Source organism: Cohnella caldifontis (assembly GCF_029360585.1).
Taxonomy (GTDB): domain Bacteria; phylum Bacillota; class Bacilli; order Paenibacillales; family Paenibacillaceae; genus Cohnella; species Cohnella caldifontis.
Genome location: NZ_JAQZSJ010000001.1, coordinates 56,041 through 112,839 on the forward strand (window position 1 = coordinate 56,041; position 56,799 = coordinate 112,839).

At 59.3% G+C, this 56,799-nt stretch carries 58 protein-coding genes (2 of these 58 cut by a window edge); 20 read left to right on the top strand and 38 right to left on the bottom strand.

The window, feature by feature from the left end; translation table 11 throughout:
* Positions 1 to 498, top strand: the 3' portion of a protein-coding gene (locus PTZ19_RS00285; protein ID WP_276351418.1) for a 1,2-dihydroxy-3-keto-5-methylthiopentene dioxygenase. The gene continues 45 nt to the left of window position 1, outside the view; only the last 498 of its 543 coding nucleotides appear in the window; its start codon lies off the left edge, out of view; it ends in the stop codon at positions 496 to 498.
* Positions 499 to 598: 100 nt separating this feature from the next.
* Here PTZ19_RS00285 and PTZ19_RS00290 read toward each other — a convergent pair whose 3' ends face one another.
* The 3 genes from PTZ19_RS00290 to PTZ19_RS00300 form a co-directional block, all read right to left on the bottom strand.
* Positions 599 to 1,393 (bottom strand): HAD family hydrolase, encoded by a 795-nt coding sequence (locus PTZ19_RS00290; protein WP_276351420.1) that lies wholly within the window; start codon positions 1,391 to 1,393, stop codon positions 599 to 601.
* Between the two features lie 12 nt (positions 1,394 to 1,405).
* Positions 1,406 to 1,924, bottom strand: a complete 519-nt coding sequence (locus PTZ19_RS00295) for a hypothetical protein (RefSeq protein WP_276351422.1) — start codon at positions 1,922 to 1,924, stop codon at positions 1,406 to 1,408.
* 67 nt (positions 1,925 to 1,991) lie between these two features.
* Complete coding sequence (locus tag PTZ19_RS00300) at positions 1,992 to 2,177, bottom strand: DUF896 domain-containing protein (RefSeq protein WP_276351424.1); 186 nt, start codon at positions 2,175 to 2,177, stop codon at positions 1,992 to 1,994.
* A gap of 229 nt (positions 2,178 to 2,406) precedes the next feature.
* Here PTZ19_RS00300 and panD point away from each other — a divergent pair, with 229 nt between their 5' ends.
* Positions 2,407 to 2,817 (top strand): aspartate 1-decarboxylase, encoded by a 411-nt coding sequence (gene panD, locus PTZ19_RS00305; RefSeq protein WP_276351426.1) that lies wholly within the window; start codon positions 2,407 to 2,409, stop codon positions 2,815 to 2,817.
* Positions 2,818 to 2,829: 12 nt separating this feature from the next.
* Here the strand turns inward: panD and PTZ19_RS00310 are convergent, their stop codons facing one another.
* Positions 2,830 to 4,029, bottom strand: a complete 1,200-nt coding sequence (locus tag PTZ19_RS00310; protein WP_339329277.1) for a threonine synthase — start codon at positions 4,027 to 4,029, stop codon at positions 2,830 to 2,832.
* A gap of 240 nt (positions 4,030 to 4,269) precedes the next feature.
* On the opposite strand from PTZ19_RS00310, the gene PTZ19_RS00315 reads away from it, so the two are divergent.
* Entirely contained in the window at positions 4,270 to 5,028 is a 759-nt protein-coding gene (locus PTZ19_RS00315) for a YheC/YheD family protein (RefSeq protein ID WP_276351428.1), read from the top strand.
* Between the two features lie 111 nt (positions 5,029 to 5,139).
* Here PTZ19_RS00315 and PTZ19_RS00320 read toward each other — a convergent pair whose 3' ends face one another.
* The 4 genes from PTZ19_RS00320 to PTZ19_RS00335 all read right to left on the bottom strand — a co-directional run bounded on the left by PTZ19_RS00320 (position 5,140) and on the right by PTZ19_RS00335 (position 8,221).
* On the bottom strand, positions 5,140 to 5,658 hold the full coding sequence (locus PTZ19_RS00320; protein WP_276351430.1) for a C40 family peptidase: 519 nt from the start codon (positions 5,656 to 5,658) through the stop codon (positions 5,140 to 5,142).
* Between the two features lie 245 nt (positions 5,659 to 5,903).
* The gene (locus tag PTZ19_RS00325; RefSeq protein WP_276351432.1) at positions 5,904 to 6,743 is read right to left on the bottom strand and encodes an NlpC/P60 family protein; all 840 of its coding nucleotides are present in this window, start codon (positions 6,741 to 6,743) and stop codon (positions 5,904 to 5,906) included.
* Between the two features lie 176 nt (positions 6,744 to 6,919).
* Positions 6,920 to 7,678 (bottom strand): YheC/YheD family protein, encoded by a 759-nt coding sequence (locus PTZ19_RS00330; protein ID WP_276351433.1) that lies wholly within the window; start codon positions 7,676 to 7,678, stop codon positions 6,920 to 6,922.
* A gap of 258 nt (positions 7,679 to 7,936) precedes the next feature.
* Positions 7,937 to 8,221, bottom strand: a complete 285-nt coding sequence (locus PTZ19_RS00335) for a LysM peptidoglycan-binding domain-containing protein (protein ID WP_276351434.1) — start codon at positions 8,219 to 8,221, stop codon at positions 7,937 to 7,939.
* 283 nt (positions 8,222 to 8,504) lie between these two features.
* On the opposite strand from PTZ19_RS00335, the gene lexA reads away from it, so the two are divergent.
* Both lexA and csaA read left to right on the top strand, forming a co-directional pair.
* Positions 8,505 to 9,125, top strand: coding sequence for a transcriptional repressor LexA (lexA, locus tag PTZ19_RS00340; protein WP_276351435.1), 621 nt, complete (start codon positions 8,505 to 8,507; stop codon positions 9,123 to 9,125).
* A gap of 212 nt (positions 9,126 to 9,337) precedes the next feature.
* On the top strand, positions 9,338 to 9,667 hold the full coding sequence (gene csaA, locus PTZ19_RS00345) for a chaperone CsaA (RefSeq protein WP_276351436.1): 330 nt from the start codon (positions 9,338 to 9,340) through the stop codon (positions 9,665 to 9,667).
* Between the two features lie 167 nt (positions 9,668 to 9,834).
* Here csaA and glnA read toward each other — a convergent pair whose 3' ends face one another.
* From glnA to PTZ19_RS00435, 18 genes are all read right to left on the bottom strand, one after another.
* Positions 9,835 to 11,163 (bottom strand): type I glutamate--ammonia ligase, encoded by a 1,329-nt coding sequence (glnA, locus tag PTZ19_RS00350; protein WP_276351437.1) that lies wholly within the window; start codon positions 11,161 to 11,163, stop codon positions 9,835 to 9,837.
* Positions 11,164 to 11,200: 37 nt separating this feature from the next.
* Positions 11,201 to 11,620: a MerR family transcriptional regulator gene (locus PTZ19_RS00355; RefSeq protein ID WP_276351438.1), complete on the bottom strand. Its 420-nt coding sequence runs from the start codon at positions 11,618 to 11,620 to the stop codon at positions 11,201 to 11,203.
* Positions 11,621 to 11,792: 172 nt separating this feature from the next.
* Positions 11,793 to 13,079 carry a methionine gamma-lyase family protein gene (locus PTZ19_RS00360; RefSeq protein WP_276351439.1) on the bottom strand — a complete coding sequence of 429 codons (1,287 nt, stop codon included), beginning with the start codon at positions 13,077 to 13,079 and terminating at the stop codon, positions 11,793 to 11,795.
* A 30-nt stretch (positions 13,080 to 13,109) separates the two neighbouring features.
* Positions 13,110 to 14,417 carry a GTPase HflX gene (gene hflX, locus PTZ19_RS00365; protein ID WP_276351440.1) on the bottom strand — a complete coding sequence of 436 codons (1,308 nt, stop codon included), beginning with the start codon at positions 14,415 to 14,417 and terminating at the stop codon, positions 13,110 to 13,112.
* A 26-nt stretch (positions 14,418 to 14,443) separates the two neighbouring features.
* On the bottom strand, positions 14,444 to 15,430 hold the full coding sequence (locus PTZ19_RS00370; RefSeq protein WP_276351441.1) for an AAA family ATPase: 987 nt from the start codon (positions 15,428 to 15,430) through the stop codon (positions 14,444 to 14,446).
* A 102-nt stretch (positions 15,431 to 15,532) separates the two neighbouring features.
* Complete coding sequence (locus PTZ19_RS00375; protein WP_276351443.1) at positions 15,533 to 16,198, bottom strand: YdcF family protein; 666 nt, start codon at positions 16,196 to 16,198, stop codon at positions 15,533 to 15,535.
* Positions 16,195 to 16,761: a ribonuclease FAU-1 family protein gene (locus tag PTZ19_RS00380; protein ID WP_276351444.1), complete on the bottom strand. Its 567-nt coding sequence runs from the start codon at positions 16,759 to 16,761 to the stop codon at positions 16,195 to 16,197. The genes PTZ19_RS00375 and PTZ19_RS00380 overlap by 4 nt, the downstream gene beginning before the upstream one ends.
* A gap of 185 nt (positions 16,762 to 16,946) precedes the next feature.
* Positions 16,947 to 19,553 (bottom strand): transglycosylase domain-containing protein, encoded by a 2,607-nt coding sequence (locus PTZ19_RS00385; protein WP_276351445.1) that lies wholly within the window; start codon positions 19,551 to 19,553, stop codon positions 16,947 to 16,949.
* 175 nt (positions 19,554 to 19,728) lie between these two features.
* Positions 19,729 to 19,971 (bottom strand): RNA chaperone Hfq, encoded by a 243-nt coding sequence (gene hfq, locus PTZ19_RS00390; RefSeq protein ID WP_276351446.1) that lies wholly within the window; start codon positions 19,969 to 19,971, stop codon positions 19,729 to 19,731.
* Positions 19,972 to 20,045: 74 nt separating this feature from the next.
* Complete coding sequence (gene miaA, locus PTZ19_RS00395; RefSeq protein WP_276351447.1) at positions 20,046 to 21,041, bottom strand: tRNA (adenosine(37)-N6)-dimethylallyltransferase MiaA; 996 nt, start codon at positions 21,039 to 21,041, stop codon at positions 20,046 to 20,048.
* The gene (locus PTZ19_RS00400) at positions 21,013 to 21,810 is read right to left on the bottom strand and encodes a class I SAM-dependent methyltransferase (protein WP_276351448.1); all 798 of its coding nucleotides are present in this window, start codon (positions 21,808 to 21,810) and stop codon (positions 21,013 to 21,015) included. The genes miaA and PTZ19_RS00400 overlap by 29 nt, the downstream gene beginning before the upstream one ends.
* Positions 21,811 to 23,796 (bottom strand): DNA mismatch repair endonuclease MutL, encoded by a 1,986-nt coding sequence (gene mutL / locus PTZ19_RS00405; protein WP_276351449.1) that lies wholly within the window; start codon positions 23,794 to 23,796, stop codon positions 21,811 to 21,813.
* 21 nt (positions 23,797 to 23,817) lie between these two features.
* A complete protein-coding gene (locus PTZ19_RS00410; RefSeq protein ID WP_276351450.1) occupies positions 23,818 to 25,248 on the bottom strand; it encodes a S41 family peptidase in 1,431 nt (476 codons plus the stop codon).
* Position 25,249: 1 nt separating this feature from the next.
* Entirely contained in the window at positions 25,250 to 27,913 is a 2,664-nt protein-coding gene (mutS, locus tag PTZ19_RS00415; protein WP_276351452.1) for a DNA mismatch repair protein MutS, read from the bottom strand.
* 673 nt (positions 27,914 to 28,586) lie between these two features.
* Positions 28,587 to 29,789, bottom strand: a complete 1,203-nt coding sequence (locus PTZ19_RS00420; protein ID WP_276351453.1) for a putative amidoligase domain-containing protein — start codon at positions 29,787 to 29,789, stop codon at positions 28,587 to 28,589.
* A gap of 224 nt (positions 29,790 to 30,013) precedes the next feature.
* On the bottom strand, positions 30,014 to 30,577 hold the full coding sequence (locus PTZ19_RS00425; protein WP_276351454.1) for an outer spore coat protein CotE: 564 nt from the start codon (positions 30,575 to 30,577) through the stop codon (positions 30,014 to 30,016).
* Between the two features lie 136 nt (positions 30,578 to 30,713).
* Positions 30,714 to 32,225, bottom strand: coding sequence for a methyl-accepting chemotaxis protein (locus tag PTZ19_RS00430; protein ID WP_276351456.1), 1,512 nt, complete (start codon positions 32,223 to 32,225; stop codon positions 30,714 to 30,716).
* A gap of 173 nt (positions 32,226 to 32,398) precedes the next feature.
* Positions 32,399 to 33,931: a carboxypeptidase M32 gene (locus PTZ19_RS00435; protein ID WP_276351459.1), complete on the bottom strand. Its 1,533-nt coding sequence runs from the start codon at positions 33,929 to 33,931 to the stop codon at positions 32,399 to 32,401.
* Between the two features lie 118 nt (positions 33,932 to 34,049).
* Here PTZ19_RS00435 and PTZ19_RS00440 point away from each other — a divergent pair, with 118 nt between their 5' ends.
* Both PTZ19_RS00440 and PTZ19_RS00445 read left to right on the top strand, forming a co-directional pair.
* Positions 34,050 to 34,394, top strand: coding sequence for an iron-sulfur cluster biosynthesis family protein (locus PTZ19_RS00440; protein ID WP_276351461.1), 345 nt, complete (start codon positions 34,050 to 34,052; stop codon positions 34,392 to 34,394).
* Between the two features lie 31 nt (positions 34,395 to 34,425).
* Complete coding sequence (locus PTZ19_RS00445; protein ID WP_276351463.1) at positions 34,426 to 35,004, top strand: beta-class carbonic anhydrase; 579 nt, start codon at positions 34,426 to 34,428, stop codon at positions 35,002 to 35,004.
* Between the two features lie 94 nt (positions 35,005 to 35,098).
* On the opposite strand, the gene PTZ19_RS00450 is transcribed toward PTZ19_RS00445, so the two are convergent.
* Complete coding sequence (locus tag PTZ19_RS00450) at positions 35,099 to 35,569, bottom strand: winged helix-turn-helix transcriptional regulator (RefSeq protein ID WP_276351465.1); 471 nt, start codon at positions 35,567 to 35,569, stop codon at positions 35,099 to 35,101.
* A gap of 98 nt (positions 35,570 to 35,667) precedes the next feature.
* On the opposite strand from PTZ19_RS00450, the gene PTZ19_RS00455 reads away from it, so the two are divergent.
* A complete protein-coding gene (locus PTZ19_RS00455; protein ID WP_276351467.1) occupies positions 35,668 to 36,141 on the top strand; it encodes a VOC family protein in 474 nt (157 codons plus the stop codon).
* A gap of 23 nt (positions 36,142 to 36,164) precedes the next feature.
* Positions 36,165 to 36,731, top strand: coding sequence for a dihydrofolate reductase family protein (locus tag PTZ19_RS00460; protein WP_276351468.1), 567 nt, complete (start codon positions 36,165 to 36,167; stop codon positions 36,729 to 36,731).
* A gap of 79 nt (positions 36,732 to 36,810) precedes the next feature.
* Here PTZ19_RS00460 and PTZ19_RS00465 read toward each other — a convergent pair whose 3' ends face one another.
* Positions 36,811 to 37,371 (bottom strand): DUF309 domain-containing protein, encoded by a 561-nt coding sequence (locus PTZ19_RS00465; RefSeq protein WP_276351470.1) that lies wholly within the window; start codon positions 37,369 to 37,371, stop codon positions 36,811 to 36,813.
* 153 nt (positions 37,372 to 37,524) lie between these two features.
* Here PTZ19_RS00465 and PTZ19_RS00470 point away from each other — a divergent pair, with 153 nt between their 5' ends.
* Complete coding sequence (locus PTZ19_RS00470) at positions 37,525 to 37,968, top strand: hypothetical protein (RefSeq protein ID WP_276351471.1); 444 nt, start codon at positions 37,525 to 37,527, stop codon at positions 37,966 to 37,968.
* 6 nt (positions 37,969 to 37,974) lie between these two features.
* Positions 37,975 to 38,253 (top strand): DUF2653 family protein, encoded by a 279-nt coding sequence (locus PTZ19_RS00475; RefSeq protein ID WP_276351472.1) that lies wholly within the window; start codon positions 37,975 to 37,977, stop codon positions 38,251 to 38,253.
* Positions 38,254 to 38,860: 607 nt separating this feature from the next.
* Here PTZ19_RS00475 and PTZ19_RS00480 read toward each other — a convergent pair.
* From PTZ19_RS00480 to PTZ19_RS00500, 5 genes are all read right to left on the bottom strand, one after another.
* A complete protein-coding gene (locus PTZ19_RS00480) occupies positions 38,861 to 39,271 on the bottom strand; it encodes a VOC family protein (RefSeq protein WP_276351473.1) in 411 nt (136 codons plus the stop codon).
* Between the two features lie 73 nt (positions 39,272 to 39,344).
* Positions 39,345 to 40,154 (bottom strand): helix-turn-helix domain-containing protein, encoded by an 810-nt coding sequence (locus PTZ19_RS00485; protein WP_276351475.1) that lies wholly within the window; start codon positions 40,152 to 40,154, stop codon positions 39,345 to 39,347.
* Between the two features lie 135 nt (positions 40,155 to 40,289).
* Positions 40,290 to 41,219, bottom strand: coding sequence for an NAD(P)-dependent alcohol dehydrogenase (locus tag PTZ19_RS00490; protein ID WP_276351476.1), 930 nt, complete (start codon positions 41,217 to 41,219; stop codon positions 40,290 to 40,292).
* An 89-nt stretch (positions 41,220 to 41,308) separates the two neighbouring features.
* Positions 41,309 to 43,996 (bottom strand): winged helix-turn-helix domain-containing protein, encoded by a 2,688-nt coding sequence (locus tag PTZ19_RS00495; protein WP_276351478.1) that lies wholly within the window; start codon positions 43,994 to 43,996, stop codon positions 41,309 to 41,311.
* Positions 43,997 to 44,051: 55 nt separating this feature from the next.
* Positions 44,052 to 44,789 (bottom strand): SDR family oxidoreductase, encoded by a 738-nt coding sequence (locus PTZ19_RS00500; protein WP_276351479.1) that lies wholly within the window; start codon positions 44,787 to 44,789, stop codon positions 44,052 to 44,054.
* A gap of 167 nt (positions 44,790 to 44,956) precedes the next feature.
* Here PTZ19_RS00500 and PTZ19_RS00505 point away from each other — a divergent pair, with 167 nt between their 5' ends.
* A complete protein-coding gene (locus tag PTZ19_RS00505; protein WP_276351480.1) occupies positions 44,957 to 45,922 on the top strand; it encodes an AraC family transcriptional regulator in 966 nt (321 codons plus the stop codon).
* Here the strand turns inward: PTZ19_RS00505 and PTZ19_RS00510 are convergent.
* Complete coding sequence (locus PTZ19_RS00510) at positions 45,858 to 46,856, bottom strand: aldo/keto reductase (protein ID WP_276351481.1); 999 nt, start codon at positions 46,854 to 46,856, stop codon at positions 45,858 to 45,860. The genes PTZ19_RS00505 and PTZ19_RS00510 overlap by 65 nt on opposite strands.
* 120 nt (positions 46,857 to 46,976) lie before the next feature.
* Here PTZ19_RS00510 and pdxR point away from each other — a divergent pair, with 120 nt between their 5' ends.
* From pdxR to PTZ19_RS00525, 3 genes are all read left to right on the top strand, one after another.
* Positions 46,977 to 48,422 (top strand): MocR-like pyridoxine biosynthesis transcription factor PdxR, encoded by a 1,446-nt coding sequence (gene pdxR / locus PTZ19_RS00515; RefSeq protein WP_276351483.1) that lies wholly within the window; start codon positions 46,977 to 46,979, stop codon positions 48,420 to 48,422.
* Positions 48,409 to 48,930, top strand: coding sequence for a hypothetical protein (locus PTZ19_RS00520; protein WP_276351484.1), 522 nt, complete (start codon positions 48,409 to 48,411; stop codon positions 48,928 to 48,930). The genes pdxR and PTZ19_RS00520 overlap by 14 nt, the downstream gene beginning before the upstream one ends.
* Positions 48,931 to 49,315: 385 nt before the next feature.
* On the top strand, positions 49,316 to 49,552 hold the full coding sequence (locus PTZ19_RS00525) for a hypothetical protein (protein ID WP_276351486.1): 237 nt from the start codon (positions 49,316 to 49,318) through the stop codon (positions 49,550 to 49,552).
* Here PTZ19_RS00525 and PTZ19_RS00530 read toward each other — a convergent pair.
* Positions 49,509 to 49,955: a winged helix-turn-helix transcriptional regulator gene (locus tag PTZ19_RS00530; RefSeq protein WP_276351487.1), complete on the bottom strand. Its 447-nt coding sequence runs from the start codon at positions 49,953 to 49,955 to the stop codon at positions 49,509 to 49,511. The two genes, PTZ19_RS00525 and PTZ19_RS00530, sit on opposite strands and share 44 nt — an antisense overlap.
* A 119-nt stretch (positions 49,956 to 50,074) precedes the next feature.
* On the opposite strand from PTZ19_RS00530, the gene PTZ19_RS00535 reads away from it, so the two are divergent.
* The 3 genes from PTZ19_RS00535 to PTZ19_RS00545 all read left to right on the top strand — a co-directional run bounded on the left by PTZ19_RS00535 (position 50,075) and on the right by PTZ19_RS00545 (position 52,440).
* Entirely contained in the window at positions 50,075 to 51,088 is a 1,014-nt protein-coding gene (locus PTZ19_RS00535) for a zinc-dependent alcohol dehydrogenase family protein (protein ID WP_276351488.1), read from the top strand.
* 31 nt (positions 51,089 to 51,119) lie between these two features.
* Positions 51,120 to 51,767, top strand: a complete 648-nt coding sequence (locus PTZ19_RS00540; protein ID WP_276351489.1) for a class I SAM-dependent methyltransferase — start codon at positions 51,120 to 51,122, stop codon at positions 51,765 to 51,767.
* A gap of 286 nt (positions 51,768 to 52,053) precedes the next feature.
* A complete protein-coding gene (locus PTZ19_RS00545) occupies positions 52,054 to 52,440 on the top strand; it encodes a helix-turn-helix domain-containing protein (protein WP_276351490.1) in 387 nt (128 codons plus the stop codon).
* Here PTZ19_RS00545 and PTZ19_RS00550 read toward each other — a convergent pair.
* The 3 genes from PTZ19_RS00550 to PTZ19_RS00560 form a co-directional block, all read right to left on the bottom strand.
* Positions 52,437 to 53,207, bottom strand: a complete 771-nt coding sequence (locus PTZ19_RS00550; RefSeq protein ID WP_276351491.1) for a polysaccharide deacetylase family protein — start codon at positions 53,205 to 53,207, stop codon at positions 52,437 to 52,439. The genes PTZ19_RS00545 and PTZ19_RS00550 overlap by 4 nt on opposite strands.
* A gap of 113 nt (positions 53,208 to 53,320) precedes the next feature.
* Positions 53,321 to 53,590 carry a hypothetical protein gene (locus PTZ19_RS00555; RefSeq protein ID WP_276351492.1) on the bottom strand — a complete coding sequence of 90 codons (270 nt, stop codon included), beginning with the start codon at positions 53,588 to 53,590 and terminating at the stop codon, positions 53,321 to 53,323.
* 35 nt (positions 53,591 to 53,625) lie between these two features.
* Positions 53,626 to 55,737, bottom strand: a complete 2,112-nt coding sequence (locus PTZ19_RS00560) for a sensor histidine kinase (protein WP_276351494.1) — start codon at positions 55,735 to 55,737, stop codon at positions 53,626 to 53,628.
* A 139-nt stretch (positions 55,738 to 55,876) separates the two neighbouring features.
* On the opposite strand from PTZ19_RS00560, the gene PTZ19_RS00565 reads away from it, so the two are divergent.
* Both PTZ19_RS00565 and PTZ19_RS00570 read left to right on the top strand, forming a co-directional pair.
* On the top strand, positions 55,877 to 56,620 hold the full coding sequence (locus PTZ19_RS00565) for a response regulator transcription factor (protein WP_276351496.1): 744 nt from the start codon (positions 55,877 to 55,879) through the stop codon (positions 56,618 to 56,620).
* 24 nt (positions 56,621 to 56,644) lie between these two features.
* Positions 56,645 to 56,799, top strand: the 5' end (the start) of a protein-coding gene (locus tag PTZ19_RS00570; RefSeq protein ID WP_276352272.1) for a class I SAM-dependent methyltransferase. Its footprint extends 715 nt past the window's final position; 155 of the gene's 870 nt are visible here — the first part of the coding sequence; its start codon is at positions 56,645 to 56,647; its stop codon lies beyond the right edge, outside the window.

Sequence of the window (56,799 nt, forward strand, 5' to 3'; positions counted from 1 at the left end):
GATGAGAAAGTCAAAGCATTCCTGGACGCTCAAGAGGTGCTCTACGAACACTGGGACATGGGCAAGCTTCCGGCGAATTTGAAGGAGAAATTCGTGCTTTCCGACGAGGAGAAAGCGGAAATCCTTAACACTTTCGATCCGGAAATCCGGGATTTGGCCGCCCGCCGCGGCTATCAGATTTGGGACATCATCACGCTGTCGGAAGCGACGCCGAATCTGGAAGAGCTGCTGAAGAAGTTCGAGTCCGTCCATACGCATACCGAAGATGAAATCCGCGCGATCACGGCCGGCAAGGGCATCTTCATCATCAAGGGCAAAGGCGACGTCGGCTATTTCGACGTGGAGCTCGAAGCCGGGGACGTCATCTCCGTTCCGGAGAACACCCCTCACTTCTTCACCTTGATGGAGAACAAGAAAATCGTCGCCGTCCGCCTCTTCATCGAGAAAGACGGATGGATCGCCAAGCCGTTCGACGATCCGGCATTCGTATCGGCATAAATACACCCGGCACTAACGTAACGGGCGCTCCCGTCGTCACGATGACGAGGGAACGCCCGTTTTTTAATGCCGTTAAAGATCATAAAATGATTCCGTCGAATTACAGCGTCTCCAGGATATCGAACAACGGCAGCAGGTTCGGCGCCTCGAATGCGGGCACGATGCTGTCATCCCTCGTCACGCCATGGCGGTTAAGCCACAAATTGCGCATCCCGACCCGATTCGAACCGAGAATGTCGGTCGTGAGCTTGTCCCCCACCATGATCCCTTCGGACGCTTCGATGCCGAGCAGCTCCATCGCATGCCGGAAAATCGACGGCGCCGGCTTGCCTTCCCCGAAATCGCCGGAGATCACGACGTGGTCGAAATATCCGGCCAATTCCGGCACGCCGTCCAGTTTTTCCCGCTGAAGGTCGGGCGCCCCGTTCGTCAGCAGCAACAGCTTGTATTCGCCCTTCAAGCGGTTCAGCGCTTCGAACGTTTCGTCGTATACGAGCGGCCTGGACCTGCGTTCCGAAACGAAGGCTTCCCCCAGCCTGTAACCCAGGTCGGGGTTGTCCACGCCGACGGCGTTCAAGCCCCTCGTCCACGCTTCCGTCCGGTAACCGGGCGCCAATTCCTGAAGACGGCGGAATTCCGGCCGGCTCCCTCCGGTAAAACGCGCCCATAACGCCTCGAAAGGATTGATCCCGATCATCTGCGTGAACAGGAACGTCTCGTAGGTTTGGTACAAAGCCCGAGCTTCGCGCCGAACCGCTTCCTCCAGTTGGTCCGGCCGGATGGACGGGACCTCTCTCGCGGCCATCGCGCACACGGCCTCGAAGCTTTCCTTCACGCTCCGGTCATCCCAGAGCAGCGTGTCATCCAAGTCGAACAAAACCGCCTTGACCGCCATCTTCCAGACTCCTCACTTTGCCTTGACTTCAAACTCGATATGATGCTGATCCGCGAAAGCTTTCAGCCGCTCCCCCATCCGTTCCGTCGGGAACCGGTTGATCATCCGCGAAAACACCCAATTGGCGCCTTTGATCGACTCGATCACCACATACCCCGGAGACAGCACGATTTTGCGGATTTCTCCCGGACGGAGCGTTTTGTAACCGGTGAATTTCCGGGTTTCGAGCGTATCGCGGGTCACGGCCAAATACGGGCGGCGCATGAAATAGAAGAAGGCCAGCAGAGCATAACAGCCCAAAGTCACCCAGAACATCGTGACGTCCTGTTCGAGATCCGTCGCCCAAGGAGCGAACATGACCACGTAAAAGACCATCAACAGCACCAATAGGACCGGGAAAATATAGTTGCGTCCCTGATACTTATCCGCCTGTTTGACCTTGGCGGTCACGGAAGGTTTCCCTTCCTTCTTGCGGCGCTTGTCTACTTGTTTCGCGTTGCGTTGCACCATTCGTTCCCAAGAGCGGGACATGAAGCTCCTCCTGTTCTGCGGCATCCCTTCCGGAATGTTCCTGGCCACCTGAATAACAATCTATACGTCAATGCGGCAGCGACGGTTTCTCGTCCGTCCATTCGATGCTGTCCAGCTGCCGGCGGAAGTTGCTTTTGAAAATTTGCAGATACTGTCTACGGAGCCGTTCGCGTTCGGCGAGCTCCTCATCGTTCAGCCCGACGGTTTTATGCTTGCGTGCCAACTCGTTGATCCTGGCCACCAATTTCTCCACGGGGAATCCTCCTTTCAAGCATCCCTTCTACTTTGACACTCGCATCCCCGTGCTGTCAAGGCGAAAAGGATCAAAAATAGCGAGCCCCTTTATAAAGGAACCCGCCGATTCGATAAACGATTCATCCGATGATCCAGCGATTTTGGGAACCGTCGTTTCCGTTTCCGGACCGATTGAATAATATACCTTGCAGGAACGGATGACATGAAATGGTTGGAGGTTTGTATTCGTGGAACTCCTCATGTGCAAAGGCAAAATCCATCGGGCAACCGTGACGGAAGCAGACCTTGATTATGTGGGCAGCATTACGATCGACGAGACCCTCATGAAGGCAGCCGGAATCCTTCCCTATGAGATGGTCCAGATCACGAGCCTGAGAAACGCGACAAGATGGAAGACCTATGCGCTCCCCGCCGCGGCAGGGAGCGGCAGGATCTGTTTGAATGGACCTCCCGCTCATCTATTCCAGCCCGGGGATAAAGTCATCATTCTGAGTCTTGGCAAGTTTGAACGCGGTGAGGCCTTGAAACTGCAACCGAAAGTGGTCTTTGTTGATGATGGAAATTCCATAACGAACATTCAAACCCACAGCATTGCTTATCTCTCCGAGCAAACCGCTTCTGAAAGTCCGTCTGAATGAATGGCATCCGGCTTATTTTCTTAGGGTGTTGATGAGGTCATGGAGATTCGTTAACAATGGAATATTCGATGTTCCTGCCAATGTTTCGTAAGGGAGCGCATGGGCTGTATTGAAAAGAACGACTTGATCGTCCTGACCGAACCAGCCTTCTTCATTTAATCTCAGCAAGCCTGCCCATGTCGCTGCCCCCTCCGGAGAAGCGGAAATTCCACGGTTGCCAAGCATACGCCGCGCTTCCTCGATTTCGCCGCGGCTTACCGCTACTGCCGTTCCCTCCGTCTCTTTCAAAATTCGTAATAACAGCACGATATCGGGCGGATGAGGAACGCGCATGCCTGTCGGGGAAGCCGCCTCAGCCGAATCAACCTGTTTGCCCAATGCGCGAACCAACGGCGCGCACCCGATTTCCTGCACGCTAACAAAGCGCGGCATAGGTCCTTGAATGAACCCGAGTTCCCGTAACTCCTTGAAAGCCTTCCACATGCCGATGATTCCGGAGCCGCCGCCTGTCGGGTAAATAATCACCGTCGGCAGCCTCCACCCCAGTTGCTCCGCCAATTCGAACCCCAACGTCTTCTTCCCTTCGACGCGTCCGGGCTCTCTCAGCGTGGAGACCGATGTCCAATCGAAGATGTGCTTGTAGGATTCCACCCATTGTCCTGCGTGTTGAATGAGGCCTTTTACTCTAAACGTATGGGCACCGTACCGTTGGCATTCCCGAATGATCAACGGCGGGCAGTCCTCGGGAACGAATACGATCGAATCGATTCCCGCGCACCCTGCGTAAGCGGCCAAGGCTGTACCTGCATTACCGTTGGAAGCAATCGCGGCCCTGCGAATTCCGCGTTCTTTCAGCAGCGAAACAGCAACCGATAATCCCCGTGATTTAAAACTGCCGGTCGGATTGAGTTCTTCGCGCTTCATCCATAACTTCCGAATCGAGAGCGGGATTCGGCTTACGTCGATCGGAGTAAGCGGTGTCCAGCCTTCTCCCAGTGATACGATTGACTGGGGGGACTGGACCGGGAGCAATTCCCTGTATCTCCACATCGTAGTCGCCCGATTGACAATCGATTGTTGCGTTAATGTTTTTCTAACGTACTCCAAATCATAATCAACCAGAAAAGTACTGCCGCATTCGCAGGTTAATTCCTCATAAGTGAAAGGCTTCTGCTTCCCGCATCCTGAGCAAACCATCCCTGCACGTGTCATATTTCCCTCCCATGACCTTATCCGATGTGGAAATATTCGGTGCTTTTATACCGTATCGTATTACGTCGGACCCGATACAGGAACGGTAAACACCCGGCATCCCGCCCAATTCGTTATTTGCGACGGCAGCCTTTAAAATTTTGCCATCGTTTTTATGGATCTAGTTTGATGTCACTGCCATGATCTGAAGTAAGTACATAAAATTGAATAGTTCAAAACCAACATTGAAGGAGAAAATCCATGACCAAAAGAGGAAAATACATGAATATGCAGGTTATGGGACGGGATGCGTCCATTCGTCATTCCTTACCGGAGACAAGGATCTTCACGAGCAAAAACTTGCACGAGATGATCAATAAATATAGAACCGTTATCGCCAAACCGAATTTCGGAACCGGAGGGGCCGGGGTAATCAAGGTATCCCGAATAAACGGCGGAAAGTATGCCGTCCATTTTGGAACGACGAATCGGGTCATTACAGGCAATACGAGCGTATTGGCTTATCTGAGAAGGTTTGCAAAGGCCCAACCCTACATCGTGCAACGTTACGTTTCTTTGGCAAAGGTAAACGGACGTCCGATCGATGTGCGCGTAATGGTTCAGAGGAAAACGGGAGTCCCATGGACCGTGACGGGCAAAATTGCCAAGGTCGCCGGACCCCATCACATCATCACGAACGTGGCACGAAGCAGGGGTTACGTTCTTTCGGCCAGGGGGGCATTAACCAAAACTTTTTCAAGGAAACAATCCGAGGTCATTCTTAAAAAGTTGGACCGGATCTGCCTGCGAGCGGCCCGACAGATTGGAATCGCCTATGGGAGAAGAACGCTCGGCTTCGACATGGCTGTCGATCGCAAGGGAAAAGTATGGGTTTTGGAGGCCAATCCAAAACCGGCCATCGGGTTCTTTAAGAGACTGAAAAACAAGAGTTACTACCGGCACATTTTGCGATTGGCTCCTTCGAAGGAATATCACAGGTACTTTACGGGCAAGGTTTAATCCGAGAACAATAGCAAAAGCCTCTTGGCACCGGATGGGGATCCAAAGTGCCAAGAGGCTTGTCTGCTAGAACTTTACGATCGAATGACGAACGCTTTGGTCATTGCAAACTTAATTTGCTTTAACCCGTGCAGCGGCAACATAATGATTCTTCCAATATCCTACGTTCAGGTTGCTGATGGTAACATCGTATTTGGGACTCAGATTGTGAATGAATTTCCCATTCCCGATATAAATGCCGACATGCTGGATTCTATCGTATTTCGTCGTTCGATTGGCGGTCGACGGAACCGAGAAGAATACCAAATCCCCGGCGCGCAGCTGGCTCTTCGAAATTTTGATCCCGTCCACGTACTGCTTTCTGGCTCCCCAACGAAGGTTAATGCCTTCTTTCTTGTACAAATACTTCGTGAACGAAGAGCAATCGAACCACATCTTGGAAGTATCGTAAACCCCCCAATGATATTGGACTTTGCCTTGAAGCCGTTCAGCATTGGCAATAATATGTTGTGCCTCGACCGTTGTCAACACTTTGGCCGTTGCGGCATGGGCTGCATAAGGAGTAAGCATCAAGCTTCCGAACAATGCCATACCGATCGTAGTTCCGATAACTTTACGCGTGATATTCATGTGATGTTATGCCTCCTAGTTGTTTGATTTGGTGTCGGCAGGACCTAATATAACACAGATACGACAGAGGTTTGGGCTCCATATATTTCTACGAACTGCTCACGTGTAGGCGGCAGAAGGGTTTCTCTTTGATTATTAAAAAAAGATTAGAATCGCTTTCACCGTAAAAAACCCCTTGGCACTGGATGCAATGATCCAATGTTCCAAGGGGCTTCCAACGAGACTAAACGTTCATCAATCTGAATTTACACGCGCACGTATTTCGTCATTGTGGTGACATATCCGGCCTTGCCGTTTTTATCTTTGATTTGGTACCACCATGGATTGACTTTTTTTACGATCGTAAAGGTTTCTCCCGTCTTTAAGTAGCGATATCGATTGCCCTTCAGCGAGGGGCTGTCCAAAAAGGCGACCGATTTCACGACCGTCCCGGTTTTCGATACGGCCGTGCTGTTATTGGAGGAAGCGGAATCGTTAGACGAAGCCGAAATGTTAGACGAAGCCGAATCGTTAGACGAAGCCGAATTGCCGGTTGACGGAGCAGGTGTCGAGCTTGCAGGCGCAACCACGCGCGCAGCCGCTACGTAATGCGTATTCCACCAACCGGATTTGATGCTGCTGATTCGGACATCGTATAGAGGACTGATATTTTGAAGCACTTGGTCGTTTCCGATATAAATGCCCACGTGTCCGATTTTATCGTAGGTACTTGAATATTTGACGGTTGCGGGGGTAGAAAAGAATACCAGGTCTCCCGGACGAAGCTCGCTTCGCGAAATTTTAATGCCGTCCGCGTATTGCAAACGCGCTCCCCAACGCAGGCGGATACCTTCTTGGGCATATAAATACTTCGTAAAGGAAGAACAATCGAACCACAGCTTAGAAGCGTCATTCACGCCAAAATGATATTCAACCTTGCCTATCAATTGTTTCCCATGTGCAATGATATCTTGGGCTTCAGCCGAAGTGAGGACCGCGGTACCCGTCGCGGCATAGGCTGACGGATTGGCGATGAAAAGACTTCCGGTTAAAGCCAGACCAAGCGTGGCTCCGATCATCTTACCCATAATTTTCTTTGGATGCATTGGCTGTTATTCCTCCCAGTAGTAGAATCTAGTTGCTATGTAATGACTATAACATATAGACCTCCTTCGTCTTTGTTCCAAAATCTGCTACAACGACCCCCTCCGAGACGTCGCGGAATACAAAAAAAGCCCATCCGCCTCCCTGCCAGGGGAGCGAATGGGCTCAGATGAATCAGCTAAATTTTACCCGTAAAATGTCTATGATATTGCGTTGTAGGGGCAGTAGCCAGAATCTGATGGTAATAACTCTTATCTTTCAACCTCTTAAAGAATGCGATAGCGGGTTTTTCGTTCGCTTCGAACACCCATGTATTCCCTTTACGGTCAACAGCCATGTCAAAGCCGTATGTTCGAATCCCATATGCCATTCCCAACTTTCTGGCCGCGCGCAGGCAAATTTGTTCCATTCGATTCAGAATTGCCTTAGAACGGCTTTTCGAAAATGTATGGGTTAATGCGCTTATTGCCGGAAGAACATACCCCTTGCTTCTTGCCGTATTCGTGATGATCCGATTAGGCCCGGCAACTTTGGCGAGTTTACCGGTGATGGTCCAAGGAACGCCCTTTTTTCTCTGTACCATGATACGCAAGTCGAATGGGCGGCCTTTTACTCTACACATGGAAATGTAACGTTGTACGATGTAGGGTTTACGCGAAGTATACGGTCTCAAAAAATCCAACGCGGCTGTTTGACTGGAGAAGACTCTCCGATTCGTTCCAACATGAATCAGGTATTTTCCCGAAGATCTTCGGGACACTTTGATTACCCCTGCACCGCCTAAACCCCAATTCGGCTTGACGATTACGGTCCCATACCGGTTAATCATCCGATTAAAGCTTTCCCCTGTGAAAAATTTCGTATCCGGGATCGATGAACGAACGAAGGGATCCGTTTTCATTATCTGAGCATACGCGTATTTCCCTCGTTTCCTCAAGATACGGCCTCCAATTCATGTAAGAAGTCATTTGCATGTTTATCATATGGTTTTCTAACGGTTCTGATTGAGCCATCAGACCATTTCATAATCAGGTCTCGGCTCTCCGGCTGATCTGACAATACAAAAAGCCGCGAAGGGGACCCCCTCCAGCGGCACGGTTGGTTAATGAAATGAATCGGTTGTCCATCAACCCGATATATTCGAAAAATATCGAGAACATTCGTTCTTATTCCTTGATATCCGATAGCCGAATATTCAAGGCAAGATTTCGGCAGGGACGATCAAAGCTTGTCCGCTCCGCAGCGAAGCGTTCGACAGGTCGTTGCGTTTCATCAACAGGTGAACCGCTTTGCGCGTATCCATGGACGGCTTCTTGACGGACGACGCCAGCTTCCAGAGCGTATCGCCGGTGTCCGCATAGATGACGACTTCGGAAGCGGCGGCAGGCCGTACATCCTCTTCCGACGCGAACGTATGTGCCCAGGACAGACCGACCAGCAGCAGCACGAACGCCAGGGAGAAAAATACGGCTCTCGCCAATCGCAGCTCCTTCCCCATATCCTTTCCGGTAGAAGATTCTCTATGTACCACGTTCGTTCGTCCCGAAGCGGACGGTGCGGGAACGGAATTCAATGCCCAAGCTTGTACCATAATGGCATGCACCCCAAACGTTTGTTCTGATTGGCTATGAGCACATCATAACACGAACATACGTTTGAGTCAACGATTTTCGGAACGTTTGTTCGGTAGAACGAATGTTTGTGCGAACTCGGGTTCTGTGTTATAATTTGTCATAATGAAACGTACATAGGGAGGGCCACACGTGTCCAAGATGTCCAATCGCCAGAACGCGATCCTGGAATTCATTAAGAACGAAGTCCGCGAGAAAGGCTATCCCCCTTCCGTCCGCGAGATCGGCGAAGCCGTCGGACTGGCTTCCAGTTCCACGGTGCACGGGCACCTCGACCGGCTGGAGAAGAAGGGCCTGATCCGCCGCGACCCGACCAAACCCCGCGCCATCGAGATTTTGGATGACGATGACTCTCCATACGCGCTTGCTCCTTCCGTCCGTCCCGTCCCGATCGTCGGCAAAGTCACCGCGGGCGTGCCGATCACCGCGACGGAGAACATCGAGGAATACTTTCCGCTGCCGGTCCATATGGTAGGCGACCAGCCGGTCTTCATGCTCTCCGTCGTCGGCGAGAGCATGATCGAGGCGGGCATCCATAACGGCGATTACGTCATCGTACGCCAGCAGCAGACGGCCAATAACGGAGACATCGTGGTGGCCATGACGGAAGAGAACGAAGCGACCGTCAAGACGTTCTACAAAGAACGCGACCATATCCGGCTCCAGCCGGAAAACTCCACGATGGAGCCGATCCGGCTCAAAAACGTAAGCATCCTGGGAAAGGTCGTCGGCTTGATCCGGTCGTTCATGTGAGCGCATTCCATTGTCACGGCTTAGCGCGTTCCGCTTTACACGGTCCATCTTGCGCGAAAGACACCCCTATACGCCCGATATTACTTTGGACAAGCGTTCCCTCTTGACCCGGCCTTCATCGACATGGACGAACTCCCGCGCAGGCGCTGCTGGCGGGAGTTCCATTATTTACAGGGGATATGGAAACGCCGAGAAAAAGGAGTCATGCACGAATGGCAACGATCGAAGATTTTCTGAAACTGGACATCCGGATCGGAACGGTGGTCAAAGCAGAACCTTTCCCGGAAGCGCGCAAACCCGCGATCAAACTGGAAATCGATTTCGGCGAACTCGGCTTGAAGCGTTCTTCCGCGCAAATCACGAAAAGGTACGAACCCGAGCAGCTGATCGGCCGTCAAGTAGCCGCTGTCGTCAACTTCCCCGCGCGGCGGATTACGGGATTCGAATCGGAGGTATTGGTGCTCGGCGGCGTTCCGGCGGAAGGGGACGTCGTGCTGCTCAGGCCGGACGGGACCGTCCCTAACGGCACGCCGATCGCTTAATCTTTGAGGCCGGAGGCTGCAGCGGGAGTTTCTCCCTCCGCACAACCGTTGGCATCCCTCTCCCCCACCCACGGCTTGACTTACGCTCCCGCCCTATGCCGATAAAGAAAAGGGGCTGCCCTCGGGTCCATTCGACCCTGAGGCAGCCCCTTCCCATTCTCATGCGATCAATAGTTCGTCATGTACTGATCGCGTTCCCACTGGTGGACTTGCGTGCGGTACATATCCCACTCGATTTCCTTCAACTCGTAGAAATGGCTGAGCGCATGATCGCCGAGCGCGTCGCAGATGACTTCGTCGCGGAGCATCTCCTTCAGCGCGGTGATCAGGTTTTCCGGCAGGCTTTGGATGCCGGACTCCTCCAGCTCTTCCCCGCTCATCACGTAGATGTTGCGGTCGACCGGGGCCGGCAGCGGCGTCTTGTTCTTGATGCCGTCCAGACCGGCTTTCAGCATGACGGCCAGCGCGAGATACGGATTGGCGGCCGGGTCCGGGCTGCGCACCTCGATGCGCGTGCTGAGCCCGCGGGAAGCCGGGATGCGGACCATCGGGCTGCGGTTGCTCGCGGACCAAGCGACGTAGGACGGCGCTTCGTAACCCGGAACAAGACGTTTGTACGAGTTGACCGTCGGGTTCGTGATGGCGGCGAAGCCGCGGGCATGGGCCAGAATGCCGGCCATGTAATGGCGGGCGACCGCGCTCAGGCCGAGCTTGTCGTTCTCGTCGTAGAACGCGTTCTCCTTGCCGCGGAACAGCGATTGGTGGCAGTGCATGCCGGAGCCGTTGACGCCGAACAGCGGCTTGGGCATGAACGTGGCATGCAGGCCGTGCTGGCGGGCGATCGTTTTGACGACCAGCTTGAACGTCTGGATCTGGTCCGCCGCCTTGATGGCATTCGCGTATTTGAAGTCGATCTCGTGTTGTCCCGGCGCCACTTCGTGGTGGGAAGCTTCGATTTCGAAGCCCATTTCTTCCAGGGTCAGCACGATGTCGCGGCGGCAATTCTCCCCGAGGTCCGTCGGCGCCAGGTCGAAGTAGCCGCCCTGGTCGTTCAGCTCCGTCGTCGGGTTGCCCTTCTCGTCGGTCTTGAACAGGAAAAATTCCGGCTCCGGCCCTACGTTCATGGCCGTGAAACCCATCTCCTCCGCCTCTTGGAGCGCCCGCTTCAGGATGCCGCGGGGATCGCCCGCGAACGGCGTGCCGTCCGGCATGTAAATATCGCAGATGAGCCGCGCGATGCGGTCTTCCGTCACCCAGGGGAACACGACCCAGGTGTCGAGATCCGGGTATAGGTACATATCCGATTCTTCGATGCGGACGTAACCCTCGATCGAGGAGCCGTCGAACATCATTTTGTTATCCAGCGCTTTTTCCAATTGGCTAACCGGAATTTCCAGGTTTTTGATCGTGCCCAGCAAATCGGTGAATTGAAGACGGATAAAACGGACGTTCTGTTCCTTGGCGTTGCGCAAAATGTCGTCGCGAGTGAAACCCATATTCCTGACAGCCTCCTTAAGAACGCGACCTTACGGTCTACTTGGTTTTGAAGAAACGGGAAAGCTCGCCTTGAATCAAAGAGACCTGTCCGGGCCGCTTGCTGCCCGACATCAGTTGCTGCTTGAGCATGCGATGCAGCTGCGAGTCGGTCATCTCCCGGCGTTTGACTTCCGACTGCTCGTTGATGACGGTCGGTTCGTTCGATCCGTCGCCGGCCGGGTGCATCACCTGCTTGATTCCCGCGATGTTGACGCCCTTCTCGATGAGCGCCTTGATTTCGAGCAGCCTCTCCACGTCATTGAAGGAGAAAAGGCGTTGGTTGCCCGCGGTCCGGGCGGGTTGGATCAACTCATGCTGCTCGTAATAGCGGATTTGGCGCGCCGTCAGGTCCGTCAGCTTCATGACGATGCCGATCGGAAAAAGCGCCATGTTCCTGCGTATTTCATCGCCAGCCATGTCATATCAACCTTCCATCAGGACTAATGGTTGAAGCCACTTTCATTGTAGCGTTCTTCCAAAAACGTGTCAAGGAATGTAAGGTTTAATGACCGAATCGGGTGGGAATCCGCACGTTTTGGAGCTTTTGCCGTCAAACGCCGCTTTCTGGCGTTTCGAGCAAGCCAGGTAATCATGATCGCGATCCCATGCTCAAATATCCTTTGGCCGCCAAATCCTCGCAAGCCTGCCGAACGGCCAGCTTCACGTGCGCGTATGTCAAACCGCCTTGCATATAGGCAATGTAGGGTTCGCGGATCGGCGCGTCGGCCGACAACTCCAAGCTGCCGCCCTGGATGAACGTGCCGGCCGCCATGATGACGGGATGCTCGTACCCCGGCATGTCCCACGGCTCCGGCACGACGTGAGCGTCGACCGCGGCCGCTTTCTGGACGGCCTGCACGAAGGCGATCAGCGGTTCCGCGGAGGGGAATCGGATCGCCTGGATCAGATCCGTCCGGGGATCGCTCCAGCGCGGATGCGTCTGGAAGCCGAGCCGTTCGAACACCGCCGCCGCGAAAATGCTTCCTTTCACTGCTTGACCCACCATTAGAGGAGCGAGGAACAGCCCCTGGAACAGCGAGCGCGTCGTGCCCAGCATGGCGCCGACTTCACCGCCGATCCCGGGTGCCGTAATCCGGTAGGCCGCCAGCTCCACCAAATCCGCCCGGCCCGCGATGTATCCGCCGCTCGGCGCCAACCCGCCGCCCGGGTTCTTGATCAAAGAGCCCGCGATCAGGTCGACTCCGGCTTCCGGCGGCTCGATCTCCTCCGTAAACTCGCCATAGCAGTTATCGACGAATACGATGCCGTCCGGTGCCAGCTCCTTGATCCGGCGCACCATCTCCCCGATCTGCCCAACGGTAAAAGAAGGACGCCAGCTGTAGCCGCGAGACCGCTGGATCGCGAAAACTTTCGTTCGTTCCGTCACCGCCCGCCTTACGCCTTCCCAGTCCACGGAGCCGTCCTCCCGGAGGCCGACCGTGCGGCAAACGACGCCCCAGTCGGACAGCGAACCCGTGCCGTCGTCCGGTTTGCCGATGACCTTATGCAAGGTGTCGTACGGGCTTCCGGTCACGAACAGCAGCTCGTCGCCGGGGCGGAGGCACCCGAACAGCGCCGCCGATATCGTGTGCGTGCCCGACACCAGGTGCGGCCGGACGATCGCCGCCTCCGCGCCGAACACGTCGGCATACACGAGGTCAAGCACCTCGCGTCCTCTGTCGTTGTACCCGTAGCCGGTGGAACCGGCAAAATGATAATCGCTGACTTTCTGTTTCTGAAAGGCGCGGATGACTTTCTCCTGGTTTTTTTCCACGATCGCGTCCGCCCCGTACAGCCGTTCCCGCGCCGTTTCCTCCGCCGCCTTCGACCATCGTTCCCATAACGCGGGGAACCTTTCCCCGATCCGATCCGTCACGCTCTCCGCTCTCCTTGCCCCTGTCGTAGATTACATCTGCCGTTCATCCGGTTCGCCGAGTCGGAACGGTTCCAGCGGCCGGCCCCATTTCTCCATGTCCGCCGGGTTCAAGCGGACCGTCATCAGCAGCCAATCCTCGGACGCCTCCGACTCCGTCACTTCCCCGACGCGGTACGCGAGCGAGGCGAGGTCCCCGCGGGCGGCGGGGATGCGCAGCCGGCACGTCTCGCCCAGCAGCTTGTCCTCGATCTTCGCCCGCAGCCGTTCCAAATCCCGTTCGTTCAGCGCGCTCATCCGGATCGCGTCCGTCCCGCCGCCGAGCAGCGAAAGCGACGCAGGGGAGCACAAATCGATTTTGTTCCATACCGGAAGCGTCGGTTTCCCTGCCGCGCCCAATTCCGCAAGCACTTCCTCCACGACCGCCTTCTGGCGTTCCCGCATCGGAGACGAAGCGTCCATGACGTAAAGCAGCAGATCGGCTTCGTTCGCTTCCTCCAGCGTCGCCCGGAACGCCGCCACCAGATCGTGGGGCAGGTTCTGAATGAAACCGACCGTGTCGGTGAGCACGACTTCCTTGCCGCTCGGCAGCCGCATCGTGCGCGAAGTCGGATCCAGCGTGGCGAACAGCTTGTCCTCCGCGAGCACGTCCGCTTGGGTCAGCTGACGCAGCAAAGTCGATTTGCCCGCGTTCGTATACCCGACCAGCGCGACCTGCACGGCGCCCGCCTTGCGGCGGCGCTCCCGGTGAAGCGTCCGGTGCTGCGTTACCGCCTCCAGCTGCCGCTTCAGCTCGGAGATCCGATTCCGGATATGCCGGCGGTCGGTCTCCAGCTTCGTCTCCCCCGGGCCTCTCGTCCCGATGCCGCCGCCCAGGCGCGATAAGTTGACGCCGTGCCCGGACAAGCGCGGAAGCAGATAGGACAGCTGAGCCAACTCGACCTGCAGGATGCCTTCCCGGGTTTTCGCCCGACCGGCGAAAATATCCAGGATCAGCTGCGTGCGGTCGATGATTTTCAAATCCAATTCTTCTTCCAGGTTGCGCACCTGAGCGCCGGACAGCTCCTGGTCGAAAATCGCCGTCTCCGCCCCGGTTTCGGCCGCCAGCGCTTTCAGCTCCTGCACCTTGCCTTTGCCGATGAACCATTTGGAATCCGGAACGTCGCGGAATTGCATGAGGGTGGAGACGACTTCCACGCCCGCCGTCTCCGCCAGCGCGACGAGCTCTTGGAGCGAGTGTTCGGGATCGGCGCCGCTTCTTCTGATTTCGTCGGTGACGAGGCTGACGAGCAGCGCCTTCTCTTGCCCGCCGGCCCCCGTTTCGTAGTGGTTCGGTTTCAAGTTCCGTCTCCCTTCGATTCCGCGGTTCAGTTCGTCCGGACGTCCTCCGGCCGCAGCGACATGAGCTCCTGCCGGCCCGGCGAACCCGCCGGATACTGCGACAGCAGCCGCACCGCTTGATTGCGGATCGCCCGCTCCAGGACGTTGCGGACGAACCGGGCGTTGCTGAAATGGTACATCGATTCCGCCTTTTCCTGCAGGATCAGCTCCCGCAGCTTAAACAGCGTCTGGGGCAGCATCGCGTATTCGCGTTCCTTCACCATGCCTTCCGCGATTTGGATCAACTGATCCACCGAATAATCGGGAAATTCCATTTGGATCGGAAAACGAGACGGCAGCCCCGGATTGGTCAGCAAAAACGCGTCGATCTCCAGCGTATACCCCGCCAAGATCAGCACGAATTGGTTTTTGTAGTCTTCCATCGCTTTGACCAGCGTATCGATCGCTTCCTTGCCGAAGTCTTTCTCCCCGCCGCGCGCGAGGCTGTAGGCTTCGTCAACGAACAAGACGCCGCCCAGCGCCTTCTTGACTAAATCGCGCGTCTTCTGCGCGGTATGCCCGATATATTCCCCGACCAGGTCCGCCCGCTCGACCTCGATGAAGTGCCCCTTGGACAGCAGCCCCATCCCTTGGAACATCCGCGCGAGCAGCCGGGCGACCGTCGTTTTGCCCGTGCCGGGGTTGCCTTTGAAGATCATGTGGTACACGTGGGATAATGACTGCAGGCCGGCTTCCTGGCGCAATTGGTTCACTTGGAGCAGCGCGTAGATCTCGTAGACGAGCTCTTTCACGTTATCCAGCCCGGTCAGCTTCTCGAGCTCGCGCTGCCATTCGGCCCACGGGCCGTGCTGCGGCAGCGTCCGCCCGCCCGAAGCCGTTTCCGTGCCGATGGACGAAGCGGCGCCGCCGAATCCGTCGGAATCGCTTTTGCGCAGGATGATGTTGATTTGCCTGGACGGCCGCATCGCGTCTGCCGTCTCCCGGACGTTCGGTTGTCCCGCCCTCGCGTTCATCTCGCTTCCTCCCAGAAGGCAAAATCGGCGCGCGGGTTCCGGACAGCCTTCCGCCAGTCACCGCCGCCATATCCCAATGTATTCCGGGAACGGGGCGGCTAGTCATCCGAACGCGAGACGAAGCTTGGTGAGCTCCCATTTCGTAAACGCCAGAACTTCCCTCGTCTTATGGTACGCCATGTTCATCACTTTCGAATCGATCACGCTGACTTGCACCGGGTCGTACCCGAGCGTCCGGGCGATGTCGGCGGCGCGGGCCCCGTGGTAACGGTGCGTGACGATGACGGCGGTGCGCCAGCCTTCCTCCTCCATGATGCGCTTGGAGAACTTCAGGTTTTCATACGTGCTGAAGGAGTCCTTGTCCATCCGGATCGCGCCGTCCGGCACTCCCTGTTCGAGGAGGTAATTCCGCATGCCTTCCGCTTCGGTGATCGTCGCGCCTCCGGCGTCCAGCCCGCCGCTGACGATGATCGAGGAAAACGCGCCTTCGCGGTACAGCTTCAAAGCCTGGTCCAGCCTTTCGCGCAGTCCAGGGCTCGGCTTGTCGTTCCAGAGCGAGGCGCCGAGCACGATCCCCGCGTCCGCTTTCGCCGTCACGTCCGGCTCCGGGATGCCGTCGAACGTCGCGATGCGGACATACAGCCATCCGAGCCAAACGAGAAGCGCCGCGGCCAAGGCCGCCGCCGCCCGAAGGAAATATCGGGCTTTGCGGCTGCGCTTCCCGCGGTTCCGTTCCAGCCCCGCCAGATTCGATACCGGCAAGCTCATCCGATCGACGTTCCTTTCTCCCAGCCCAGTTTGTCCAACAGCTGCTTGCGATGGCGGATGCTCATGTCGAAATAAGGAAACTTTTTGCTCCGGATCCATTCCAGCAGGCGGGCCGCCGTCCGCTGGGCCAGATCGGAATCCTTCTGCGTGATGAGGCCGTCGTCCAACGCTTCCTCCAGCTCGTCCTCGTCGAGCAGCAGCACTTCTCCGGTGGGCAGCGTGACGATATCCAAATACAGGTCGTCGAACCAGGGCACTTGCTGATCGGTCAGGCCTTGCGTCTTGCAAATGTCGATGTACCATTGGACGACGTTGCCCGCCGGATCGAACATCGTCGTCACGACGAAGTGTTCGCCCTTCGGGAAATGCTGCATCCACAAATAGCCCCGGTCGGCCAGGCACATCTTCCGGCCGTTGTATTCTTTCCACAGCGGGTCGCGAAGCTCCTGGATGCGATACAACGTCACGAAGCCGCGGAACTGCGGGTCGTCCATCGGGAAGCAGGCGTAATTCTTTTTCAAAATGCGGCGCCAATTGGCCCGGTCCGAAAATTTACGTTTCATGGCGGACGTTCCTTTCCGTTCGGCCGGCGCTCCTCGTCAGGAGTTTCGCCAGGGAGTGAGTCAACAACAATTACCCAAAGCTTACCACATCTTCGCCGCGCTCACCAGTTGACGGGTAGGACGACTCCGTCGGAAAGCCGGCGCCGGCATGCAAAACCCGGCATCCGAGGATGCCGGGTGCGGGTTCACCTATTCGGGGATGATGACGTCACGGGGCTCGAAGGCTCGCCGGTAGACGGATTGGGCGAGGATTCGGTTCCCAGGCTCGGTGGCGGCGAATTCGCTCCGCCGCCGGTCTGATCGCCGGTTTGGCCTCCGTTCTCCGTACCGCCGTTGTTCACGCCCCCGTTGTCGAAGCCGCCGTCGCCTATCCCGCCATTGCCAGCACCGCCGTTGCCCATGCCGTCGCCGACTCCTCCAACGTCCGTTCCGCCATCCCCGGCGCCCGGTTCCCCGGGCAGCGGAGCGTTCGGATCGACAGGAGGAACCACGGGCGTATTGAGCGCCGAATCGACGAGCACGGAAACTTGGCCGGAAGGCTCGCTCTCCTGATTGGTGTCCGGATCGAAGGCGGTCACGTAATACGTGTACGTCTGGTCCGGCAGGATCGCCATGTCGTCGAACGCGGGATCGGCCGCTTCCGCCAGTTTGGCGAACGCCCCGTCCGACGGGCCTTTGCGGTACACCCTGTACACGGTTTTATCCGTGGCGTTCTCCGCGGTCCATTCGAGATGGATCGACACCGAGGTCGGATCGTAAGCGCCGGACAGCGCGGTTACGCCGGCGACCGGCTGCCGATCCGCGACGCCTTCCGGTTTCGGGAACGATTGCTTCTTCTTTCCTTCCAGCGCCTTGGACATGACGGCCGAGAACATGGCAGCCGCCTGGCCGCTGCTCTTCTTGACCAAATGGTTCTTGTCCGTCGAATCGTAACCCATCCACACGGCGGCGGTCAGCTCCGGCGTGTAGCCGACGAACCAGACGTCCCGGTTGGCGCTCGATTTGAGCCCCGGAATCCCATGCTGCGTCGTCCCCGTCTTGCCGGCGACGGTGCGTCCGGAAATCCGGGCGCGCACCCCCGTGCCGCCGGTCTGCGTGACGCCTTTCATGATTTCCGTCACGTAATAGGCCGTTTCGGGCGCCATGACCCGCTGGGCCTTCGGCGCCGAATATTCGTAGACGACCTTGCCTTTGGCGTTCGTGATCGACAGAACCGAATGGGGATCCTCCAGGATGCCGCCGTTCGCGAACGCGCCGTAGGCGCGCGCCATCTGCAGCGGCGAAACCCCGTGCGTCAAGCCGCCGAGCGCGATGGCGAGGTTGCGGTCCTCCGAATCCAGCTTGATCCCGAGTTTGGCCGCGAAGTTAATGCCGGTCTTCACGCCGATCTCGTTCAGCAGCCATACCGCGGCTTGGTTGCGCGATTCTTTGATCGCGAGCGTCATCGGGATCGGTCCTTTATATTTCCCGTCGTCGTTGCCGGGGCAATATTTGCCGTTGTTGTAGCACGTTTTGTCGTCCCGTAAGGTCGACCAAGGGAAGTAATTCCCGGTTTCGATGGCGGCGCCGTAGGCCACGATAGGCTTGAACGAAGAGCCCGGCTGCCGCTGCTTGGTCACGCGGTTCCAGCCCGACTTCGCGTAGTCCCGGCCACCGACCATGGCGACTAAGGTGCCGTCATGCTGGTTCATGATGACCATGGCGCCTTGCATTTTCACTTCGTCCTTGCTCTGCTCGAACATCTTGTCGTTGTTGAACGCGTCTTCCATCGCCTTCTGGGCTTTCGTGTCGATGGCCGTCTTGATCGTGTACCCGCCGCTGCGGAGCTCTTCCTCGCTCAGGCCGGTGACGGCTTGGGCTTCGTCCACCACGTAATCGATGTACGTCAAGTACTGGTTGTTGCTCGTTTTCGAGACGCTCGGGTCGTAATCCACCTTCTTGGCCGCTTCCGCTTCCTCCGCGGTGATCAGTCCCTGATCCCGCATCAGGTTCAGGACGACGGCGCGGCGTTCCTTGGACTTCTCCGGATTCGAGATCGGATTGTAGGTGTTGGGCGCCTTCGGAATCCCCGCCAGCGTCGCGATTTGCCAAATCTCCAGCTGCTGCTTCGGGTCTTTGCTCGTGATGTCCTTATTGAAATAAAATTTGGCCGCCGTTTTGATCCCGTACTGGCCTTTGCCGTAATAAATCCGGTTCAAGTACAGCTCCAGGATCTCGTCCTTGCTCTTATGCCGTTCCAGCGCCAGCGCGATCGAAGCTTCCGTGCCTTTTCGGAACAGCGTCTTATCGGCATTGAGGAACAGGTTTTTGGCCAGCTGTTGGGTGATCGTGCTGGCGCCTTCCTGCGCGCTGCGGTGGATGATGTCTGTCACGAGCGCCCGCCCGATGCCGAACAGATCGACGCCACCGTGCTCGTAGAAGCGCTTGTCCTCCGTCGCCACGAACGCGTCCCGGACCAGCTTCGGAATTTCGTTGATCGGCGCGTTTTCGCGGTTGCCCTCCGAAACATACAGCTTGGCGACTTGTTTATCGTTCTGGTCGGTGATGACGGACGCTTGGTCCAAATTCAGCTTGTTCAGGTTTTGGCTGAGGATGCGCTCTCCGTTCAAAATCACGAGCAGATAGGCGATCACCGCGCAGATGACGCCCAGCACGGCGACGAAGAGCAGCCACAGCCATCCTCTGCGCGCGCCGCGTTTGCGGGGACCTTTGCCCGGACGTTTGTTGCCGCCCCCTGCCTTGCCGCGGTTCGATGCCGATGCGGGTTGTCCCGCAGGCGTGCGTTCTTGCATATTCGTTTCCCCCTTGCACTCCTGTTTCTCTCTATGCTTTCGCCTAACATTCCCCATGAAACAGAGAACAACCCTTGAAGGGTTGCTCCGGCCCATCACTATTCAATTAAACGACAGGGACAACCGAAAAGTTTCGAAACGCCCCGGGCGGAAATCCGCCGCAACCGCAGCGCGATTAAGCGTCGGAACCGCTGTCCTGCTGCATCAGCGAGACGTTCCGCTGCGGCATGAACGTGCTGATGGCGTGCTTGTATACCATTTGTTGGCGGCCTTCGCTGTCGATGACGATGGTGAAGTTATCGAACGCGCGGACGACGCCGCGGATTTGGAAGCCGTTCGTCAAATAGACGGTAACGGGTACGCTGTCTTTGCGGATTTGATTGAGAAAAGTGTCTTGAATGTTGATGGATTTGTTCATCGGCTTAAAACCCCCATCGCCAAAATGAAAAAAATGCGGTTCCACGCTTGCCGGAATCGAAACGCAAAGTTTTCTCAACGAATATATTCAAGATCGAGATGAAACTTTCCTGCTATTATAGCACAAATCGATTTGAAAAGATCGTCGATTTTTCCTTCTTCGTCCGCTTCCGCCCAGACGAGGTCCTGCATGTGCCGAAACCAGGACAGCTGGCGCTTGGCGAAATGGCGGGTATCCCGCTTCAGCCGTTCGACCGCCTCCGCCAGGCTGCATTCCCCGCGCAAATAAGCAGCGATTTCCTTGTAGCCGAGCCCCTGCATCGAAACGGCATCCTGCGGGACTCCGGAACGGATGAGCGCCTCCACTTCCTCCACGAGACCTTGGGCGATCATCGCGTCGACCCGCTCGTTGATGCGGCGGTACAGCGCCGCGCGGTCCATCGTCAGCCCGATCAGGCACAGGCGGTACGGGGACGTTTTGGGTGCGGCCCGCGTCTGGGCCTGCGTCTCGGACAGGGGACGGCCCGTCGTCTCGAACACTTCCAGCGCCCGGATGATCCTCCGTTCGTCGTTGGGATGCAGCCGGGCGGCCGTCGACGGATCGACGGCCGCCAAACGGGCGTGAAGCGCCTCCGCGCCGTGAGCTTGGGCGAAATGCCGCATCCGCTCGCGGAACGCCTCGTCGCCGGAATCCCCTTGGAATTCGAACCCGTAGCAGACCGACTCCACGTAGAGCCCGGTTCCTCCGACGAGAAACGGCAGCTTGCCCCGCTCGTGAATCTCCCGGATTTTCTCCGCGCACAAGCTTTGGAACATCGATACGGAGAATGGCTCCTCGGGCTCCAAGATGTCGATCAGATGATGGGGAATGCCTTCCCGCTCCGCCAAAGGCAGCTTGGCGGTGCCGATGTCCATTCGGCGGTACACCTGCATCGAATCCCCGCTGATGATTTCGGCGTCCAGCGCCTCCGCGATCCGCAAGCTGACCGCGGTCTTCCCGACCGCCGTCGGCCCGACCAGCGCGAGCAGCGGCGGCCGGTCGTCACGGGCGGCCGATGTCGCCTTCGTCAATTCGGATCACCCCATAGGCGACGGCAGAGGCGGAATGGCGCGCGGGCGTGAACCCAAGCCGCGCGAATTCCGCGCTGCCGCTGTTGTTTTTGAGCACGACGGATTTGCGTGCGACGCGCACGGCCTGCCGGACGGCTTCCTCCGTGAGCGGATCGTGCCGAACGTGGGCTCTTAGAGGGCGCATGGACGAGGAGGAAGCGACGGCCCTGTCGAACATCGGGTCGAAGTAGACGATGTCCACGCTGCGGTCCGGCATCCCGCGCAGCACCTCCCCGTGATCGCCTAGCCGGACCTCGATCCGGCGGCACGCCGCGTCGGCTTCCGGCAGCCCGGTGTCCGCGCGCGTCAGTCCTTCGCGAATCAGCACGTACAGCAGCGGCGAAGCTTCGACGGCGATGACGCGGCCCTTCTCTCCCGCCGCGCAGCTGAACACGATCGCATCCGACGCGAGGCCGGCGGTACAGTCGAGCACGACGTCCCCCGGCCCCGCGCCGGACGCGGCGATCATGGCGTCGCTGCCTCCGGACAATAGCCGTTTGGCCCGGATCAGGCCCATGCTCGGGTGGAAAAACAGCGGAGGAGAGTTGTCCGATATGTATTTCAGCTGATCCGAATACGCGACCAGCACCCCATCCGAGCCGTGTTGCCGCTCGATTTGCCGAAGCGTATATCGCCTTCTCGGAACGTAAGGCACGCCCAGCTCCCGGGCCAGCCGGGCCGCCGTCTCCCGAAGCCCGGCGTCCGGCGCTTCCGCGGTCGTGACGACCACTTACATCACCCGCTTGAACAATTTCTCGAGCTCGTACTTGGTGAAGCTGACGACGATCGGCCGTCCGTGGGGGCACGTATACGGCATCCGGCAGCGCCCAAGCCGCTCGAGCAGCCGTTCCCCGGACTCGCGGGTCAGCGCCTGGTTCGCTTTAATCGACGCTTTGCAGGAACAGAGAATGGCCGCTTTCTCCCGGAGGGCGTGCAGGTCGACTTTGCGCTCCTGCAGCACCCATTCGGCCATTTCGCGGGCAATCTCCGCTTCGTCCCCTTTCGGGAACCAGTGCGGTACCGCCCGTACGATAAAGGTATTGCCCCCGAATTCCTCGAGATATACGCCGGCGCTTTCGAAAACGGGCATTCTCTCCCGCAGCAGCGCGAATTCGTCCGGCGCGAACTCGAGCGTAAGCGGAAGCAGCAGCTCCTGGCTGGCTTCCTCCGGACGGCCGAATTTATCGAAATAATATTCGTAGTGAATCCGTTCGTGAGCCGCATGCTGATCGATCAGGTAGAGGCCGTTCTCGTTCTGCGCCACGATATACGTGCCATGCAGCTGCCCGATCCAGCTCAGCTCGGGGAACGCGGGACTTTGCTCCTCCCGGTCCGCCGGAGCGGCGAAGGCCGCCTGCCAGACGGCTTCCGGGACTTTGTCCGGTTCAGGCGCCGCCGGCTTGCGGACGGGCATGCCGGAAGAAGAGCCGCCGTCCCGGCCGTAAGACCAGCCTCGCTCGGGAATATCCGGCTTAGGGGCGGCGGCGCCAGCCGCGGCGGCTTCTCGGTACGAAGCCGTGTTCGGCGCTGCCGTCTTCGCCGCGAAAGGTTCGCCGGTTTCCCGTACTCCCGTCCATTCGGCGGGCGCGGCTGATGCGGTATACGCAGCGGATTCGGCGGCTTCGGCCGGCACGCTCTCCGCGGGCGGCAGCTGGAACCGGATTTGATCCTGCACCCAGGATGGAGCCGGTTTCGGCGTTCGAACGGAGCCTCCCGACGGGATGTACGCTTGTCCGGAAAGCGCCTCCTTGACCTGCTGCTCGACGAAAGCGCGAAGCTCCGCCTCCTTGCTGAAGCGGACTTCCAGCTTGGCGGGATGCACGTTGACATCCACCAGAGACGGGTGCATGCGCAAATGCAGGACCGACAACGGATACCGGTGGACCGGAAGCAAGGTGTGGTACGCCTGCATCAGCGGCTGCACGACCGCCTGGCTGCGGACGAAGCGGCCGTTGACGAGAATCGTCACCGCGTTCCGGTTGGCCCGGGTTTCCACCGGCATCGCCGTGAGGCCGGAAAGCCCGTAATCGGGACTTTCGCCGGAAAGCTCGATCATCGCTTTGGCGGCGGCCGTTCCGTAGATGGCGGCAACCACCTGCCGCAAGTCTCCCGTGCCTGCCGTCCTCAGCAGCAATGAACCGTTATGCTTGAACGTGAAGGAGATGTCCGGCCGGGCCAGCGCCTGGCGATACACGACGTCGGACAGATGCCCGAGCTCCGTCTGGATCGTCTTCATGTACTTCAATCGCGCCGGGGTATTGAAAAACAAGTCGCGGACGACCATCTCCGTACCCTGCGGCGCGTTCGTCTCCCCCTGGCCCGCGAGCGTCCCGCCCTCGATCTCGACGAAGCGGGCCAGCCCGCTGCCGTCCGAAGCGCTGACGCAGCGGACTTTCGCGACGGAAGCGATGCTGGGCAGCGCCTCCCCGCGAAATCCGAGCGTGCCGATCTGGAACAGATCGCGGGCGCTGGCGATTTTGCTGGTGGCGTGCCGTTCGAACGCCGTCAGCAGATCGTCCGGCAGCATGCCGGAACCGTCGTCCTGTATGCGGAGGAACGTCAGCCCTCCCTCTTCGGCTTCGATCTCGATGCGGGCGGCGCCCGCGTCGACGGCGTTCTCGATCAGCTCCTTCAGGACGGAAGCCGGACGTTCTACCACCTCGCCGGCGGCGATTTGGTTGGCCAGATGCTCGTCGAGCGGCCGGATGATGCCCATCCGAGATCTCCCCTTTCTTACTTATCGGACCGAAAGCTTCAGCGTCCCGCCGGCCGCGTCCGATTTCAACTCGGGGAACCAACCGGCGAAAGTCTGCAGGTCGATCAGGTTCCAACCGTTCTTTTTGGTCAGGCGGGCATCCCCTTCCGACAGTTTGTGGACAACGCCGCCTCGGCTGACGGTTACGGTTTTCGCCTTGGCGTCATAGCCGATCTGAGCGCCGACCAACGCCGCGGCAAGCCTCAGATGAACGGACCAGCCGTTCCCGTTCTGAACCGCCGCGCCAGGATGGGCCGTACGGATCCCGTTGATCAGAACCGAGCTTTTGCCGAATTCGACGGTCAGCGCGCGGCCTCCCGCGTCCTGAAAGGCCGCGATCAGCTGTTCTTCGGTCCCGTTCACGGCATGGTCGGGCGTCAAGCCGGTCTTGTCCACCTTGCGGCCGTTCGGCGTGAAATACTCTTGTACCGTGACCTTGATGACGCCTCCGCTTTCCAATTGGATGATCGACTGCACGACGCCTTTGCCGAACGTTTTGGTGCCGGTCAGCTTGGCGATTCCGTAGTCCTGCAGCGCCCCGGACAGCAGTTCGGAGGCGCTGGCGGTGCTGCCGTTCACCAGGACGGTGACCGGGTAATCCTTGCCGCCGCCTTTCGCTTCGATCGGCGTATCGTTCCCGTCGCGGTCCTTCAGATGCGCCAGCACGCCGTCTTGGATGAACAGGGACGCGATCTGCTGCGCCGCGCTGACGTAGCCGCCGCCGTTGTCGCGCAAGTCGATGACGAGCGAAGTCATCCCCGACTTCTCCAGCTTCCCGAGTTCCTCTTCGAACAGGCTGCCCGCGTCGGACGTAAAGCCGGACAACGACAAATAACCGACGCCGTCTCCCAGCAGATGCCCTTCGGCAACGGGAAGTTGGATCGAGCTGCGAACCAGCGTGAAGCTCAGCGTTTTTCCTCCCCGTTCCACGCCAAGCTGGACGGAAGTCCCCTCTTTGCCCCGCAGCTTCTGCTGCAGGTCGGCGATGGTCAGCCCCTTCGCGGGCGCGCCGGCCGCCGAAACGATGACGTCATCGGGCTTCACGCCGGCTTTCTCCGCCGGACTGCCGGGAATGACGTCTTCCGCGTAGATCGTTCCGGCGTCCTGAACGAGCACGATGCCGACGCCCGAAAAATGCTGTTCCAGGCTGTCGGAGAACGACTTCCATTCTTCGGGATCGAAATATTCCGTGTAAGGATCGTGCAGGGATTCCACCATGGCGTCGATCGCCGTCTGGTTCAGATCGCTGTCGTCCGGCTTGCTCAGATGCAATTGTTCCAGGATTTCCCGCACTTCGTCGACCTGCTCTTTCGTCTCGGCTCCCGCAGGGGCCGCCGGCCAGACGCCGATCAGGACGAATGCGGCCAGCAAGGCCGTTAACAGGCGTTTCGCGATCACGTTCAATGGTTTCATCTCAGGAATCCCCGCTCTCGATAAGTTCGTTTTTCGCGTCGTTCAACCATTCCAATGCTTGCAGCGGGGTCATTCGCATGACGTCCACCTTGCGAAGCTTGTCCAGCAGCTTCTCCCGCGCGGGGAGAACGGTTTTTTTCGGCTTATCCGCCGAAGCGGGCTGGGGGGCTGGATCGGCGAATATGGATAATTGGACCACTTGCGGCGACGCCGGATCCGGCGTATGTACCGGCTGCGAATCGGAAGCCGCCGCCGTTTCCCTTATCGTGTCGGCCGTTGGACGGGACGCCTCTTCATTGATCAGCGAGTACGCCCGGTTCACGATCGTGTCCGGCAGCCCGGCGAGCTGCGCGCAATAAATGCCGTAACTGGAATCGGCGGCGCCCGGCGCCAATTTCCGCAGGAACGTGACGCCTTCGGCGCTTTCCTTCACCGCCATGCAGCCGTTGCGCAGGCCGCGGAGCGTCGATTCCAGGTGCGACAATTCGTGAAAATGGGTCGATACGAGCGCTTTGCAGCGGATGTGGTCGTGGACGTATTCGATGACCGCCTGCGCGATCGCCATTCCTTCCTCCGTCGACGTGCCCCTTCCCAGCTCGTCGATGATGACGAGGCTTCGCTCGGTGGCTTGCTCGGTCATCACCTGGATGTCTTTCATTTCGACCATGAACGTGCTTTGGCCGCCAACCAAGTCGTCGGCTGCCCCGATCCGCGTGAAAATCCGGTCCACGAACGGAAGCTCCGCCCGCTTGGCGGGCACGAAGCTGCCGATCTGGGCCATCAGGCAGATGATCGCCACCTGCCGCATGTACGTGCTTTTGCCCGCCATGTTCGGCCCGGTGATCAGCAGGATCGAGCTGTCCTCCGACAGCGACGCGTCGTTGGCGATAAAGCCTTTGCCTTCCGACACCGCTTCGACGACGGGGTGGCGGCCGTCCTCGATCCGCAGGTCATAGCCGTCGTGGAACGACGGCCGGGTATAGCGGCGCTCCGCCGCGACCTCCGCGAGCGACTGCAGCGCGTCCAGCTCCGCCAACGCTTCCGCCAGCTTCTGCAGCCGCGGGATCTGGGACGCGATATGGTCGCGCAGCCGGACGAACGTCTCGTACTCGAGATCGACCATCCGCTCCTCGGCTTCCAGGATGAGGGCTTCCTTCTCCTTCAGCTCGGGCGTCACGAACCGTTCGGCGTTCGCCAGCGTCTGCTTGCGCTCGTAGCGCCCTTCCGGCAGCGCCCCCAGGTTCGCCCGCGTGACCTCGAGGTAATAGCCGAACACCTTGTTGAAGCCGATTTTGAGCGACTTGATGCCGGTCGCTTCCCGTTCCTTGCGTTCCAGCTCGGCGATCCAGCGTTTTCCGTTCTGGCTGGCTTCGCGCAGCTCGTCCAGCTTCCGGTCGAAGCCGGGGCGGATCAGCCCGCCTTCGCGCACGGAGACGGGGGGCTCGTCCGCGATCGCCGATCCGATCGCTTCGGCCAAATCCCCGCAGGCGTCCATCTCGTCGCTCAGCGCCTCCAGCGGCTTCGAGCCGATCTCCCGGCAGAGGCGGAGCAAGGCCGGCACCCGGTCAAGCGATGCCTTCAGCGCGTTCAGATCCCGTCCGTTGGCCGTCCCGTAGGCGATTCGGCCGACCAGCCGCTCCATGTCGTAAACCTCGCCAAGCTCCGTCCGCAGCTCCTCCCGGCGCATCCAGTCCCTGTGCAGCGCCTCTACCGCGTCCAGCCGGCGCTCGACGGCGCCCCGGTTCAGCAGCGGCTGGTCGATCCAGCGTTTCAACAGACGGGCGCCCATGGCGGTCCGCGTCCGGTCCAGCAGCCACAGGAGCGAGCCTTTGCGCGAGCGGTCGCGGACCGTCTCGGTCAGCTCGAGGTTCCTCCGCGTGAAGGCGTCCAGCGCCATGAACGCTTCGGGTTCGAAAGCTTTCACCGTGCGGAGGTGCGCCAGCGAACGCTTCTGCGTCTCGCCGAGGTAGCCGATCAGCCGCGCCACCGCAGCCCGTCTCGCCTCGTCGTGCGCGTCCCAAGGCTCGTCCGGGAACTGCTCGGCCAGCAAGGCGGCATCCGCCTCTTCACGCTCGGTGCACAGAATCGTCCGGCCCGATGCCGTTGCCTGCTCCCTGAGGATGGCGAGCGCGTACTCGTCTCCGACGGCTTCCACGGGACGATAGACGTTCAGGACGTTCTTAACCGCTTCCGGGGCGATGCAAAACGAGGTGACGTACAGTTCTCCAGTCGTCAGGTCGCAGGCGGCGAAGCCGAAACGGTCGCCGACGGCCGCCGCGCCGGAGAGAAAGTTGTTGGCGGCGTCCCCGACCTGCTTCGTTTCCATCACCGTGCCCGGCGTCACGATGCGGACGATTTCCCGCCGGACGACGCCTTTGGCCGCCTTCGGATCTTCGACTTGCTCGCAGATCGCGACTTTGTAGCCTTTTTCGATCAATCTCGCTATGTATCCTTCTGCCGAGTGGTACGGCACCCCGCACATCGGCACGCGTTCTTCCTGTCCGGCGTCCCGTCCCGTCAGCGTGATTTCCAGCTCCCGGGAGGCCGTCAACGCGTCTTCGAAAAACATTTCATAGAAATCGCCGAGGCGGAAGAAGAGCAACGCGTCCTTCGCCTCTTGTTTGACGGAGAGATATTGTTCCATCATGGGGGTGTATCCGGCCATGTCGATCCTCCGATAAAAATGCCAGAATGTGAAATGATAGATGACGACATGGTCCATTATAGCAAGGATTCGGTTCGAAGTCGTGTCTTTGGGGCGAGATCGCCGCGATCATCTGCGCATGGGCGATACGTCTTGGGCGGTTAGCCCTGTCAATGCGGCGCACAACCCCGACGGAGCGGCGGAGTTATGTAACTTTCCGACACAACTGCCCCTGCAACCCCGTCAAAGCGGCGGAGTTATGTAACTTTCCGACACAACTGCCCCTGCAAACCCATCAGAGCGGCGGAGTTATGTAACTTTCCGACACATCTGCCCCTGCAAACCCGTCAAAGCGGCGGAGTTATGTAACTTTCCGACACAACTGCCCGCGCAACCCCGTCAAAGCGGCGGAGGTATGTAACTTTCCGACACATCTGCCCCTGCACACCCGTCAAAGCGGCGGAGTGATGTAACTTTCCGACACAACGGCCCGCGCAACCCCGTCAAAGCGGCGGAGGTATGTAACTTTCCGACACATCTGCCCCTGCACACCCGTCAAAGCGGCGGAGTGATGTAACTTTCCGACACAACGGCCCGCGCAACCCCGTCAAAGCGGCGGAGTTATGTAACTTTCCGACACAACTGCCCCTGCAACCCTATCAAAGCGGCGAATAGAATGCGGAAATGGGGCCCCCTATTCCGTAAGGAGGCCCCACTTGGCGCGGATGTCCGCATGTTCGTCCCATTGCCGCCGATCCGCTACGGCGCGGAACACGTAATCGGCTTCCCGCGCGTATTTCCGGTACCCCGCCGTGCGTTGGATCGTCTCGAAGTAACGCCCGAAGGCAGACCGGAGCATCTCCTCCTCGCCTTCGCCGTAAAACGCGTCCCGCAGCCGGTCGTCGTCCAGCGGACGTCCGGCGGCCAGCTCGCCCGAGTGTTCGGCGGCGATCTTGGCGAGCGCCAGCACGCCCGCGGCCAACCGGCGGGAAACGAGCCAGCTCGGCGGCGTGCGGTACTCGAAGCCGTGCGGCTGGCGCCGGAAATCGCCGAGCGCGCCGTAACGCGGGCGGCGCGCCGCGGCGCCGAGCGGCTCCAGCAGCCGCAGCGGCAGCGCGACCGCGTTGTCGAGCGCCCGCAGACGCTCGCCCGTGAGCGCGACGCCGCTGAAGTGGATATGCCCGCCGAGCGGAAGGCCGGGCACCGGCCAGGCGCCCGCGAGCCACGCCGGGTCGGCGCCGGTGCCGATGCGCCTCGCGGCCGCCGCCAGCAGCCGGCGGATCGACGCCGCGAGCTCGGCCGGCTCTTCCGCGGGAGCGGGCCTCAGCTCGGCGAGCACCCAGTGCCGGATGCCCCGGCGCACGACGGAATCGCACCCCGCCGCGCCGCCCGGGGGGAGATAACGGGAAGCCGGCACCAACTTGCCGTCCCCGGCCCGCAGCACGAACTCGGGATCGGCGCCGAGCACCGCCCTGACGCCTTCCTTTTCCATCGTCAGACGCGTCTCCCGCATCGCGGCGGCAGCCGCCGTACGGCGCCGTCCTTCCCCCGGCGAAGGCCGCGGCGCCCCGGATACGCCCGCGACGGCCGGCCGGCCGTTCTCGTCCGTCACGACGACGACTTGTCCGAAATCCCGGCCTAGCACGTATAACGCCCTCGCCGCGGCTCGGGCCGCTATTTTCCGGAGCCGGTCGTCCGGCTCCGCCCCGCCGGATAACCTTCGGTTCCCGTAGAGGCGCCGGACATCCGTGGCATGGAGATCGATCACCGTGACGGTGAACGCGCGGACGCCCTCCCGCCCCCCTTCCGCGGTTTTCAAACCTTCCCGCTCCAGACGCCTCGCAGTCTCCGAAGACAGCCGCGCCGCGGCGTTTCCCGATTCCGTTCCGGCTTTCAAGGCCACGCCTCCTCACGCGTCGGCGCAAAAACACGGGAAGGGCCGTCCCGCCGGCGCGTATACGCCGAAGCCGAATGACCCTTCCCTTTTCCCATCCCGAACGGCGATCCATCCGCGGAACGTTTCCCGCAAAATGGGCCGTTCCCGACGATGCCAAAGGGCATCCGCCCTCGATTTCGCGCCCGCGTTGTCATAAGCTTAAGTACCGACCCGCACCCGGCGGGTTACAGATCGTCTTCCAGCAAGTCGGAATCGAGATCCTCGTAATCGCCGTCGTCCACGCCGAGGCCGAAATCCTCGTCTTTGTCGTCGTCGTAGGCGGTCGGATCGACCAGGACGTTCACTTTGGTCTCCGCAACCATTTCCACGGCGAACTCGCGTTCCACCCGGATCTGGACGCTCGAACCCCCGCCGGCCACCGACGCTTCCACGCAGTTCGGTTCCTGGGTGGCTTCCGCGGTTACTTCCACCGAATTGGGGCGGTGTTTCGGATCCACGTAAGACAGGGGAACGAGTTCAACGTAGTTCACCGTTTCCTTGGCGACGTCCGTCTCCGAGTTCTTGTTGTACGAATACCAGATGTTAATATCGTAGGAACCGATGACTTCGATGCCGTCCCCCGATCTTACGGCTTCGTACTGATGGTTGATGATCCATGCCCCCAAAATGCTGGAGGGATGGTGCGGCGGCGTTACGGTGTGGGTTACCGTCGAAAACTTCCGGCCTTTGCCGCATACCGCTTTCGTGATGATTTCCCTCCGCTGCAGCCGTCTATCCGCAATAGCCATTCGGTAGACCTCCTCCATGCGATCAATTCAATCTAAGTCTATGCAGGACATTCGTCTAGAGTGACAAAAATGTATCCATGCACAAACCCTTTCAAGCTATAGAATATGATCGCGGGAAGAGAAGAAGACTTCGGCTTTAACGGATCATTTCCTGCAGGTTGGATTCGGCTTGGCGGATGCGCTCCAGGCTGACCCGGTTCATTTCGGACAACGATTGAAGCGTGGCGGTCAGCTCCTGTAGCGTAGCCGACGCCTGTTCGCTGGTCGAGGCCAAGTGGCTCGTGGAATCCCCGATCTGACCCGCCTGCTCCCCCAGCTTGTCCATCATTTCGTTCTGGCGGTCGGTGAGCCGCTTGAGCGTTTCGACCGCGGAAGCGATGGCATGGAACGCCTTCGCCGCCTGCTCGCGAACCTCTTCCGTATGCTGCATGCCCCGGGCCGCTTGATCGAGCCGTTCGCGGGTGACCTCCGTGCGATTCCGGAAATCGACGATCTGCATCGAAATGGATTCCGCCGAACGGGCGGTCATGTCGGCCAGCTTGCGGATCTCGCCTGCGACGACGGCGAAGCCCCGGCCTTGCTCGCCCGCGCGTGCGGCTTCGATGCTCGCGTTGAGGGACAGCAGGTTCGTCTGGTTGGCGATCTCTTGGATCGTATCGCTGATCTTGCCCGTTTCCTCCAATTGGGAAGTCAGCTCGGCGAACCGGGAAGTCAAATCTCCCATTTCGGATTTGAACGACTCGTAAATATCCGCCAGGTCCTGCATGTGGCCCTGTCCGTCTTGGGACAACCGAGCCGCGTCGCCCGCCCGTTCGAGCAGCGTATCGTTGGAAACGGACATCTCTTGGACGAACGCGTTCAACCGTTGCACGGACTCGCTGATGGTGGAAGCGGAGTCTGCCTGCAGTCCCGCTCCCGCGGAAATTTCCTGGAAGGCGCCGCTCATCTCGTCGAAGATGCGGTTGTTTTCGGCGCCCATGCCGGCGATTTCCTTCATCTTTTCGTTAACGGCCGCCGCGCTTCCGATCAGCGCCTGCTTCTGCTCCTCTTGGGCGCGGAGCAGCGTTTCGGTTTGCCGGCGGGATTCCTCCATGTTGCGCATCAGCCTGCGGGATACGATGTAGAGGCAGAAGAACAGCATGGAGATCAGCAAGTAAAGCAGCAAATATGTGAATTGATCGTCGCTTGTTACGTGCAACTGGTCTTGCTGCCCGAACAAGATCAACAGGATGACGCCGAGGCCGCCGACCGAACCGATCAGCAATATCGGCAAGTTCATGAAGATCAGCGACATGGCGGCCAAATAATAAACCGACTGAATGTTATAGAGCGCGGGAGTTTGCAGCGTGGTGTTCAAGTTGGTGAGCAGCACGAGCACGATCGCCGCGTATCCGAAAACCCGGATCCCTTTTCGGAGGTAATGCAGACCGGCCAGCACGATCGTGGTCAGCGGCTGGATGAACATGATGGCGGCGCTGCCGTCCGAAGAAGCGGCCCCCATGCTGGCGATACTGCCGATCACCATAAGAGACGAGACGGCCATGGCGATCAAAACGACGAAATTGCGGCGAAGCAGATCCTTCTCTTCCATGCTGAGCGATTCGTAAGGCGTTCTTGAGAATAAGGATTCCGATGCTGTCCGATTCATTGCCCCAACCCCGTTCCTTCCGATTTTCGTAGCGTTGTACGCGTTTTCATGAAGCTGTATTTCCAATTCGACGCCATTTTCCGTAATCCTCCAAAATTCGACATTGCGGGCGCAAAAAAATCGCCGGCGTCCCTTGCGGGATACCGGCTCGATTTTGCGCGACCGCGCAAACGCTATACGACGTTCAAGCGATAGATTTCGCGGTACTTGGTTTCCAGGTATTCGCACAGGTACGACGACTTCAGCTCCTCCCCGCTGATCCGGAGGATCAGTTCGGAAGGGCTGAGCGATTTGCCGTAGCGGTAAACCTGCTCGGTCAGCCATTCCTTCAGCGGGTGCAGCTGGCCCGCCGCGATCTGCTCCTCGACGGGAAGCCTCGTCTTGGCGACGTTCATGATTTGCGCCGCGTACATATTCCCCAGCGAATAGGACGGGAAATAGCCGAACGAGCCGCCGGACCAATGGACGTCCTGGAGCACGCCGACCGAATCGTTCGGCGGGACGACGCCCAGCGCTTCCTCGTATTTCGCGTTCCACACCTCCGGCAGCTCGCGAGGGGACAAGCCTTCGTTGAACAGCATCTTCTCGATCTCGTAACGGATCATGATATGCAGGTTGTACGTCAGTTCGTCGGCCTCGATCCGGATCAGCGAAGGCTCGACGCGATTGATGGCCCGATAGAACGATTCCGCCTGCACGTTCTCGAATTTGCCGGGGAAAAATTTCTTGAGCTCCGGGAAATAACGCTGCCAGAATCCGAGCGAGCGTCCGACCATGTTTTCCCACAAGCGGGACTGGGACTCATGGATGCCGTTGGACGTCCCGGTGCACAGCAATGTGCCGAACAGCTCGGGATCGAGGTTCTGCTCGTACAGCGCGTGCCCGCCCTCGTGGATCGTGCCGAACAAGGCGCTCATGATATCGTTCGGCAAAAAACGCGTCGTGATCCGCACGTCGCCGGGATTGAGACCGGTCATGAACGGGTGGACGCTTTCATCCAGCCGGCCGGCCTCGAAATCGTAGCCCATCTCGTTCAGGATAAAGCGGCTGAACGCTTTCTGGGCTTCCTTGTCGAACGTGCCCTCGAGCATGGACGTGTCCGGACGATCCCCTTCCCGCGCGATCGCTTCGGCCAGCGGCACGAGACGGCTTCTCAATTCGCCGAAGAGCCGGTCCAGATCTTCCGTGAACATCCCCGGCTCGTAGAGATCGAGAAGCGTATCGTACGGCGTGGCTTTCGGCCCCCAAAGCTCGATGAACCGCCGGTTGTAATCGATGACCTTCTCCAAATACGGCGCGAATCCCGCGAAGTCGTTGTTCTCTTTCGCGGCTTCCCAGGCGGCTTCGGACTGCGAGGACAGCACGACGTATTCCCGGTACAGCTCCGCGGGAATTTTGCGGTTGCGGTCGTAATCCTTCTTCACTTCTTCCACCAGCCGTTTGTCGACCCGGCCCAAGCCTTGGAACGTTTTCGGCTCCGAGAGCTTCTGCAGCAGCTCTCCGAGTTCGTCGGACGTGGCGAGTCGGAAAGATTCGGCCGACAGGTCCCCATAAGCCTCCGAGCGCAGATCGATTCCTTTGCGGGGAGCCCCCGTCCGCATATCCCAGTAAACGACGCCCAATATTTCTTCGAAATGCTTGATTTTGCCCGTCAATTCGCGAAAACGCTTCAATGCCGCGCCGGCTTGCGGCGTCTGTTTGGTCACCTTGATCCGCCCTTTCCCAAAATAAGGTGTCCCCTTGATCATACCCATCGCAAAATCTATAATCAACTTGACTTGACTCCATTCGGCACGTTTTCCGGATGGACGAGGAGGTAAGGGCATGAAAATGGCATGGAGCGAAGAGGCTGTCCGGCAGCTTCGCGAACGGTACGGACCGGACGTGACCGGATTTCGGCTCGTCTACGACACGGAAGGATGCGGCTGCGCGGTGAATGGGGTACCGGCTCTCTGGGCAGTCGACGCGCCGGCGCCGGGGCACGAAACGGCGGAAAGCGAGCCTTTCGCCCTGTCGATCGATCCGCGGCAGGCGTTATTTTTCGAGGACGCCCTCCGCATCGATTATCGATCGGACAACCGCAGCTTCCGGCTATCCAGCGACAGCCAGATCTACACCTCGCGGCTGATCCTGGCCGACCGCCGCCATGAAGCCGCGGCGAACGCCTAACGCAAAAGAATTCGTAAATGGAGGTATGAGCATGCGCAAATTGGATGAAATCATGTCGTTTAATGAACAATTCATCGAGCGTAAGGAATACGAAAAATATTTGACGACCCGTTTTCCGGACAAGAAGCTGGTCATCGTCACCTGCATGGATACCCGGCTCACGGAGCTGCTGCCCAAGGCGCTGAACTTGCGCAACGGCGACGCGAAGATCATCAAAAACGCCGGCGCCATCATCACGGCCCCGTTCGGCAACATCATGCGCAGCATCATCGTGGCGCTGTATGAGCTGAACGCGCGCGAAGTGCTTATCATTGGCCATCACGAGTGCGGCATGGCGTCGATCGACCCGGAACAAGTGGTGGAACACATGATCGAGCGCGGCGTGCCCGATCACGTCATCCAGACGCTTCAGCATTCCGGCGTCGACTTCAAACGCTGGCTGCAAGGCTTTAACAGCGTTCAGGAGAGCGTCGTGAACAGCGCGGACATCGTCCGCAACCACCCGCTGCTGCCTCCGAACACGCCGGTGCACGGATTGATCATCCATCCGGAAACGGGCAAGCTCGAGCTCGTGGCGAACGGTTATGATTACGTAAAAGGAGAAGCTTAACCTTCCCCTGTTTCAGCCGATTCCGGTTCGTACTCGATTCGGACAGCCCTCCCCCTTCCCGCTCTTCCGGGAAGCCGGGAGGGCTGTTCGCATTTCAATCCCCCGATGCCAGATTCAGTTTCCTCACCACGCTGTCGGGGCCGTTGAAGAAAGAGCTGCCGGAAACGACGGCTTCGCGCCACAGCTTCAGCACTTTTTCCTTATCGTGCTTCAGCGATTCGAACCAGACGTCGGGCGCATCCGGATCCGGGCTGTGCCGGGACCCGAATACGGCCGATTCGTAAACGATGGGAATGACGTCCAGGCCCTTCTCCGTGAGCGAATAGATGAATTTCCGCTTGTCGGCTTCGTCCGTTCTTTTGGCTATGATGCCCTTCCTTTCTAAGTGGGCCAGACGGTCCGCCAATACGCTGGGGCCGATCCGTTCGGCGGAATCCAGGAATTCGCCGTACGTTTTTTTCCCAAGGGCGATCATGTCCCGAATGATGAGCAGCGACCAGATGTCGCCGAAAATTTCGACCGTGAAATTAATCGGACAGCGGGATTTGTTCTCTTCTCTTTTCATGTCTCCATTATAACACTTTGATTATCGAAGTGAAGTGTGTTATATTACTATCATCATCAAAGTGAAATAAAGGAGGAATTCCCATCTCGACCATTGCCATGCCGAAAATCACTCCCCATCTCTGTTTCGACCATCAAGCCGAAGAAGCGGTGCGTTTCTATGTCTCGGTATTCAGGAATTCCCGGATTCTGAACGTTACCCGTTACGCGGAAGGAGAGGTGGGACCTGCCGGCACCGTGCGAACGATCCGGTTCCAGTTGGACGGTCAGGAGATGATCGCGGTTAACGGAGGGCCGTCTTTCAAGTTCAGCGACGGTATCTCCCTGTACGTGACCTGCCAGACGCAGGAGGAGATCGACGAGCTGTGGGAAGAGCTTTCGGAAGGCGGCGTCAAGGAAGTTTGCGGGTGGCTGAGGGACAAATACGGGGTGTATTGGCAGATCAATCCCGCGATCGCCTGGGGGATGGTCAACGATCCCGATCCCGATAAATCCCGACGGGTAATGAAAGCGATCGATCGGATGACGAAAATCGACATCGAGACATTAAAGAGGGCGTACGCCGGACTGTGATCCGCGTTCAAGGAGGAACCCGAATGGGAAAAGCGATTTTGACCCTGCATATGTCTCTGGACGGCGTCGTATCGGACGTCGAGTCCTGGATGTCCATGACGGACGAGATGCTGGAACGGTACTTGGCGTATTACCGGACCGTGGACGCGATCGTCGTCGGAGGCGGAACTTACGTTTCCATGGCGGAATATTGGCAGCATGCGGAAACGTTTTCGGACTCCCGCGTCGAACGCGAAATCGCCAGGCAAATAAACGACAAGCCCAAATACGTGCTTTCCCGCTCTCCCCTCGAGCCGGTCTGGAGAAATTCGCAACCGATTCTCTACGCGAACCGGGAATTCCCGGTTCGCGAAGTGGCCCGATTGAAGCAAGAAACCGGAAACCTCTCCGTCGAAAGCGGCGTGAGAACTTGGCAAGCATTTATCCGTCATGATTTATTCGACGACCTGTGGCTGTTCATCCATCCCGTCGTGGTTTCCGGCGACAAACTGTTCGATACGGCCGAAACGAAGCTCGAATTGGAATTGTCGAGTCACCGAACCTATTCGAACGGCGTGATCGAACTGGATTATCGGAAAAAAACGTCCTAGCGGATCGCTCGGTTACGTGATCCGACCAGTACCGCTTAGAAAATCGTTTTTGAACGACAAAAGGACTGAACCTCGGGGTTCAGTCCTTTTCCCTGCCCTTCTTCTTCCGGTAAGCAGCTTGCCGGCGGGCTTCGACGACGCCGCTGCGGTCCCGGGTCAGATGGCGGTTCACGATTTCGGAAGGCACGTCTTGGACCGGGGGCTGCCAGCTCCACCCGTTCTCGGAGCAAATGCGCCGGCATTCGCGAAGCAGAGCCGGGTCGGCGATCGGAAGCTCCAGGTCGCGGAACGTCCGGCTATCCCCCTCTGCCCACTCGCGCGCGGCCCGTCTCAGCATTTCCGCCAAACGTCCGCCGTCTAATCCCAACTCGTTCATCCGAGCCGGTTCGATCTCGTCCGCCGCTTTGGCGATCATTTTGCGCGCGCCGGCCCAATTGCCTCTCCGGGCGTGATAGCTCGCGACCGCGACGCGGATCAGCACGAGCCAGCTCCCCTCGTACCGGGAGCCCGTCTGCTCTTTCCAGTATTCTTCCATGATCTCGTGGCATTCGAAATAATCCCGCGAGCCGTGGTATTCCGCCAAGTATCGGAGATAAGACTGGGGATAGGGAACGGACTGCGCCGTGTCGGGAACGTTCATGTCGGGTCTTCTCCTCGCTTGCATCTGGTTCGCCTTCAGCATAACGCAAAAAAAACGATCCGGCATCCGAAATTTCTTGAAACCACGATCCGCGCCCTTCGTATTACCGATTGCAAACCCATCAACAACCGACAAACAGGGGGAACGTCCTTCATGTGGAAAAAAGCTCTGCTGGTTCTTAGTCTGTTCGCGTTCGTGTTCGCCGTATCGGCTCCGCTGGCCGGCCACGCGGACGCGAAGCCCCGTTCGTTCAGCTCCGGGGTAAAATCGTACTCCAAGACGCCGTCCAAGTCGCAAGGCTCGGTGAATAACGGCACGACGTCCAAATCCACGACCGGCACGTCGGCTGCGGCCTCGACCGCGAACCGCGGGTTTTTCAGCGGCGGCGGCTTCTGGAAAGGCATGATGGTCGGCGGACTCGCGGGCATGCTGTTCGGCGGCATGTTCGGAGGCATGGGCTTCATGGGCAACGTGCTCGGCTTCATGGTGAACGTCATCGGGATCATCCTCTTGATCGCGGTGATCCGCGCCTTGTTCTTCCGCAGGCGGCAAGATCCGCCCCGTCCGGATTACCCGAACCAGGGCCGCAGGTGGTAAGCCGATATGCGCTTGACCATGGACGAGATCGTCAACGCGATTTGCCTGCATCTCGCGGAACGGCATGAGGTGCCGATCGAGTCGATCCAAACGGAACTGCTGTACGACGAAGACCAAGGCTTCTCCGCCGAGGTGTGGGTGCAAGGACGCAGCCGCTTCCTGATCGAAGCCAACATGAAAGAAGCCGTCATGCGCTATGTGGAAAAGGAGTATGGCCGCCGCGTCTACCCTTCCGACATCACGTTCGACGTCGAAGACGAGATGTGGGCGGACATCGCCGAATGAAGCATCAACCCCCGATCCGGTATAACCGGGTCGGGGGTTGTGTTTTTGTCAATCGAAACTTCGGCAGGCTGTGGTTCACGAATAAGTAATCATGTAAATCACATTACCTGAACTAGCACTGTCAAATGGACTTTCCTTTAAACTCACTTTTTCGTAGCTTTCGATTCGTCCACCTCGGTCTTCAATGATGCGTTTCATCTCGGCAACGTGTTTTTGTTTCAATAAAGTCTCGGATCGTATGAAACCAATGATGATCGCCGCCAAAAGAATGCAAACTATACCAACAAACACTTTTTAAGGGACACGGAGGACGTTATCGGGGGCATTCCTCAACCTATCGTATTCTAACGGACACGATTGCACTTATTCAGCAAAAATACCGCTGATTAGCAGCGAAGTGTTGCGCTTAAGGTCCGTGTTGTCCGTTACGATTTGAAAAACGTTGACATTGCTCCAATAACGGCTGTGGTGTCCGTAACGATCGGCATAAGGCCAATCTTCTGTATGTCAATTAGTCAACCGTAGTTTTTTTGCAGAGAGCTCAACTGATCAACCTTTCAAATATTATGTTTGATGTGATTTCCAAATTACGCTCCTCCCATTCGGATTATCGTTTTTCATCCGGTTCGTCGGCCGTGATCATCCAGGTGATCCCGTACCGATCCTTCACGATGCCGTGGAAAATCCCGAACGGCTGAAGCTCATAAGGCGACTTGACCTCGCCGTCCGCGGCCAGGTTCAGGAAAGCCGCGCGGCCTTCGGATTCTTTCCGGTACGATACGTTAAACGAAATGCCGTCGCCGGGCCTGATGGGGTCCAATGCGTCCTCCATGAATATCGCGTTGTCTCCGGCCACGTGCACGCACAAGTGCATGACTTTGTCCTTGTGGTCGTGTCCGGAACCCATCGCCTGCCCGTACGTCAGGACCGACTTGATTTCTCCTCCCAGCGCGCCTGCATAGAACTGCGCTTGACTTCTCGCATCCGTCGATGAAATGTAAGGCCGCAATACTCCCATGACCGACATCCTCTCTTCGATATTGAATAGGCACGGGTCTATTCTAGAGGATGTTGCCGGCGAAGGTTTCTCTTCAATTGCGAAAATGCGCACATCCGTTCGGATTCGTCCGCGCGATGAACCGGCTCATCAGAAGCGGCAAGGAAATCAAGATCGGAGGATCGTCGAATCGCGGAGCGTGAAGCGTCACGTTCCGGAGGATCGCGTCTTCGCTTGCTCCGACGGTCAAAGGTTCGTGCCGGCGGGAGCGCAGCGTGGCTTTCGGCAGCAGGATCTCTTTGGATTTCATCCCCCATGCGACGGTGGTGGCCATGAGAAAGTAAATGCCCGGACGGACATTCGTGAATTGATAATCTCTCCGGGACAGAAGCAGGGTGCCGTGAACGGGAAACGACTCCGGTATCGGCTTGCGGAACAAGCCGATGAAGACGATGCCCTCGAACGGGGTTTCCGCGAATACGCGCCCCGCCACCTTCGCTCCTCGCTGGATGCCGATCTGCTTGGCATATTCCCCCTCTTCGAGCCGCTTGAGCAGATCCAGCTGGCTTTCGGTCGTGTCCAGCTGGTTCCGAAAACCCGCCGGCGTGACGCCCACTTTCTCGGTGAACCGCGTCGTAAACGTGCCCAGGCTCTGTTGGCCGATTTCTTGGGCGATATCCCGGACAGGCAGACGGGTATGCAACAACAAGTCTTTCGCCCGCTGAAGCCGGACGGAAGAAAGGTAATAATGCGGGGGCAGTCCCGTCTGCGATTTGAACAGGCGCAGAAAATGGGCGGGACTGTAGCCGACGTGCCTCGCGATATCTGATAATGTAAGCGGTTCATAGAGATTGCGCTGCATGTACGATATCGACTCGGCAATCTCCGCGCGCGGATCGTCCATCATGTCCTCCGTCAGGCTGGGATGATTTACATGTCCAGATTAGCACAGCCGGCTTCGCCGCGCCAAAAGAAAAAAACCGCGCGGCGGCGCGCGGGTCGGTTTGATTGTCGCGATTCGATTCTTCATGCAGCCGTTTCAGTCGTTTTCGTTCGATCGCGCCACCGTCACGACCAAGTTTCCCCGCTTGCGCCCGGTATCCGCATACCGGTGGGCCTCGGCGATCCGCTCCAGCGGATAGCGCCTGTCGATGACCGGCCGGAACGTTCCCGTTTCGGCAAGCTCCCTTAGGAACGCGAGGTCTTCCGCTTTCACTTTGGCGATGCCTTGCCCGTCGACGGTCACGTATTTCCCGTTCGGGGCCAGCGCTTGTTTGCAAGTCCGCTTATCGGCTTTTCCGACGGCGTCGAAAACCAGATCGTACCGAACTCCGCCGTGCGAGAAATCGTCCTTCGTATAGTCGATCACCCGATCGGCCCCAAGGGACCGTACCCAATCGAAATTCGCGGCGCTGCACGCCGCGGTCACTTCCGCGCCGAAATGTCGGGCGAGCTGCACGGCGGACGTGCCGACCGCTCCCGAAGCTCCGTAAATCAGCGCTTTGCATCCTTTACGGATATTCCCTTTCCGCAAAAAGTACAGCGCGGTGGTTCCCCCGAACGGGATCGCGGCGGCCTCATCGTAACCGAGATTTCCCGGTTTGGCGTCGATTAGGGCCTTTTCCGGCAGGCACGTGTATTCGGCATACCCTCCGAGTCTTAACCCGGTTAGCGCGAAGATCCGGTCGCCCGGACGAAATCGGGAGACCCGGCTGCCGACCGATTCGATTTCTCCCGCGATTTCAGCGCCCAAGATCGGATTCCTCGGTTTGCGCAAACCTAGAAAAAGCCGCATGGGGATCCACATGAGCAGGGGGCTGTGAAAGCCCCGCACCCTGAGGTCCCCGGCGGACACGGTCGTCGCATGGATTTTGATCAGCACTTCATGGTCTTTAGGCGTCGGCTTCCGGATGTCCGCAAGTTGCAGCACGTCCGGCGATCCGTACCGGGTGCATAAGATCGCTTTCATGTTCGTCCTCCTGGAACGCATTTGCGATCAGTATACCTGCCTGCCGGCACGGCGGGGTAGATACTTAAGTATGGTCTTGAAGGTTCGCCTTACAGCAGCCCCAGTTCCCGGGCGCGCGCCACCGCTTCGGTGCGCCGGGAGACTTGCAATTTGCCGAATAGATTGCGGTTATACCCTTTCACGGTGCTGAGCGCGAGAAACAGTCGGTCGCAGATTTCCTGGTTCGAGAGTCCCTGCGCGATCAGCCCCAGAATTTCGGATTCTCGTTCGCTCAGCGGTTCGGGGAGCGATGCGGGTAGCTTCGACGGCTTGAAGGAGGCCCGATCGTAGACTCCATCGTCCACGGACATCCCGGCTCGAAAAGCGGAGAGAAGCTTGCCGACGTATTCCGGCATGAAATTGCGGGCCGCGATCCGGTCCAACAAACGGAGCAAATCTTCCCCTTCTTCGACGAAGAGACGTACGTAACCTCCGGGCTCCGCCATGGCTAAGGCGTCCGCCAGCGTCCGCTCCGCCAGGCGTTCGTCTCCTTGCGTCCGCTGCGCGACCGCCAGGAGAACCAAAGCCTTTAGCCTTTCATCGGCCCAGCCTTTCGTTTCCGCATCCCGTCTCCATTTTTCCAAGGCGGCCCGTGCCGCGAAAACATCTCCTTGCGCCAAGTACGCTTGAACCAAGCGGCCGTCAAGTCCATACGCCTGCGCCAGTCGCGCGGCTGCCTCCGAATGGCCTTGGCGCAGCAGCGTTAACGCCTGTATATCCGCGATTCGGGACAACTGATTCTCGAAGCCATGGCGGAGAGCGGCATCCTCTGCTGCAGCCAGCAGCGCGGCCGCCGCGCCGAATTCGCCCCTAGCGAGCTTCAGCCTGGCTTGGAACGCCTCTCCCGCCACGATCCGGTCCGATTGCTCCAGCTGCCGAGCCAGTCCGGCGGCTGCCGCGGCATAACGCTCGGCGGCGTCTAAGTCGTTCCATTCATAGTGAATCCGCGCCAAGCCCAGATAGGCTTCGCAAGCCGCGGGCGGCGGCGGGTTCCCCGCGATGCGGATGACGCGTTCGTAGGTCGCGGCGGCCGAATAGAGCCGGTTATCCGCTTCCTGGATCATGCCCAGTCCGAGCGCGGCCATCATGGCGACGATGACGTGGCCGATCGTTTCGCTGATCGATAAGGCTTCGGCGTACGCTTGGCCCGCAGCGGCACGATCCCCCTTGAGCTGATAAGCGTACCCCAGCGTCCAAGTCGTGGCGGTGCGGACCGGAAGGTTGTCCGGATGCAGGAACGACAAAGCGCGCCGGGACTCGGACAGGATCGTTTCCGCTTCGTGCCGGCTGACGGCCATCGTGGCGCGGATCGAGGCGATATGCCCGATCAAGTCCCGGGTTTTCGCATGATGTTCCACGTTAGACAGCGCTAGTTCCGCCGCGAGCAGCTTCGGCTCGACGCCGGAGGTTTGCCCGGCCAACAACAAGGCGGAGGCCGATTGGACCCAAAGCGAAGGATGGGCGTCCAGAACATCCTCCGGCAGCGATTCCAGCCATTGCCGCACGGGAGCCACCGCCCCGCGGAAAAGCAAAGGCATCCCGCCCCCTTCCAGCAGGCGGGCGGCGCGCGCGGTGTCATTCGCGGCGGCGGCATGGCGGAACGCTTCGATCTCCAAGCCTTCTTGCTCGAACCACAAGCTGGCCCGAAGGTGAAGATCGGCCTCCGCCGTGCCCGCCTCCCCGTTCGGCGGCGCCTCATCCCCGTGAAGTTTCCTCTGCCGCAGCAAGTCGGCGAACAGATGGTGATAGCGATACCAGCGCCTCTCGTCGTCCAGCGGAATGACGAAAAGATTGGAACGTTCCAGGAACTCCAGCATGGCTTGACCGGAGGGCCGGTCGACACGGCGTTCCCCTTCGTTCCCTCCGAAAACCGCATCGCAGAGCGGGCCGCACATCCGGTCCAAGATCGCCGTTCGACGCAGGAATTCCCGTACGGAATCCGGCTGCTGCCGAAGCACTTCTTCCACCAAATAGTCCAGCACGTATCGGTTGCCGCCGGTGAACGAAGAAACGAAACGTCCGGCTTCCGGCTGACCCTGCAGGGAAAGGGCGGCCAATTGGAGCCCGGCGATCCATCCTTCCGTCCGGTCTTCCAGCCATCCGATTTCCTCCGGAGACAGCTTCAGTCCCATGACCCGGTTCAAGAACTCGTCCGCTTCCTGTGCCGTGAACCGCAAATCCTCGGCTCGAATTTCCGTCAGTTGGTTCCGGACGCGCAGCCGGGCGACGGCCAGGCGAGGATCCGCGCGGGTCATCATGACCACGTGCATCTGCGGAGGCATGCGCTCGAGCAGGAAAGCGACCGCCCGGTCAATCGCTTCGGACGCGATGGCGTGATAATCGTCCAGCACGAGTACGAATGCATCCGGGATGGCCGCAAGTTCATTCAGCAGTCCCGTCAGAACCGTTTCGGCCGCGGGAGGCTGGGGAGAGTCCAGAAGTCCGAGCGCGCCTGCCCCGATCTCCTTCGAGACCGTCCCCAAGGCTGCGAACAAGTAAGCCAAAAAACGCGCGGGATCGTTGTCCCCTTCGTCCAAGGACAGCCACGCGGCCGGAACGGGAAGTTGCCCCAGCCACTCGCTCACCAGCGTCGTTTTGCCGCTTCCGGCCGAAGCGCAAACGAGGGTCAGCTTGCGGCGTTTCCCCTCGTTCAGGCGCTCGATCAGCCTCGGTCTCGCGACGACGGCGGATCGGGGCGGCGGCATATAGATTTTCGTGGATAAAATGGATATCGGCATACCTTGAGTATACGCACCCGGATCTTCCGCCGTCTACACTCCGGAAAGCCGATCCTCAGACGTACCCGCCGTTCGCCCGGACCGTTTGGCCCGTGATCCATTGGGACTGCCGGTGGACCAACATCGCCACGGCTCCCGCGATATCTTCGGGCCGGCCCAGACGTTGAAACGCGTTCAATCGGCTCAGCGCCTCGATCTGCTCCTCCGTCTTGCCCGCGGTAAACAGTTCCGTGGCGACCGGTCCCGGAGCGATCGCGTTGATCGTTATGCCTTTCGGTCCGAGTTCCTTCGCGAGCTGGCGGGTGATCTGCTCCACGGCGCCTTTCGTCGCCGCGTAGACGCTGTAGCCCGGAAACATGCCGCCGACGACGGATGTCGAGAGATTGACGATTCTGCCTCCCGGTTTCATGTGCTTCGCCGCTTGCTGGCAAGCGAAGTAAGTGCCTTTGACGTTAATGGCGAAATGCTTGTCGAAATCGGCTTCCTTCACTTCCCCGATCGGTTGGGTCTCCATGATGCCGGCATTGTTGATGAGGATATCGACCCTGCCCAACTTTTCCGCGGTTTCGGAAAACAGCCTTTCCACCTCTCGTACGCCGGAGACATCCGCCTGGATCGCAACGGCTTTCCCTCCGGCCTGGACGATCGCCTGCACCGTTTCCTCCGCTTTTCCGCGGTTGCCCGCGTAATTGACGACCACGTAAGCGCCGTCCGACGCCAGACGTTCGGCGATTGCCCGCCCGATCCCCCTCGAACCGCCCGTCACGATCGCGACGTTCCCTTGCAAATGCATATCGGATTCCCTCTTCCTCTGCCGATTTCGCAGGATTCTTCGAACCTTGCAGCTTTATTGTAGGGAATCCGCGTCCTGACCCGGTAGAACGATCATCGCAGAGGATTGCCTATTCCTCTTCCATCTGGTACGATACCGTTCATCAACGCGGGAAGAAGGTTCGGAAAATGGAACAAGAGCGGTTCTTCGAAGAGGCGAAACGAGAGCTGGCTTCGGTCATCGATCGGTTCATGAAGGAAGACGGCACGAAGGATACCGGCATCCCCTCGCTCAGGATGATGCGCGTTTCCCGTCCGAACAGCCCCGTTCACGCCGTCTATGCCGCCGCCTTGTGCTTGGTCGCGCAAGGCGCAAAGACGACCCGTCTCGGCAAAGAAAGCTTTCGTTACGACCCATCGTCCTTCCTGATCACTTCCGTTCATTTGCCCGTGACGAGCCAAGTCGTGGAAGCATCGCCGGAATCGCCTTTTCTCAGCCTTCAGCTGACCTTCGGGATCCAGGATATCCTGGACATCGCGAAAAATACCGATCCGTCGTGGGACCGGAGCCGCGAAACGGATCGGGCCATTTACGTCAACCGTACGCATCCCCTGTTGCTGGACGCCGTGCTGCGGCTGGTCCGATTGGTCGATACGCCCGCCGATATCCCTTCTCTTGCGCCGCTGTATCGAAGGGAGATCCTCTACCGCATCTGGCAGGACGAACAAGGGAACGGAATCAAGCAGTTTTTCGGCGCGAGCAGCCAAGCCGACGCCGTGGCGAAAGCGATCGGGCGGATCCGCAGGGACTTCCGCCTGCCGCTGCGGATCGAAGAGCTGGCGAAAGAGGCGAACCTCAGCCCCTCTTCCTTGCACAAGCATTTCAAGCAGGTCACCGCCATGAGCCCGCTTCAGTACCAGAAAACCCTTCGGCTTCAGGAAGCGCGCCGCCTGTTGATCGAAGACTCGCTGGCGGCCGCGGAAGCCGCGTTCCGGGTCGGTTACGAGAGCCCCTCCCAATTCAACCGGGAATACGCCCGCATGTTCGGCCTTCCGCCGATCCGGGACGTGGGCCGGGCGAAGGACGGTTTCACGTCGGAAGCCCTAACCGGCTCTTACGGATCTCTTCGATCTCCGTCATTTGCCGCGGAGTAAGCGGGCCGAACCGCATCGCGCCCGCCGCTTCCTCTACCTGCGCAACCGTTTTGAGCCCGGGGATCGGAATCGTGACCCGGCTTTGGCCCCAGATCCAGGCCAACGCTCCTTGCACCAGGCTCCGCCCGCCTGACGTCAGAATGGCGCGAATCGCTTCCAAGGCGTCCAAATATTCGGGCAGCGGTTTCCCGTTTTTGAAATACGTCACCCATTCATGAGAGCTGCCCCGTACGTCGTCAGGCGGCAAAACGCTCGTTCTCCCGAATTTGCCGCTTAGCAGGCCCATGGCCAGCGGGGCGTTGTTGATGCTGCTCATCCCGTACCTTTCGCACACTCTCACCATGTCCGAATGTCCGACCAGCACGTTGAACGGATGCTGGATGGCCGCGCAGGAAGATCGCCGGGCGAACGGTTCGGCCTTTTTCGCGTTGTCCGTGCTCCAGCCGTAGGCTCGAATCCAGCCTTCGTCCCGCAAGCCTTCAAGCGCGTCGATCACGGAATCGAACTGCTCATACGGAATATCCCCGGGGTGAATCTGGTACAAGTCGATATAATCCGTCCCCAGCCGCCGAAGCGAAGCTTCGCAGGCGCTGCGGATATACTCCGGGGATACGTCGGCCTTCGTAAAGACGCTGCGGGACCGGGCGTCATACGTAAAGCCGAATTTCGTGGCGATGACCGCCTCGTGCCTCCGCCCTCGCAGCGCTCGTCCCAGGATCTCCTCGCCGTGTCCGGTGCCGTACGCGTCCGCCGTATCGAAGAAATCGACGCCGAGTTCGAGCGCCCGGCCGATCGCGCGAATCGACTCCGCATCGTCTACCTCTCCCCATCCGTCCGGCAGCCCGTCCAGCCGAAACGGGCCTCCGATCGCCCAACCGCCGAACCCGACCGGGCTGACCTCCAGGCCCGTTTTGCCCAATTTTCGCTTTTGCACGTTGTCGCGCTCCTTCCCTTTGTGGCTTCAGTGACATTATAATCAGGATAATTGGCATTTTTTAGAGCCACTTTTACATCATTTGAAGGAGCCAATTTTCCTTGCAAGGGAGAGGCGGAGTTGTACGGAATCTATCTCGATCCGCGGTCGGAGAGGTCGATCACGGCCCAGCTGTGCAGCCAGCTCCGCGGGAAAATCGAATCCGGTGAACTGGCGGAAGGCACTCGCCTGCCGGCCACGCGCCGACTGGCGGCGGAATACGGCATCGCCCGCAACGTCGCGCTCGATGCCTACGAGCAGTTGATCGCGGAAGGTTATTTGATCGGCCAGACGGGATCCGGAACCTATGTCGCCGGCGGGATCTTGGCGAACGGATGCGTGTCGGAGGACGAATCGGAACCGGGGGACGGTTCGCCGTCCGCGGAATTCCCGTACGACGATGGAATCATCGATTTTTCCACGGGTACGCCGGATTTAAGGCATTTTCCGAGGATTCGGTGGGCCCGGTATTTGAAAGAAGCCGCGGAAGCGGCGCCGATCGAACGATACGATTACGGGGATATCCGGGGCGAAGATGAGCTTCGGCAGGAGATCGCATCCTATTTGCTCCGCGCCAGGGGGATGCGTTGCCATCCGGACCGGATTTTCGTCGTCTCGGGTTCGGCGGACGGTCTTGCGCTTGCCGCGCGCGCGCTGCGGACGGACTATCGCTCCGTCTATTTGGAGGATCCGACGATCGAGTTATCGCGGCACGTATTCGAACAAGCGGATTACCGGCTCCTTCCGGTGGAGGTCGACGAATCCGGCATGAAGCTTCACGAGCTCGACCGGCTCCAGGACGGAAGCCTGATGCTGCTCACGCCGTCCCACCAATTCCCGAGCGGCAGCATCCTGTCGATCCAGCGCCGCCGCCGGGCCATATGGCTCGCCGAGCAAGCCGGCAGCTATCTCATCGAAGACGATTATGACGGCGATTTCCGGTTGAAGGGCGTACCTATTCCTCCCCTGCACACGTTGAATCCCGACCGGGTCATATACGTCGGAACGTTCAGCAAAACGTTGGCGCCCGCGCTGCGTCTCGGCTTCCTTGTCGTTCCCCGCCGATTGGCCGGACGATTCGCTGCCTTAAGGGAACAGTGGAACCACCGCGCCCCGTCCGTTCCGCAAATCGCGTTGGCCCGAATGATCCGGGACGGACGGCTGGAACGCCACATCCATAAAATGAAGAGCGTTTACCGCAATCGCCGCACCTTGCTCGTCGGCGCTTTGCATCGGCATTTCGGGGCCGGCGCGGCGATCCGGGGCGATGAAGCGGGTATGCACGTGCAGGCGGAATTCGTCGAGGCGCCGCGTGCCGTCGATTGGGCAAAAGCGGTCGAATACGGGGTTCGGGTCGGCTGCGTGGAGGAATACAGCATGGTCAAAGGCAGACACGTTCGACATGTCCTGCTGGGCTACGGCAACGTGCCGGACGAAGACGTCGAGGAAGGCATTTTGCGGCTGCGCCGATTCGTGAGCGATCAAGCCATTCGTCCGGAAGGGAGGAATTCGAATGTTGATCGATGAACAAATGCCGCAATGGCAACTGGGCAAACGCAATCGGCGTTCCGTCGACCTGGCCGCGCCTCCCCCGATTTCCCGCCTGCTCGAAATCGACTTCGGAGAGTCCCCGATCATCCGGCTGCTCTTTCTGTTCCGAGGACTGCCGCGGCGCATGCTCACCTTAGAGGGATTTCTGAACGCGGGATTCATTCTCTTGGATCGAACCGAGGATGAAATCGTGATGGGCTTGGTCGCGCAGCCGTGGAAACTTACGGGGAACATCCGGAAAATGGACCCGGAGCGGTTCCAAACGTTCGACCAGCCGGATTACGTCAAAGTCGCTTGGAATTTTCATTACGAGAGGCGCGACGGCCGCGTGACCGCCGTCGGAACGGAGACGCGTATCCGATCGACGTCGGCGAAGGCGGCGAGACGGTTTGCCGCCTATTGGAGGCTCATCGGCTTTTTCAGCGGCGTCATCCGCAGCGAAATGCTCAGAATCGTATGCCGGAGTTTGAGCCGCGGCCATTGAGCCGACACGCTTCCTCCGTCCGCAGGCGCATTCCGGAGGTAACGGTTTGCTTCCGCGCGAAAAAACCGAAGCCCGGGGGGCTTCGGTTTCGCCGGGAGACGATCAAGACTTTCCGGAACGGGTCGCCAGCTCGATGATCATGACGATGAGCACAAGCAGCTGAATGAGCAAATCCGCCCTCATGTCAGCACCTCCATGTCAAGGGTCATGCTCCTTCGCCGGCTTCTCCTCTCCCTTCGGACACGCGATTGACGTCTCCCGTATCCAATTTATGCGTACAACCTCGGTTTCTAGAATAGGAATCGATGCGATGCATTCGTACAAGCCGTTCTTCTCCGACCGGAATATGTTATCTTGATCCCGATCATAAGGAAGGTGAGACCAGATGAAAAGAGCGTACATCCGTCCGGTTCCGATCGGCACGGCGGTCGCCGTCGCCCAATGGACCGCATCCGGCATCAGAATCCATCACGGGCGTCTGGTCAAAATGACCAATCCGCTGTTCGGATCGCCGACCGTCGTTATCAGGCAAGGCACTTCCGTCAATCCGCTTTCCGGAACGATCTGTTTTCGGAGCGTCACCTTGAGGAAAGTGATCGCGCTTCAGAAGATCCCCTCGTAATCTCGTCCCCCGGCGAACGCCCGCCCGCGTTCGCCTTGACGTCGTATTGCTCTCTCGCCTGTTCCACGTAAGGGTAATACGCATTCGTCCATTCTTTGAACGAACGGACATGGTGCATCAACGATACCCCTAACGGAGTAAGCGAATAATCGACCATGGGCGGAACGGTCGGCGTCACGCTTCGGCTGATCAAACCATCCCGTTCCAGCTGCCGGAGCGTTTGCGTCAGCATTTTTTGCGAGATGCCTTCGATCCTCCTCTCGATTTCCCTGTAACGCTTGGTCCCCTCGTCGAGAACATGCAGGACGAGCACCGTCCATTTGCTGGAGATGATCTCGAGCACGCGCCGATACCCGCATGCCTCGAGCGACACGTCCGAGGCGGTCCTTTCCCTCTCTTCCAACCGAGCTCCCTCCCAAGGCACGCACTTTTTCGTTCGTCACGAACGGGAAAGTGCCGTCTTCACGCGGCCTGCGGCGTGCCATATGATTTACCTATAATTTACCAAAGGGGAGAGGCTCAATGAAAGTGTTCGAATTGCAAAACGGCTTCGGTCTAGACCGTCTGGTCATGGCCGAACGCCCCATTCCCGTTCCCGGGCCGCGCGAAGTCCTGATCAAAATGCGCGCGGTCTCCCTCAACTCCCGCGATTTGGGGGTAATCGGCGGATTTTATTATCCGGATATGAAATTCCCGCTGATTCCGGTTTCGGACGGAGTAGGCGAGGTTGCGGCCGTCGGGGAGCAGGTCGCGAGATTCCGCATGGGAGACCGGGTGAGCGGCACCTTCTCGCAGCGTTGGATTTCAGGCGAGCCGACGAAGGAATGGCTGGACGGCCTGTTAGGCGGTCCTCTGGACGGGATGCTGGCGGAATACGCCGTCTTGCATGAAGACGGACTGGTTCGCGTGCCCGAGCATCTGACGGACGCGGAAGCCGCTTGTTTGCCCTGCGCAGGCGTGACGGCCTGGCAAGCCGTCGTCGCCGAAGGCCGCGTGAAAGCGGGAGATACCGTCGTCGTCCAAGGGACCGGGGGCGTAGCCTTGTTCGCTCTCCAATTCGCCAAATTGAACGGCGCGAGGGTCATCGTTTTGTCCGGCAGCGAAGACAAGCTGGAGCGCGTCTCCCGGCTTGGCGCCGACCACCTCGTGTCGTACCGCGCAACGCCCGACTGGGACGAAGAAGTGCAACGGCTGACGAACGGCCGCGGCGCCGACCACGTCCTGGAGCTGGTTGGAGCCGCGACGTTAAACCGCTCCGTCGCCGCTTGCCGGTTCGGAGGACAGATCAGCTTGATCGGCCTCCTGTCCGGCCATGAGGTAGAAAATTTCCGGCTCGTTCCGACGTTCCAGAAACGTATCCGCCTGCAAGGGATCAACGTCGGAAACCGCGAGATGTTCGAAGCCATGAACCGGGCGATCGCGTTCCACCGGCTGCGTCCGGTCGTCGACCGTACGTTTTCTTTCGAGCAATCCCTCGAAGCGTTCCGGTACTTGGAAAAAGGGACTCATTTCGGGAAAGTCTGCATCGTTTTTTAAATGAATCCCTAACTTCGCCGGATTCGCGGCTTTGTACTGGATCCCCGATTCGCTGCGCTGGTTGGCCGTCGGGATCGGAGCCGTCTGCCTGATCACCGCCCTGGTCTCTATTGTCGAGGCGCTCTACATGGTATGGAGCAGCAAAGTCGGCAAGCTGCGCGTGCGGGAAAGGCTGCTGGACCTCGTCGGACTGCGCGGGAACGAACGGGTGCTGGATGTCGGCTGCGGACGGGGGCTCCTGCTGGTTGCCGCCGCCCGCAGACTGACTACGGGAAAAGCGGTCGGCGTCGATATCTGGAACCTTGAAGACCAATCCGGGAACGGAGCGGAAGCCGCTTGGAGGAACGCGCGGCGGGAAGGAACGGAGGATCGGGTGGATATCAAGGACGGCGATGCGCGCGACCTTCCCTTTGCGGACGGGACGTTCGACGTCGTGATCTCGAGTCTGGCCGTTCACAACATCTCCGATCCCGGCGAACGGACCACGGCGATCCGCGAAATGATGCGCGTCCTGAAGCCCGGGGGCCGTTTCGCGGTTTTGGATTTCCGGCACGCGCGGGAATACGCCGGGACTTTCGAACGGCACGGGGCCGCAGATGTCCGCATCGACGGCCCCCATTGGCGGATGTTTCCCCCCGTGCGGATCGTGAACGGAATCAAACCGCCCGCCGGCGCTTGAAAACATCGACGGATATTGGTTCGTGCGATTTTCGCGACACAACGTCCGGCCCTAGCCAAGGGCCGGACGTTTCGTTTTTTCTGGACAACCGCGCGAACACGCGATAACCCCATGGTATCGTACGGCTTCCGCCGGGAGATCCTGCAGCGCGATCCCCCGTTTGACGCGGCGATCCTGAAATCCCGAACGCCGATTCGGCCGAATCCCTTGACACGATACATTTTGTATCATAAAGTACTAATAACGAGTGCCTCTAAACGCTTTTTGATAAGGAGTTATGGCTCATATGATGAATATAGGAGAACGCCTGCGGGAGTTGCGTCTCAGCCGCAACATCTCGCAGGAAGAAGTCGCCCGTCATATCGGCATTACCCGTTCGGCATACAGCCACTATGAAATCAACAACCGTCAGCCCGTATATGAAACCCTCATCAAATTGGCCGCGTTCTTCGATGTCTCGATCGATTACATGCTGGGCGGATCCGCCGCCAAGCACCGATCGGAACCGATGGAAGCCAGGGATACGCGGGAAATCCTCCATTTGCTGCGGAACATGGACCAAGATCAGCGGAAGAAAACGATCCGGCTGATGAGCGACCTCATCCGCAGCGTTTCCGGAGAAGACGGCGAGTTCCCCTCCGGCAGGCGGCTGTCCGAACGAAAGGCGGATTAAACGCGCGTCCCGAGCAGCTCCGGGACCGTCAGGAACCGGTATCCCCGCTCGCGCAGCGAGCCGACGACGTCGGGCAGCGCGTCCACGGTGCCCTGCAGATTTTGCCCCGTCCCTCCCGCGCTATGCTGCAAAATAACCGAGCCCGGCGATACGTTCGACAGGATATTCGCGGACACCTGCTCGCCGTTCAGCTGCATCCAGTCCAAACTGTCGACGTTCCATAGAATGATCTTCATTCCCGCGCTCCTCGCCTCGTTCACGACCGCGTCGCTTATCGCTCCGTAAGGAGGCCGCAGCATGTCGGGGGTTTTGCCGGTCAGCCTGCGGATCGTCGCATTCGTGCGCGAAATCTGCGAACGGATCGCTTCCGCCCGAAGCTTCGATAAATTGGCGTGGTTCCAGCTATGGTTGCCGATGGCGTGCCGTTCGCGCGATATTCGGTCCAGAACCTTGGGGACGCGCTCGCAGCGTTGACCCACCACGAAGAAAGTCCCGGGCACCTTTAAACGGGCCAGCGCATCGAGCACTTTCGGGGTCCACAGGTCATCCGGGCCGTCGTCGAACGTCAGGGCAACCGCCCGACGGCGGGGACCGCGCAGGATCACTTCGTTCGGATATTTGGACGACCAGTCCACGCGCACATGGTGCGGAGGCCGTTCCTCCGGCCTCTCCGGCCCGCCGGCATGCGGGTCTACCGGGCGCTGCATGGACCGCTCCTCCGGCGCCCTCCCTCTGTCCGGATGACGGATACCGCTCTCTTCGCGCATGTGATTTCACTCCTGGAGCTATTCGCCGGAACATCTCGAAACCCGGGCGTTCCTACAGCTTATGTACGGAGGATCCGGCAGGTTCCCGGCCTATGCTGCCAAGAGCGCGCGCGTCACGCTTTCCCCGCGCGGAGCGCCGCCTCCACCAATCGGTCGAAAAGCTCTCCGTCTTCCTCGAGGGCCAGGTCCACGGCCTCGATCTCCTGCTCGCTGCCGGACTCGCCGGCGAAGTGGAGCGAGTAATTCCAGTCGTCCACCCGTTCGTCGCTCTGCAAAGTCAGTTCATAGGGCTGCTTGTGTCCTTCCACCTCGAACGTTACCCTTCCCCGATACCCTTCCTGATCGGCGTGCGTCATTTCCGCTTGCAAAATGTTTACGTTCAACGTTTTTCCCACCTTCGCGAATGAATGTTCAATATTCAGGATCCATACTCGGACGTCGGCGCCGACCCGCTGTCATGCCGCGGCAGCCGAATGCGGAAAGCCGCCCCGCCATCGGGCCGGTTTTCCGCCCCGATCGTGCCCCCGTGCAGCTCCACGATCTCCCGCGATATCGCCAGCCCGAGCCCGCTTCCGCCGGAGGAGGAATGGCGCGACTTGTCCTTCTTATAGAATCGCTCGAAAATGTGGGGCAAATCCTCCTCCGCGATGCCGGTCCCATTGTCCTCGATCGCGATTTCGATTCGGCCGTCCCCCTCGCGGAAAGCCAGCAGGATTCGGATCCAGCCTCCTTCGGGCGTATAGCGCGCCGCGTTGAACAGCAGATTGGCGAACACGCGGTCCATTCGGCTCGGGTCGACCCAAGCCGTAACGGCTTTGTCCGCTTCCCGGCAGACGGTACAGGAAAATCCGATTCCCCGCTCCTTCAGATCCCGGTCGAACCGTTCCGCGATCCGGTCCCGCCAATCGTCCAGACGAAGACAGACGGGCTGGAGCTCGACTTTGCCCGCTTCCAGCATCGAAAGCTCGAATAGATCCTGGATCAGGACGTTCAACCCTTCTACCTTGCCGAGCATCAGCCGGATCGTGGAATCCCGCTGCCCGGGGTCGCGGATGACCCCGTCCCTCAGCGCCTCCAGATACCCCTGCAGCAGCGTGATCGGCGTCCGCAAATCGTGGGAAATGTTGCCGAGCAGCCGGCGTCTGGATTGTTCCATCCGCTCCAAGCCCGAATTGGCCGCCTCCAGCGTCTCGTACGATTTCCGCAGCTCGTCCGTGCGTTCGGCGATTTTTTCCTCCAGCCGCTCGTTCCATTCTTTCAGCTCGGCCGACATTTGTTCGGCTCTCGCGAACGTCCTGGCGGAACGCAGCGAGAGAATGAAAGAATTCATCACGATCAGAAACAGCAAGCCGAAAGGAACGAGATCGACCGACCGGCTCCAGCCGTTGTATACCGACACGTCGTTGACGACGGCTGCCGCCATGCCCGCGACACCGATCAGCGCCAGCCACGCTCCTTCCCGCCTGCGAACGGCGCTGACGATCAGCCCCGCCATGACGAGGGCGCAGAGCGCCAGTACGTAGGCCTGATATGCCGCGAGTCCGGTGGAGAGCGTCCATGTCGGCAGCACGGCGATGCCGATCACGAGCGGCACCGCGGCCGCGCCGGCCGCCCGGACCCAGAATCGCCTAAGCTCATGCGGGAACATCTTGTGGAAATACGTGATCCCGGCCAAACCGCTGAGCGCGAAGGACGTATATTCCAAGCGGATGGCGGTTGCCCAGTCCAGCGCGGGGAACCAGCCCAACAGGAATCCTTCGCCGATCAAGCCCATCCGGAGCGCGACGAACAGGCACAGCGCGGCGAAATACAGATTCGCCGACTCCTTCCTCCGCAGCGCGAACAAGCCGACGTGATACAAGCCGATCATCAGCAGGCAGCCGAACACGATGTACTCCTGCGCGGCTTTCAAGTTCTGCAGCCGGTCGATTTGGCCGGCCGTGCCCAGGATGACATCCGTTCGGATGCCGCCCTGCCGGTGATGGTAATTCGCTACCGTAAGCCGGATTTCGGCGGAACTCCCGAGATCGGGCAAGTATACGATCCGCGGCTTCTGGTAAGGAACCGTATGTTCGGCGTCGTTGCCGACGACGCCCCGCGAGGCGTTCGGTTTTCCGTCCACGTACAGCTCGTACGCCGTCGCGATGTTCGGCATGCGCAGCGCCAGCAGCCCGTGCGGCTGCCCGAGCTTCAAGGTCAAGCTGTACTGCGCGGTCCCCCGATCCGGCACTTGCCGACCCTCTCCGTCTCGCAAGCTCCCCCAGGTACCGGGCACGTCCAGCGTCGTGTCCGGCGTTCGGGCGGGATCGGCCGTCACGCCAAGCTGCCGGAATTTCCATTGTCCCGACAAGGATACCGTGCCGTCCCGCTCCCAGTCCCATGCGGTTAAATCCAGCACGCCTTGCACGGCCCGGGGCGAAGCCTTCGGTTCCGACTTGGGCAAGCTGCCCAGGATCAGCAGCGCCGACAGGAAGACAAGCAGCGGCGTCCCGATATTCCGTATCCAGTCTTGTCCCAGCCGAACCTCCATGGATGTCCCCCCTGCCTGCCGGAGCCGGTCCCTTCCATCTCTCAACGAGGTCATTGTAACGGTGCGTTGCGGAGGCGTCAACGCTTTCGTTATAATGGATGGAAGCTTGCGAAGTCCGTTTCGTTTGGGGGATGCCGCCGTGAAGGGGACGACTGCCGAAATTCTGGTCGTCGACGACGAGAGAGAGATTACCGATTTGATTACGCTTTACCTGGAGAGGGAAGGCTTCGCGGTATATGCCGCCGATAACGGCGAGGACGCCGTCCGAATGGCGCGAAGCCTGCAGCCGGACTTGGTCATCCTGGACGTCCTGCTCGGCAAGCCGGACGGCATCGAAGTATGCCGGATGCTGCGCTCCGGTGCGTGTCCCGACGTCCCGATTCTTTTCCTCAGCGCCAAAGGGGACGATTGCGACGTCGTCACCGGGCTGTCCGAAGGCGGGGACGATTACATGACCAAGCCGTTCAGTCCCAGCCAACTCGTGGCGCGCGTGCACGCGCACCTCCGGAGAAGCCGGGTGTACGGCAAAGGCCGGCACGTCCAGCAGCCGGCGATCTCCTATCCCGGCCTGACGATCGACTTTCGGTGCCTGGAAGTGCGGCGCAACGGTGTACCGATCCTTCTCTCGGCCAAGGAATTCGAATTGCTCGCGGTGATGGCGCGTGAACCGAACCGCGTGTTCCCGCTGGAAGAGCTGTACCGAAGAGTCTGGCAAACCGACAGCATGGGCGACACCCGCACCCTCATGGTCCATGTCAGCAATTTGCGCAAGAAAATCGAAGAAGATCCTTCCCGTCCGACATGGATCCAGACCGTCCGCGGCTTCGGCTATCGTTTTTCCCCGGACGGCGGCGGAGGCCGGGCGGAAGTTGCCTCTATTTGAACAGTAAAGGAAGCGTAACCTTTGATCCAACTGGCGAATCAATGGAAAGATTACGAACTGATCGATACCGGCGGCGGGGAAAAACTGGAGCGCTGGGGCGACGTCGTTCTGCGGCGTCCCGACCCGCAGATTCTCTGGCCCATCGCCTCGGAGACGGGGCTCTGGAAGCAAGCGGACGG

Coding starts and splice junctions, on each gene's coding strand:
- PTZ19_RS00290 (WP_276351420.1), bottom strand. CDS start 1,393: ATGGCGGTCAAGGCGGTTTTGTTCGACTTGGATGACACGCTGCTCTGG.
- PTZ19_RS00295 (WP_276351422.1), bottom strand. CDS start 1,924: ATGTCCCGCTCTTGGGAACGAATGGTGCAACGCAACGCGAAACAAGTA.
- PTZ19_RS00310 (WP_339329277.1), bottom strand. CDS start 4,029: ATGACACGTGCAGGGATGGTTTGCTCAGGATGCGGGAAGCAGAAGCCT.
- PTZ19_RS00315 (WP_276351428.1), top strand. CDS start 4,270: ATGACCAAAAGAGGAAAATACATGAATATGCAGGTTATGGGACGGGAT.
- PTZ19_RS00320 (WP_276351430.1), bottom strand. CDS start 5,658: ATGAATATCACGCGTAAAGTTATCGGAACTACGATCGGTATGGCATTG.
- PTZ19_RS00325 (WP_276351432.1), bottom strand. CDS start 6,743: ATGCATCCAAAGAAAATTATGGGTAAGATGATCGGAGCCACGCTTGGT.
- csaA (WP_276351436.1), top strand. CDS start 9,338: ATGGCAACGATCGAAGATTTTCTGAAACTGGACATCCGGATCGGAACG.
- glnA (WP_276351437.1), bottom strand. CDS start 11,163: ATGGGTTTCACTCGCGACGACATTTTGCGCAACGCCAAGGAACAGAAC.
- PTZ19_RS00355 (WP_276351438.1), bottom strand. CDS start 11,620: ATGGCTGGCGATGAAATACGCAGGAACATGGCGCTTTTTCCGATCGGC.
- PTZ19_RS00370 (WP_276351441.1), bottom strand. CDS start 15,430: ATGAACGCGAGGGCGGGACAACCGAACGTCCGGGAGACGGCAGACGCG.
- PTZ19_RS00375 (WP_276351443.1), bottom strand. CDS start 16,198: ATGAGCTTGCCGGTATCGAATCTGGCGGGGCTGGAACGGAACCGCGGG.
- PTZ19_RS00380 (WP_276351444.1), bottom strand. CDS start 16,761: ATGAAACGTAAATTTTCGGACCGGGCCAATTGGCGCCGCATTTTGAAA.
- PTZ19_RS00385 (WP_276351445.1), bottom strand. CDS start 19,553: ATGCAAGAACGCACGCCTGCGGGACAACCCGCATCGGCATCGAACCGC.
- hfq (WP_276351446.1), bottom strand. CDS start 19,971: ATGAACAAATCCATCAACATTCAAGACACTTTTCTCAATCAAATCCGC.
- mutL (WP_276351449.1), bottom strand. CDS start 23,796: ATGGGCATCATCCGGCCGCTCGACGAGCATCTGGCCAACCAAATCGCC.
- PTZ19_RS00410 (WP_276351450.1), bottom strand. CDS start 25,248: ATGAAACCATTGAACGTGATCGCGAAACGCCTGTTAACGGCCTTGCTG.
- mutS (WP_276351452.1), bottom strand. CDS start 27,913: ATGGCCGGATACACCCCCATGATGGAACAATATCTCTCCGTCAAACAA.
- PTZ19_RS00425 (WP_276351454.1), bottom strand. CDS start 30,577: ATGGCTATTGCGGATAGACGGCTGCAGCGGAGGGAAATCATCACGAAA.
- PTZ19_RS00430 (WP_276351456.1), bottom strand. CDS start 32,225: ATGAATCGGACAGCATCGGAATCCTTATTCTCAAGAACGCCTTACGAA.
- PTZ19_RS00440 (WP_276351461.1), top strand. CDS start 34,050: ATGAAAATGGCATGGAGCGAAGAGGCTGTCCGGCAGCTTCGCGAACGG.
- PTZ19_RS00445 (WP_276351463.1), top strand. CDS start 34,426: ATGCGCAAATTGGATGAAATCATGTCGTTTAATGAACAATTCATCGAG.
- PTZ19_RS00450 (WP_276351465.1), bottom strand. CDS start 35,569: ATGAAAAGAGAAGAGAACAAATCCCGCTGTCCGATTAATTTCACGGTC.
- PTZ19_RS00455 (WP_276351467.1), top strand. CDS start 35,668: ATGCCGAAAATCACTCCCCATCTCTGTTTCGACCATCAAGCCGAAGAA.
- PTZ19_RS00460 (WP_276351468.1), top strand. CDS start 36,165: ATGGGAAAAGCGATTTTGACCCTGCATATGTCTCTGGACGGCGTCGTA.
- PTZ19_RS00465 (WP_276351470.1), bottom strand. CDS start 37,371: ATGAACGTTCCCGACACGGCGCAGTCCGTTCCCTATCCCCAGTCTTAT.
- PTZ19_RS00470 (WP_276351471.1), top strand. CDS start 37,525: ATGTGGAAAAAAGCTCTGCTGGTTCTTAGTCTGTTCGCGTTCGTGTTC.
- PTZ19_RS00475 (WP_276351472.1), top strand. CDS start 37,975: ATGCGCTTGACCATGGACGAGATCGTCAACGCGATTTGCCTGCATCTC.
- PTZ19_RS00480 (WP_276351473.1), bottom strand. CDS start 39,271: ATGGGAGTATTGCGGCCTTACATTTCATCGACGGATGCGAGAAGTCAA.
- PTZ19_RS00485 (WP_276351475.1), bottom strand. CDS start 40,154: ATGGACGATCCGCGCGCGGAGATTGCCGAGTCGATATCGTACATGCAG.
- PTZ19_RS00490 (WP_276351476.1), bottom strand. CDS start 41,219: ATGAAAGCGATCTTATGCACCCGGTACGGATCGCCGGACGTGCTGCAA.
- PTZ19_RS00495 (WP_276351478.1), bottom strand. CDS start 43,996: ATGCCGATATCCATTTTATCCACGAAAATCTATATGCCGCCGCCCCGA.
- PTZ19_RS00500 (WP_276351479.1), bottom strand. CDS start 44,789: ATGCATTTGCAAGGGAACGTCGCGATCGTGACGGGCGGTTCGAGGGGG.
- PTZ19_RS00505 (WP_276351480.1), top strand. CDS start 44,957: ATGGAACAAGAGCGGTTCTTCGAAGAGGCGAAACGAGAGCTGGCTTCG.
- PTZ19_RS00520 (WP_276351484.1), top strand. CDS start 48,409: ATGTTGATCGATGAACAAATGCCGCAATGGCAACTGGGCAAACGCAAT.
- PTZ19_RS00525 (WP_276351486.1), top strand. CDS start 49,316: ATGAAAAGAGCGTACATCCGTCCGGTTCCGATCGGCACGGCGGTCGCC.
- PTZ19_RS00535 (WP_276351488.1), top strand. CDS start 50,075: ATGAAAGTGTTCGAATTGCAAAACGGCTTCGGTCTAGACCGTCTGGTC.
- PTZ19_RS00545 (WP_276351490.1), top strand. CDS start 52,054: ATGATGAATATAGGAGAACGCCTGCGGGAGTTGCGTCTCAGCCGCAAC.
- PTZ19_RS00550 (WP_276351491.1), bottom strand. CDS start 53,207: ATGCGCGAAGAGAGCGGTATCCGTCATCCGGACAGAGGGAGGGCGCCG.
- PTZ19_RS00560 (WP_276351494.1), bottom strand. CDS start 55,737: ATGGAGGTTCGGCTGGGACAAGACTGGATACGGAATATCGGGACGCCG.